Raw genomic sequence first — 57,671 nt, forward strand, 5'->3', positions numbered from 1 at the left:
GAGGGGGTATTTAAACTTGAATTTGCTTTTGCTCCAAATGTGCTTTCATCCTTAAATTTGGCATTGTTTTACTTCCAGTAGCAGATTACATAGACTAAATCATTATTCTAAGCTTATTAAGTGCTAAATTCAATTAGTGAAAATTCTAATTAGCCTTTTTGATGATTTTATCATTGTTTCTGTTTAGCATTTTATTTCTTAAAATTATCATGTCCTCACTAACTTTTTTATCTAACACCTTTGCATAATGTTGAGTGGTTCTTAAGTTTTTGTGTCCAAACATTTTGCTAACACTTTCAATAGGAACTCCGCTCGTGAGTGTTACTGTGGTTGCAAAAGTATGGCGTGTAATGTGAAAAGTAAGTTCTTTTTCGATTTCACAAATGCCTGCGATCTCTTTTAAATAGGCATTCATTTTCTGGTTGCTCAAAATGGGGAGCAGTTTGTTTTGATTGCAGCTTTCAAGATGATCCTCGTATTTATCAATAATCATTTGGGTAATTGGAAGAATTGGAATCTTCGAAGCCGTTTCTGTTTTCTGGCGGTGGGTGAATATCCACTTTTCTCCATCAATACCGAGGCTTATGTGGGACTTTGTTAGGTTTTTGACATCAATGTAAGCCAAACGGGTAAAGCAGCTAAAAAGAAAGATATCGCGTACTAAGGATAGTCTTTCTGTTTTGAAATCTTTGTTGATGATATTCTCAATTTCTCCCTCTGACAAATACACGCGTTCCACTTCTCTGATTTTAGCTTTGTAGTTACTGAATGGGTTTCTGTCTATCCAATTGTTGGCCAAACAGATCTTCATGATTTTGCTAAAGTTCTTGATGTATTTGATAGCGGTGTTGTTGGCGCACTTTCTAACACTTCGTAAGTAAAATTCATAATCGGTAATAAAAGCATGGTTTATTTTGGCAATCTCGATATCGGATATTTTGTATTTCCATTCGAGAAAATCGATTGTATGTTTTAAGGAGGTCTTGTAGCGCTCCAATGTTGCGGGTGCATATTATTTACCCACCAATTCTTTGATTTTGTTGTTATGGTCTTGGAGGATAGGGACGAGGGTTCTATATACTGTACCCATTTTTCAGACAGAAATCTCAACGATTTAAAATAGGTTTTTAGTTTGATATTCTATTATTTTGGCTGAAATAGGAGATAACTTTTGGCTATTATGAAAAGCCAAAAAAAGTCATTCTGATTTTATGCTACTTCCTTTTTGTAATAATTATTATATGGCGTTCCATAGTCTAATGACTGATTAAGTCGCCGTTTATTATAAAATTCAAAATAATCTTTGAGTCCTCTATAAAGCATGATTCCATCAGAATATGCTTGTAAATATACATTTTCGTATTTGACTGTCCTCCATAATCGTTCTATAAAAATGTTGTCAATAGCTCGTCCTTTACCGTCCATAGAAATTTTTATTCCATTGTTTAATAGCACATTGGTGTGAACCTCACTGGTGTATTGACTTCCTTGATCTATATTGAAAATTTCGGGCGCACCATACTTATGTATGGTTTCTTGCAAAATATCGGCACACCAATCGGTACTCATTGTGTTGCTTACACTCCAGTTCAAAACAAATCTTGTATGCAAATCTATAATCGCAGTCAAATACATAAATCCTTTTGCCATAGGAATATAGGTGATATCTGTTGCCCACACCTGATTTTTAGGGGTAATCTTCGAACCTTTGAGTAAATAAGGGTATTTCTTATGTTCTTTATTACTCATTGTTGTTTTAGGTTCCCTATAAATGGTTTGCCAATTGATGATTTGCATCAATCGTTTTACCCGTTTGTGATTCACTATAAAACCTAAATCCTAGAGCCAGAACGTCAGTTTCCTGCAACCATAAGATGGAGTATTAAAATACTGTTGGTCTAGTAGTTGCATTATTTTCAAGTTCTCTAAACTTTCCTGTTTTGCTTTATAATAAAGACCGCCGCGATGAATTTCTAATAATCGACATTGTTTGACAATGCTCAATTTATTTTGGGTATCGACCATTTTTACTCGCTCACTGATGGATACTAACCCAGACTTTTATTTAAAAAGTCATTCTCTAAAGTCAGCTGACCTATTCGAGCATAGAGTTTCTCTGTTGGAATTTCATCTTTGGCAACAACTGTTTTTTCTGCAGAAAAAATCGCAGAAAGATTCCGGATCGCTTCTGCCTTCCACATTGAAATTTGGTTGGGCAGCAACTCGTATTTTTTTGATAATACTTCGATGGTATCTTTCTCTTTTAAGGCTTCCAAAACAACTTTGGATTTGAAGTCTTTCCCGAAGGTTCTTCTTGTTCTTGACATAATAGTGCTAATTTAAGGTTTTTATTCCTATCTAAATTAGTCGGGATATATTGTCCGAATTTTGGGGGTCAGCATAATCCTGAATTGTAAATCTTAAAGCTCCGTTTTTTAACGGAGCTTTTTTTTTAACTTTGTACAAAAAAAAACAAAATTAAAATAGCCATTATTGAAGATGAAAATCTTGCATCAAGATATCTAAAATCGGTTCTTGAACTACAGACAATACTTTCTATCTCTGAAATTTATATACTGAAGTCTGTGAAAAATGCTACCATTTTTTTTAAAGAAAATAATGTTGATCTTGCTTTTATGGATATCCACTTAGGAGACGGTAAAAGTCTCGATATTTTTGAACAAACAACTATTTCATGTCCTGTTATTTTTATTACTGCCTATGATTCATATGCGGTTAAGGTATTCAAACACTTCACAATAGATTATCTTTTAAAGCCTTATGCTGAAGAAGAGTTATTAGAATCTTTGATAAAATATAAAAACATAAAAGACACTTTTAATCTAGGATTAATTGTTAAGTCTTTAACTGAAATTGAAAATAAAAACAATATTCAGAATAATTTTTTGGTGAACCATAGAGATAAACTTATATCGATAAATGATTCAGCGATAGCTTATTTTTTTTGCAACGGGGAAGCACCTTTTTATTCATATCAATACAGGACATAGTTATTTGTATAATAATAATTTAAAAGATTTGGTCAATACAATTGATTCGGTTCTTTTCTTCAAAATAAGTAGAAAATACATCATCAACAGAAATTATATTCAGGAATTATTAAACATAATAGTCAAAAAATAGAAATACTTTTAAACGTGCCTATTCCAGATTCAGATCCTCTTATTTTGAGTAAAAAGGAAATTAATAATTTTAAGAATTGGTTGAATTCTTAAATAGTATAATATTAAAAAAAAAACAAACAAGGATAAAATGATGGAAGTATATTAATACTGTTTTATCAACTAGAACTGCATTTTAACCAACTATGACAAGTCTGTTGCAAAATTGTGATATCTTGGATAGGAGGTGTAGGTACTATAGTAATTATTAAAAATGGTAAATAATTCCCGAATATAATCCAATAATAATAGGTTTGAAATTTCCTGTTTTGTTAGAATATGTATTGAGTTGGTATTTCAGGATAGGTTCAAAATTTAACTGAAATGATTTAGCAAACTGGTATTTAAATCCCATCCCAAAGTTAGTACTGAAATGTATTGAATTTAAATTGGTCGCTTCTCCCAATTTGAAATTAGCTTCAGGAGAAACTAATGCTATTTCGTTTTCTTTTAAGAATAAAGTACTAACTCCGCCAATGATATTGATACCAATTTTTTTATCTAAAATAGCATAAGAAATTTCAAGCGGAACTTCATAATAGCCCATTTTTTGATTAATGGAGCCGCTGCTTGTTTTTTGTAAATTTTTTTCAAAAGAAATTAAGGAGTTTAAATTGTCTTGATTTTGAATTTCTATAGCGTTATTCGCGGTATATTTAAGATTGGCCAAGCTATTACTATTTAAGCCTGCTGCGTACGACACGTCATTAGTATTATAACCTACCGAAAACGAATTAATTCCTGATCGTAAGGCGAATTTATTACTCAAAGCATAATTTATTCCAACACCATAGCTAAAGCCGCTACCAGCTGTTTTATTGTTTTGGGATAATTGCGGGTCGATGGCAGAGCCAGATGAATTGGTATTGAGATACATTGCAGCAACATTAGGAACTAATTTCCATTTTTTTTTATGGATAGTAGCAACTTTCAGCTCTTTTTTATCTTCTTTCTCCTTTAAAAGTTCTTCGAGTTCATTAGGAACAGTAGAAATAGGAGATTCTAATTTTTCTGCATTAGTTTGAACAACTTTTGAACCTTGTTTATCTTTTAGAAGTATTGTAGTATTATTTTTATTTAAAACGGATTCCTCTATTATTAGATTTTTCGTATTGTTTCTCTCAACAAGAGCCTCATCAGTATTGAGTTTATCCCTTACTAACTTATTCTCTTTTAGCGGTCTACTATATTCTTTTTGATAAACCGCAGTACTATTTTGATATTTCGCTTCAGTACTATTGTTTTTTGACTTCGTTTTTGTAGATAGTTGGTCTGTATTTGTCCGGTTTGATTTAGATATTTTATCATTAGTAATAACTATTTGGTTTGTTTTTCTTTGATAGTTTTTGTTTATGCCTTCTGTGTTCTTAGTAGTGTTAGAATCAACATTAGAATTAGGTATAGTTGTCGTTTCTTGTTCTAAAACGATAATGTTTATAGGTAAATTAGTCTTTTTTAAGTTAGTGTTCAAAGCAAATAAAGCAGGAAATAATACCACAGCAATACCAGCATATTTAAACCATATTGGTACTATTCGTCTTTCTTTTTTTTCCTCTTGTAAAGCAGTTTGAATGTTCAACCAAGTTTGATCATTAGGTTCTGTTTCAAAATCTTTGAATCTTTCTTGAAACAATCGGTCTATGTTTTTTTTGTTTTTCATTTTACCGATGATTCGTATTTAATTTCGGTTATTTTTTCTATTTTTTCTTTTAAGATTAAGCGCGCTCTAAAAAGATTTGATTTTGTAGTTCCAGTCGAAATATTCAGTATTTCGCTAATCTCTTTATGAGAATATCCATCAAGTACATATAAGCTAAAAACAATTCTATATTGATCTGGTAGTTCATGAATGATTTGCATCAGAAATTCGAGAGAAATATTCTCATCGTCAATGTCAACTTCGACATCAGCGATTTTATCATCTAAAACCTCCATGAATCGAACTCCTTTATATTTTTGGAGAATATTATTGATAAGTATTCTTTTAGCCCATCCCTCGAAAGAACCTTTATCGCTAAACTGTCTCATTTTTCCAAATATAATTAAGAATCCGTCTTGGAGATTATCTTGTGCGTCTGCATAACTAGATGAATATTTTAAACATACCCCAAAAAATTTTTTAACGAATAATAGGTATAACTGTTCTTGAGCCTTAGGGCAGTTCTTTTTACATTCATTAATTAATTGTTCTAATACCACAGAATTACACTATTTTAGTCAACAACTTGAATTTCTACGTTTTCAAATAGGTCTTTACCATCCGCATCTTTTCCTTTGTAAAACTTAAAAACATAAGAACCGGAATTTGTTGGGTAAAAATCAAATGAAACTTCAGACTCTGCAGGAACCACATCAATGCAAACTTGGTCACTTTTTGCAGCGGCTTGTATGGCTATAGTTCTAATGTTAGAATCTTTACTATAGTAAATACCTTGATAAAGATAGCATTCTGTAGGTTTTTGATAATTCAATTTGATTGTATAAGTTTCTCCTAATTTAAAGCTTGCAGGAAGCACATAGCTTTCAATAGGAAGTATTTCGTACTGATAGTTATCTTCATAATCATTATCAATACTGCAGCTTAAAAAAGTTGTAGCTAGTACGAATAGTAAAATAATTTTTTTCATTTTTCAATAATTAAGTATATTATAAATTAAGGATTTAATTATAAAAAATAGCCATCCCTCTTTTATAAAGATGCTGAATTTTGTAAAAGGTTGCGTCAAAAAAGTTTTTTTAAAATTAAAATTAAATTTCAATATCTGTAAACTTAGATATGACATTTGCTTCTATAAAAAAAAATTTTTTTCATTTGGATTGATTTATTTGCGTAATTTTCAAATTCTTGTTTTGTAAAAGTAGCGATTGGAAACCCAAAAACATGTCCAATAAATTTATTCTCAGCAAATTGCCTATCCACATACAAATTGTAAATTCCAGTCCCGTTGACCATCTAATTCCAATTTAAATTGATCATTGATTTCTAATATGTTTAATAAGTATTATTTGTTTTAATTTATTGATTTTTAGATACGTTAATGGTTGTTTGTAGTTGAGTTAATCAATAGTTTGCACTGATCAATAGAAACTGGAAAGTCGTGGTCAATTTGTCCCTTTTTTCCAGAAGTATTCTCAGTTAAGAGTTTTTTTTTACATCTTAAATCTAATAAATGTGAGTATATTTGGAGTAAAAACCATCTAGATTTGAAAGCTATTACTTTAAAAATATTTTTATTCTTTCTAATAATTACTCCATTTTATGCACAGGAATTACTTCCTTTTGTAGAGAATTATAATAAATCAAATTATCAAGGTGATAATCAATCGTGGAATGTTACCCAAGGTAATGATGATGCGATGTATTTTGCAAATCATCACTATTTACTGCGTTATGACGGAGTAAAATGGGAGAAAAACATGTTGCCAAATAAAACCATTATACGGTCAATTTATGCTATAGATGACAAGATTTATTCAGGTTCCTATAAAGAATTTGGATATTGGATGCGCAAAAACGGAAAGATGAATTATGTGTCATTATCGGAGGGAAAATCTGTTTTTGACGATAAGGAGAATGAAGAAATTTGGAAGATTTTTCAATTTAATAAAGCTATTTATTTTCAATCATTTAATTCTATTTACAAGTATGATGGAGAGAGTATTACAAAGATTAAGATACCATTTCTAATTTCTTATTGCTATGTAATCGACAACCAGTTGTTAATTGCTTCCGTTAGCATTGGCGTGTATAGAATGGTAAATTCTCGTATCGAAAAAGTGCAAGGGTGGGGTATTTTAGAAAATAATATCATCCACGGAATTGAGAAGTTCCAAAACAAAATCTATTTTTTTACTAAAAAGAATGGAATTTACGTCGAAGAAAACGGAGTTTTAACTCCCTGGAAAAATTCGCTTAATGAGACTTTAAAAACCGCAAATATAAACGGGGCTCGTTTTCTAAAAGGTAGCAAATTAGCTGTAGGAACAAGTAGCAAAGGTGTTTATATTTTCAATCTTGAAAGTAATACCTATATAAATATTGACCGTAAAAATGTACTAATGAATAATTCTATTTTAAGTATTGGCTTAGACAAAGAGAATGACTTATGGTTAGGCTTAGATAATGGAATTGCACATATAGAGATTAATTCACCAACTGCTATTTTTTATGATAATACTGGCACTTTGGGTTCGGTTTATTCGGTTGTTAAAAGTAACGATGGTTACTTGATGGCTTCTAATCATGGTGTTTTTAAATATGAAAATAAAGGTTTTTCACTAATTCCAAATTCAGAAGGTCAAGCTTGGAATATCAAGAAGATAAATAATAAGTTCATCATCGGCCATAACGAAGGAACTTTTGTTTATGAAAACAGTATTTTTTCGAAATTAAATAATATAAATGGAGGTTGGAGTTTAGTTAAAAGTAACGTTAACGACTCTTATCTACAGACAAGTTACAGTGGTATTTCAATATATAATAACTTAGAGGACCTCTTTCAGAAAATTGATGTTAAAGGGATTCTAAAGCCTATAAAATATGCTGCTCAAAATAAAAAAAACGAAATATGGGCTGCTGATAACTATAGAGGGCTGTATAGAATAACTTACAATGATTTTTATGAAACCATGGAGGTGGAGAATATTACACAAAAAAGTAAAAAGAAGGCGAATGACTTTGGAGTGAAAATATTTGAATTTAGAAATGAAATTCTTTTCTTGATTCACAAAACGTGGTATACTTATAATTCAATTTCAAATCAGCTAGTGGAAAACGAATTATTTAATTCAAATTTTGCAAATACTTCTGATATTGTAAAAATAGACGAAGATCATTTTATAATACTAAAGGAGGGATTATTATATCAGGTCGATGTTAAAGGGAATAATTTTGTTCGAAATTTAATTCAAGAAAAATACTATAAAGGTAAAATCATCAATGATTATCTAAAAGTATTTAAAAATGGTAATAGCTATTTGCTGAATTTAGATGATGGTTTTATTTCACTTCAATTGAAGAATGATTTGGTTATAAATCCCAAAATTAAAATTGAAGCATATAATAATGATGAATTAGTTGGTAATAATAGCACCATCAAATATAATTCAGAATTAAAGATACATGTAACTTCAGGAATTTATGGGTCAAGTAAACCAAGCCTATTTTATAAGATAAATAAGTCCGAGGACTATTCTCTAGTGAATGGAGGAGTAGTCGTTTTGAATAATTTAGAGAGTGGAAATTACGTGTTGACGATATACAGTCATGATGGAATGAATTATAACGAAGTCTCAAGTTTTGACTTTTATATCGCGAATCCATGGTATATCTCTTTTTGGATGATTGTACTATATATGGTCGTAATAGGAACCATTTTATTAGTGTATTATAGATGGAATAAAATGCGTTACATTCAAAAGCTAAAATTACAGGAAGAGGAATTGAAACACCAAAAGGAAATTCTGGAAATGGAATTGAAAGCGGAGAATGAATTGAATAGTCAAGAATATGAAAAGCACATTTTAGAATTAGAACTGCAAACAAAATCATCAGAGGTAACTGGGAAATCACTTTCAATTGCGAAGCAAAGTGAAATGATTGAAAGTATCCAAGGTATCTTAGATTCAGCAACAGATTTAAACAAACTGAAGAGTGAGATTAGTAAGACTATTAAAATAAATGCGGTCAATAAACACGAATGGGAAACATTTGAAACGAATTTGAATCAGATTCACAATGAATTTGTAATTGCGTTATCTAAAAGATTTCCAAACCTTACTCAGAAGGATATTAAGTTATGTATTTATTTAAAGATGAATCTTTCTTCGAAAGAAATCGCTCCAATGATGAATATTTCTTTTAGAGGAGTTGAATTACATCGTTATCGATTGCGAAAGAAATTACAGCTCGTGCAAGATGACAACCTTTCTAAGTTTTTATTATCAATATAAAAACCAATTATTTTTTACATTTTATATTTTTTTTAAGGTATTTCGTAACAGAATTATAACACATCATTACTACATCATTGAGATGTAAAGTAATCACTCAGCACGCTCGAAACCCCCTAAAATCATTGAATTACAGTATTTTTTTATTAGCTTGATGTAGTTATGTAGTAATTCAAACAGGATTGCTATAACGTTGTAGTTATCTAACTTAGCTCTACTAACATTAACAAATTATTAATAGATGAGAAATTTTATTTTTAGCTTTTTAGCACTCCTTCTACTTCCAGCTTATATGTCGGGGCAAGTAATTAAGGGTAAAGTATTGGATAAAAACGGAATTGGGATACCAGGTGCAATTTTGGTTTCTCCCACTTCAAATGCTGATACTGATTTTGACGGAAATTTTAATATCAATGCGAAAGCAGGTGATTTATTAAAAGTTACCATGTTGGGTTTTGAGGCGGTTTCTATTAAGGCGACTGCTGGACCCATGAGTATAATGATGCTAGAATCGGAAGATACTGCATTAAAGGAAGTTGTTATCATTGGTTATGGTACTAGAAAGACCATTGATAATACAGCGGCAATCACTTCTTTAAAGGCAGAAGAGATTTCTAAAACTAAAGTGTTGAATGCTTCTCAAGCGATTCAAGGTAAAGCGGCTGGTGTTCAAGTTGTTTCATCTGATTTACCAGGAAGTACGCCTTCAGTTATTATTAGAGGTTTAGGAACTGCATTAGGAGGACGTACTCCTTTATATATTGTTGATGGAATGCCTACAGAAAACATCAATAATATTAATACAAATGATATTACTTCTTATGAAATTTTGAAAGATGCATCAGCATTAGCTATTTATGGGACTAGAGCTGCAAATGGTGTAATCATCATTACAACTAAAAAAGGTAAAGGGGACGGTGTCACAGTTGAACTGGAAAGCTTTGCTGGATTTAGAGATCCTTTAAAGAGAGTAAAAATGTCGGGAAGTAATAAATATTCCTATTACTCTAATTCAGCTTTGCAAACTACAACTTTTTCTCAAGATCAACCGGTAAACACTGACTGGTTTGACGAGATCACTAGAATTGGCTCATATACTCAAAATAATATTTCTGTTTCTGGTTCTACAGAAAACATAAAATATTTCTTCAGTTTAGGGAACTATGAGGAAAAAGCGGTTTTGAATGGATTAGATTATAATCGAACTACTTTTAGAAATAATAATGAATATAAAATTTCTAATAAACTGACCTTAAATCAAAATTTTAGTTTCGGAATTACTAATTCAAACCCGAAGCCTCTAAATGCTTTTACTAGTGCTTACAAGCAATCTCCAATAGTCCCTGTTCGTTTTCCGAATGGACAATACGGAGTTTCATTTGTAGGGAATGATGGTTTTGCAGGGACAACAGGATCAAATTTTAATAATGTTGGAAATCCAGTTGCGCAATTAGATTTCTTTAATGAAGAGCAAAAGAGCGTCATCTTACAAGGTGGATTAAAGTTAGATTATGAAATTGTAGAATCATTAAAATTCACTTCGCAATTTAATGGAGAATATTACACTTGGAAAAATTATAATTTTGAAGACACTAGAAATATTTGGTTAGCTGCTGATCCTAGCCGAATTGAATCTCAATACAACTCTACTGCCAATGTCAATTTATTGACAAAAGGAAGAAGTCAATATTTCAATTGGAATCTAACAAACTACGTTACTTACAATGAGGTTTTTGGAGATATTCATGATGTTGAATTAACAGCGGGTATCGAAACTTCTATCAAAGGAGCACGCGAACAATTGACAATCTCTAGAAAGAATGTAAACCCTAATTCAAATTACTGGTCGTTAAGTGGTGTAAATGAAGTAGGGAATGTTACAAGTTATAGAGATGAAGTTTTTAATAAAACAAAGCTTGCGTCTTATTTTGGTCGTTTTCAATATAAATTGATGGACAGATACTTGCTTACTGGGACAATAAGACGTGATGGTTCATCTAATTTTGGTAAAGATTATCGTTGGGGAACTTTTCCAGCCTTCGGAATTGGATGGGTTGTTACTAAGGAAGACTTCATGGCAGATGTTAAAGGAATCGATTTGCTTAAATTAAGAGGAGGTTGGGGTAAACTAGGAAACCAAAATGTACCTCTTAATAATCAGGCCTATTCTTCAGGCCTAAGCAGTTATTTAGGTGGTTCAATTTTGTACCAAGGAACTACAATCAACTCGCAAGTTGATCCAAGTTTATCATGGGAGATTACAGAAGAAACTTCGGCAGGTATTGATTTCGAATTGTTAAACAATAGATTAAAAGGAGCCTTTGATGTTTATGATAAAACAACAACAAACGTAATTTTAAACACTAGACCATATATCACCTCTGGGATTAGTAATTCTTCTCCAGCACATGTGGGACAAGTCTCTAATAAAGGATACGAAGTTAGTTTACGTTGGGATGATAAAATCACTGATAATGTAAGCTATTGGGTTGGAGGAAATTTCTCTAATAACACCAATAAGTTAAAAGGCTTAAAAGACGCCACTCTTGCTCCAATAAATGGAGGAGATTTATCAAACGGACAGTTTACAAAATTACTTGATAATACATCTATTGGAAAACCATTAGGTAGTTTTTACATGTATGAGTACGCTGGTGTTGATCCTACAAACGGTAAGATGTTATATTATACTGCAGCGGGTACGACAGTAGCTCAAGATGCATTGGACGCTAATAAAGACAAAAAGTATGCGGGTTCTATTTTGCCGTCTTCGACCTTCGGAATTACTTTAGGTGTAAACTATAAAAACTTTGATTTATCTCTTGATGGATATGGAACTTCAGGTGCAAAAGTGTACAATGGTAAAAAAGCACAACGTTTTTCAGGAGAGAACATAGAAGAATCTGTTGCTACTAATTTCTGGACAGTAAATAACACTACAGCTTCAAATCCAGCGCCTTTTAACCAAGTTCCAGTTGCCTCAACGTATTATTTAGAATCAGGTGATTTCTTCAGAGTAAATAATATTAGTTTAGGATATAAACTGCCATTAGCTGACAATGGATTTTTGAGTTATTGTCGCGTGTATGTAAATGCAATAAACCCATTTATCACTCAAAAGTTCTCTGGTTTTTCTCCAGAATTAAATGGTAATGGAGACCCATATGGTAGTCAAGGTATCGAACTAGATGCCTACCCAACGCTAAGATCACTTGTTATTGGTGCTAATTTAAAATTTTAATACGATGAAAAAGATATATATATCACTATTTGTACTATCCGCCTACTTTTTTTCTGGATGTTCAAACGACTATTTAGATGTAGACCAAACAGAATCTATCTCTACAAAGGATATTGCTTTATTTAACAATGACGAAGGTGCAACCACATTTGTTACTGCAATCTATAACAAGTTTTTAGATTTCAATATGAGCTCGTTTTCTTGGATTGGACTAACTAGTATTGCTTCAGATGATGCTGATAAAGGTTCTTCTCCTGGAGATACAGGTTCAGATAAAGACCTGCTGGATGCCTTAACCTATAATGCATCAAGCGCTTCTATTAGAGAGGTTTTTGAGGCTAATTATGAAGGAATAAACAGATGCAACCAGGCATTAAGTATTGTGCCACAATTAGATCAAGCAAATCCTGCTTTACGCTCGAGACTAATAGGCGAAGCGAAGTTTTTGAGAGCCTTCATGTATTTTACTATATTAAAAACTTACGGCGGAGTACCTATTATAGATCATTTACCAAATCCCTCTTCTGACGAGGATAGAATCATGCAATTGACACGTAAATCAGCTCCTGAAGTTTATAGTTTTATCGAAAAAGATTTAGCTGATGCGATTGCTGCACTGCCTAATAAATCAGAATATGCTCCAGCAGAAAAAGGAAGAGCTTCAAAAGGCGCTGCCTATGCATTATTAGCAAAAGTAAATTTGTACCAGAAAAAATGGCAGAAAGTGGTAGATAACGCTGATCTAGTTACGGGATATTCAATTGTTCCTAACTATGCCACAATGTTTAGATTAGCTGGAGAGAATGATGCGGAATCAATTTTTGAAATCAATGGCACTGGTGCAGTTCCAGCTAAAGGAATTGCAGGATATTCAAACACTCAAGGTGCACGTGGTGCCGGCGGATGGGGTTGGGGTTTTAATACTCCTTCTGAGAGTTTAGTTAATGCTTATGAGCCAGGTGATGTTAGAAAAGACGCAACTATTATTTTTGCGGGAACAACTTTATATGATGGTAGAGTAGTGCCAATAACCGTTGAAAACTCTCGTTACAATTATAAAGCATATTCTTCTGCATTTACGGATGCGTGGGAAACTGATGCTAATATCAAATACTTGAGATACGCCGAAGTTTTACTAATGAAGGCTGAAGCATTAAATGAATTAGATCAAACTCCAGCGGCTATTCTTTTGTTAAATCAAATTAGAAATAGAGCTGCATTAGGAAACACCATTGCAGTTACTAAAGCAGATGTACGTATTGCTATCTGGAAAGAGAGAAGAGTAGAAATGGCCTTTGAGCACGATCGCTTTTTTGACTTGGTAAGAACTGGGCAAGCTGTTGCAGCTTTTGCAATTCACGGAAAAACATTTGTCGCTGGAAAACATGAATTATTTCCTTTGCCACAGGCTTTTATTAATCAGGCAAATGGATTGTCAACACAAAATCCAGGTTATTAATTTTAAAAAACAGTAAAAATGAAAAAAAATAAATACATATACCTATTTACTTCTGTTCTTGTTTCACAGTTTTTTATAAGCTGTAATGAGGATAGTATAGATAAAGTAAACAGCACGATTCCTTATGAATCAATTGGTGGATATGATAACTCAGATGAGATCGCAGCTGCAAATTTAATTACTAAGGTAAGTTTTGAAAATAATATCACAGATTCGAAAAACGGAATAACTGGTGGAACAGGAACAGCCGTGAGCTATGCACCAGGAATTAAAGGACAAGCTTATCAAGGATCTTCTAGTTCGTTTATTGCTTACAGTACTGTAGCAAGTTCTTTGGTAAGTCTAAAAAACATTACCGTTTCTATGTGGATTAACACAACTCCACATACTGGCGGCGCACAGTCGTTATTTATGTTACCAAAGACGACTGATTTTTGGGGTAACATTTTTACAATGGTTGAAGGAACGGGGCCAGCAAATACTATGTTGATGAAAAATCATATTCAAAAAGATGTAACACCTAGTATTCCTTGGTCAGGCCAATTTATAGAGCATGGCTGGTCAAACCTTTTGCCAAATATGTTTGGATCTTGGAAACATGTTGTTTGGATGTATAATGGTGCTAATTCGACTTATAGCATGTTCATCGATGGAAAAAAACTTGATTTACCAGCTTCAATAGCGAAGCGCTATGCTAGCGATCCTCAAACTGGAGGTGTTGGTTATGGCGACTTGGCAAATTCAAATGTTTCAAAATTTATAATTGGAGGCTTTCAACAACATTTGGGTGCTCCATGGAGTGCTCCTGATGGATGGATGCTTAACTATACCGGATTAATGGACGAGTTTAGAATTTATAATGCTGCACTTACTGATAATGAAGTAGTGGCCTTGTATAAGTTGGAAAAGGACAATAGATAAAAGTTGTAAGAGCTAGTTTAAGAAAACTAGCTCTTAAATAATAATTATAAAAGTATTTGAAAATGAAAGTTTATATATGTTTAGTTTTAATAAGCCTTTTTAACTCCTGTTCTAACTCATCTCCAGATGTTAAAGAACCAAGTGGAGGTACACCCTTACCTACTACGCCAGGTACAACAGCCACTCCATTAACTGACATTGAAGCATTAGACCAGGTACAAAAAGATGCATTAAAGTATTTCTGGGAGTATGCTGAAACCAACTCAAAGTTAGCAAGAGAACGCTATTACACTAACGATCCTGGTTTTGAAGCTAATATTGTTACAACAGGTGGATCTGGTTTTGGATTAATGACCATTATTGCAGGTGTTGATAGAGGTTTTGTTCCCAGAGCAGAAGCCGTTTCTCGCTTGACAACAGCTATGAATTTCCTAGAGAAAGCAGAGCGTTTTCATGGTGCGTGGCCACATTGGATCAACGGAAATGACGGTAAAGTAATCCCTTTTGGTACAAAAGATAATGGTGGAGATCTCGTAGAAACAGCATTTCTTTGTCAGGGATTGTTGACGGTTAGAGAATATTTTAAAGATGGAAATACCACTGAAAAAGCATTAGCCGCTAAGGCAGACGAACTTTGGAAAGGTGTTGAATGGGATTGGTATACTAAAGGAGAAGATGCTTTATATTGGCATTGGAGTCCAAATTACGGTTGGGAAATGAATTTCAAAATTCAAGGATATGATGAATGTCTAATTACCTATGTGATGGCAGTGTCATCTCCTACTCATCCTATACCAGTAGCGGCTTACCACAAAGCGTGGGCAAGAAGTGGAGCAATTAAAAGTGGAGCCTCCCAATATGGTATTCCAGTTGTACTAAACCATAATGGAGCTAATGGAACGGTAGGACCAATGTTTTGGTCTCAATATTCCTATATAGGTTTAGATCCTTCTAATTTAAAAGATCAATATGCTGATTTTTGGGCATTAACCCAAAATCATGCTAAAATAATGAATCAATATTCAATTGCTAATCCAAAGCAATGGAAAGGGTATTCTGATAAGGTTTGGGGTTTAACGGCTAGTTATACTAGAAATAATGATGGAACTACAGGTTACTCAGCACATCAACCTAATAATGACGTGGGAGTCATTACGCCAACGGCTGCTTTATCATCATTTCCATATACCCCCGTTGAATCTATGAAATTTCTACATTATTTATATGATGAAAAAAAATCGGAATATGTAGGAATAGCAGGACCTTATGATGCTTTCTCACCCCATTACAATTGGGTAACTCAGAGGTATTTAGCTATTGATCAAGGTACGATTGTCCCAATGATTGAAAATTATAGAACCGGTTTACTATGGAAACTATTTATGAATGCACCAGAGGTAAAGCCAGGTTTAGTGAAAATGGGCTTTCAGTCTGCGAAATATAATTTTTAAGAGATGACTAAATACATTTTACTAGCTATAACGTTATTAACTACCTTAATTTCCTTTGCTCAAGGTGAAGTTACTGGAAAAATTAAAATTGAAAGTGTTTCAAAGCATGAATTGAAGTATGTTTTACACATTCCGGCAAATACGATGGATAAAAAACCATTAATTATCTTTCTTCATGGTTCTGGTGAAAAAGGGACTGATATTGAAAAAGTAAAAACACATGGTCCGTTTAAATATTTAAAGAAAAACGAACTAGATGCTTATGTTTTGGCTCCACAATGTCCAGATAATGAATATTGGGACACTGAAGTATTGTATCAGTTGATATTAAAAATCCAAAAGAAGAATAAGATTGATGCCAGAAGAATTTATTTAACAGGACTTAGTATGGGAGGCTGGGGCGCATGGAACTTAGCTTTTGCTCATCCTGAGATATTTGCGGCCTTAGTACCAATCGCTGGATTTGTGGATCGTGTACCCATGATTGAAAACTGTAAAATTGAGACTATTCCTATTAGGATTTTTCATGGACTAGTTGACGATGTTGTAGATGTAAATTACTCCATTGCAATCTATAAAAAATTGAGGTCTTGTAATAAAAATATTGAACTGACCATTTTCGACGATGCAGGACATGATAGCTGGACGCGAGTATATGACAATAAAGAAATTTACGATTGGATGTTCCAACAAATTAAAAAATAAAAAGAAATGAAGAACAAATTAATTATAGTGCTCTTATGTCTTTCACTATTTGGCTACAGCCAAAAAAAGAGAAAAAAAAAAGAGATAACAATCAAACCGAGAGAGATGTTTGTTGCTGATTTAATGGCAAGAATGACTGTAGATGAAAAAATAGGACAGTTGAACCTGCCTACTTCAGGAGATATTACAACAGGGGCTGCCAATAGTTCTAATATAGCTAAAAATATTGAAGAAGGAAAAGTGGGTGGTCTTTTTAATATCAAGTCTGTACAAAAAATTAAGGAAGTACAGAAGATTGCTGTTGAAAAAAGCCGCTTGAAAATTCCATTACTTTTCGGAATGGATGTAATTCATGGATACGAAACAACTTTCCCAATACCACTTGGGCTATCTTCTACTTGGGATATGAAGTTAATTGAGCGTAGTGCCCAAATAGCTGCGCAAGAAGCTAGTGCTGACGGAATAAACTGGACTTTTTCGCCAATGGTGGATGTGTCTCGTGACCCGCGCTGGGGAAGAGTTTCTGAAGGTTCCGGTGAAGATACTTATTTAGGTAGTGAAATAGCCAAAGCGATGGTGCACGGCTATCAACAAGATGATTTGTCAAAAAACAATTCGATATTATCCTGTGTAAAACATTTTGCTTTGTATGGAGCACCAGAGGCGGGACGCGATTACAATACCGTGGATATGAGTAGAATTAGAATGTACAATGAGTATTTTCCGCCTTATAAAGCTGCCATTGATGCTGGAGTAGGTTCAGTTATGGCTTCTTTTAATGAAGTTGATGGAATTCCGGCAACGGGAAACAAATGGTTAATGACTGATGTCCTGAGAAAGCAATGGGGTTTTGATGGATTTGTGGTTACTGATTATACCGGAATCAATGAAATGATTGATCACGGTATGGGAGATTTGCAAACTGTGTCAGCTCTAGCGTTGCACGCAGGAGTTGAAATGGATATGGTAGGTGAAGGTTTTTTGACTACTTTGAAGAAATCCTTGGACGAAAATAAAGTGAGTATGGCACAATTAGACAATGCTGTGCGTCTTATTTTGAATGCCAAATATGATTTGGGGTTATTTCATGATCCTTATAGGTATTGTGATGTGACTAGAGCTAAGAATGAAATATTCACCGCTGCAAATCGATTAGAAGCAAGAAATACGGCCGCTCAATCTTTGGTTTTGCTTAAAAATGAAAAGCAACTTTTACCATTAAAAAAATCAGGAACGATTGCTGTTATTGGACCATTGGCTGATGCCAAAGAAAATATGGCAGGAACTTGGAGTGTTGCTACAAATATGGATAAATCCATTTCACTGATTGCAGGCATGAAAGAAGTTGCTGGAAAAGATACTAAGTTGCTTTACGCCAAAGGAAGCAACCTTGATTACGATGCTGCTTTTGAAGAAAAAGCAACAATGTTCGGGAAAACACTACACCGTGATGATAGAACTTCACAAGAATTATTGGCCGAAGCCTTGAAAATCGCTAATCAATCAGATATCATTGTCGCAGCGCTTGGAGAATCTGCAGAAATGAGTGGAGAGAGCAGTAGCAGAACAAATCTAGAAATACCGCAAGCCCAAAAAGATTTACTAAAAGAATTATTAAAAACGGGGAAGCCAGTAGTTTTAGTTTTATTCACAGGTCGACCTTTAGTTTTGGTTCAGGAAAACGAAACGGTTCCTGCTATTTTGAATACTTGGTTTGCAGGAAGTGAAGCAGGATTTGCCATTGCCGATGTATTATTTGGCAATGAAAACCCTTCTGGAAAATTAACGGCTACTTTCCCTAGAAGTGTAGGACAAGTACCTATTTATTATAACCAGAAAAATACTGGAAGACCATTAATGAATAAAGAAGGTAAGTTCGAAAAATTCAGATCTAATTTCATCGATGAGAGAAACGAACCATTATTTGCTTTTGGATATGGTTTGAGTTATACGACTTTCGATTATTCGAACTTGGAAATCTCATCTGATAAAATGAAAATTAATGAGACTTTGAAAGTAACAGTTGATCTTTCAAATACAGGAAATTATGATGGAAAAGAGGTTGTTCAATTGTACATAAGAGATCTAGTAGGTTCTGTGACAAGACCAATAAGAGAATTGAAGGGGTTCCAAAAAATATTGCTTAAAAAAGGAGAAATAAAAAAAGTAACTTTTGAAATCTTTGTCGAAGATTTGAAATTTTATAACTCTGATCTTGAATTTGTTGCAGAGCCTGGTGCTTTCCAAATTTTCGTAGGAACAGATTCAAACGCAGTTAATAATGTTGGTTTTGAATTGGTGAAATAAATTTTGGTTTGTTTATTTTTTGATTCGCCCTTCGGTAATAAAATACCGAAGGGTTTTTTTATAGTTTTTGAAATAGTATTTATATGTCAGTTTCGAATAACAAAAACTGTAAATATTTTTGTTTCTTTACGCGTACAATAAATTTCAAAGCCTGAATTTGACTTTGTAAAGATGTAAACAATTTTATAATAGCATCATAAACTGACGAGTAATTACATAAAATTAGAATACAAATTAACCACAATCAATAATGAAAAAAAATACATTTATTACTTATGGTACACTACAGTAAATTAGACATTCTTTTCAGTAGAAGACACTTATAAATGGGAAGTTGAAATAGCAGAAAGACCCGAATCCAGTGCAGGATTTATTCCTGAAAAGAATTGGATATGTCTAGGTTTTCTATGTTCCAAGATCGGAGTTTGACTTGGGGATTAACGATTGTTATAAAAAATAGAAAATATGTAGATATAATAAATTTCATTTAGTTAATTTTTTTATTTTGATCTTATTTTCTTCTCAAAAGTTCTGAAATTACAAAAATAGGATAATGGTTGGTTTCGATTAAATTTTAAATTGCCCAGAGATAAATTGGATATCCGTAAATATAATCTTAAAGTTGGACTCTCTCCTGAGAATAAGATATAGGCCTCATTTTGCAGCAGGATTTGCAAGCTGTATAAAAAAAATTTAGTCTTCATCATCAAATAAATTGTCAATATCAAAATCATCAATATCAAAATCGTCACTTTCAGTAGGAGCGCTGGCGCCTGGAGGATTGAATAGACCCATTCATCCCAGATGTGGTTGTTAGTATCGGAACTATTTACCTAGTCTAGAAATAACAATCTAAATTCATCGAGTTCTTTACGGATGAGTTTTATATATTCTAGATCTTTATAGCTTTCATGAAAACGTAAACTGCCGACATGAACATATAAATGCATGGCATGGTCTTTAATAATAGCGGCATTTTGCATGCGAATACTGTATAAATCACCCCCTTCGGCACCCGCTATTTTAGCTGGAATAATCATTGAATCAGCACGCATAAATTCTTTGGTGTACTGAATATATTCGTCCTCTTCGGGAAAAGAGGCCATTAAGCTTTCTACTAATTGATATATAAATTCTGCTTTTTGGTAGGTTTTTGGTTTTATCAAATAGAGACATGGGTGGGGGTATTATTAAAAGAATGGATTATAAATCCGCTATCGGGAGAATAGAATTAATCCGTTGGATAAAGAAAAATATTTAAATAACATTGATCTTCATAACGACAGTTGTACAACTTACTACGAAAACTCAAAACGAATTTTAACAAAATCTGGCAAATATAAGTGGGTTTTGACCTGAGGGAAAATAATTAAGCGGGATTCAAATTATAATCATAGGTACAAATATTGATGTTTCCTCACAAAAAGAAAAGGAAGAGGAAATTATAAAATCTCTTGAAGTTATTGCCGAGCAAAAGAAGAGGTTCTTATATTTTGCTCATATCGTTTCTCATAATCTGCGTTCTTATGCCGGTAATATTGAAATGTTATTGAATCTAATGGAAGAAGAAAAAGATGAAGTCAGTTTAAGGGGAACTAATTTGTATTTAGGCTCTTCATCTCGTGTGTTAGCAGAAACAATTGATAATTTAAAGGAGTTGTTGGAAGTTCAAACTGCGTTGAATCCTAAACTTAAAAAAGTAAACATAAATTTACATTTAGCAAAAGCCTTAGCTGTTTTAGAAGATGAAATTAATAAGAATAAGGTCATCATTCAAAATTCAATTTCAGATGAAGAAACAGTAATTTCTAATCCTGCATATTTAGAAAGCATTTTATTTGATCTAACATCTAATGCTATCAAATATTGTGCGCTAGGTAGAATCCCAGTAATTAGTTATATGGTGGTCTCAGAAGGATAAAAAAAAAATTAGTTATAGAAGATAATGGGGAAGGAAGGAATTTAAAATTGCATGGGGATAAGTTATTTGGAATGTATGAAACGTTGCATAATAATTATGATTCGAGAGACATTGGACTGTTTATTATACAAAACAAGATAGAAGCGACGGGTGGAAGTATAGAAGTTCAAAGTATAGTAGGGCAACGAACGGTTTTTAAAATACATTTAAATGAAGAAGTTTAGGGAAGTATATGTCATTGATGACGATAATTTTTTTCATTTTATAATACCCAATTTATTTAAAAACAACAACTTGGGTATTAATGCATCCTCTTTTTTTAATGGGCTTGAAGCTGTCGAAAAAATAAAAGAGAATATAAGTTTAGGTTTAGGCATGCCGGATGTAATTTTACTGGATATAAATATGCCAATTATGGATGGATGGCAATTTTTAGATGAGTTTAAAAAATTCAACAAGGCGACTGATAACAAAACCCATGTTTGTATAATTAGTTCATCGGATAGTAGTTCGGGTACAAATAAGGCAAAACCATATCAAGATCAAATAAAAATATATATTCTGAAACCAATAACAATTGAGGATTTCAAAGAGATATTTTAGCAAAAAAGCTGAGCCAATACGGACAAACTAAATTTTTTAAATTTAAACGAATGAACTTGATTTATTAAGGTAAGAATTAAATAGCAGCTTTGATTGGCTTTACAACGGTAATTAATTCAAAAGATCGTATCAAAGAAAATTCATATAGAAATCTATTTACAACAGCGGAGGTTATTTCCTTTCTTTGTGATGCACGAACTAGAAGGTCTGTGATCAATAGAAATAAATTATAACTATTGATAGTCATATTCTTAGTCGTGTTCCTAGTACTAACAAAGAAAGGAATCTTTTAGATTTAATCAGCTGTAGTTTTAAAGAGGTAGTAGCACGGTTTGGAGGTAACACTAGACGACCAAAGAGTACTATTTGTAAATTGTACTAATACCATGGAGTTCCATCTCGATTTTCAAAATAAAAACACCAGTAACAGCGATACTCAAAAAAATTTCGCAATCGATAAAACATTGAATGATGTTAATGGAGCTTTGTACAATTCTACTTAGAGCAATGAAACGCTTGTGATGTTCTAAAAGCAAGCAATGTACAAAGAAGGTCAGGAAGCAAAAGGATTAGCAACATTAAATATAAGTATAGAGGCTCTTATTACAGAATCTTTTGTTTTTAATAGAAGTGTTGCGTACTGGCTTAAAGGAATAAATTAGACAATTAGTACAAGGAGAATCAGATGTTGACAAAATAAATACATAAATAGGGGGCGCGCTTTTGTAAATTAAAAATGTACTAAAAGTAGTGAATAGAAATACATCTTGTTGGATTTATCGCTATCTTAGCCTTAGAGTAGTTCTTATATACTTCATCAACCGGAAAAGGCTTTACTTAACTGTAGATTAATAGGGAATCGTGTGTAAATCACGAACTGTCGCGCAACTGTAAGTAACACACCAAAGGTTTTCATCCACGAGCATCCACTGCCAAAGGCGGGAAGGACGATGGACACCGTTACAAGTCAGGAGACCTGCCTTTTTCGAATTGACAATGCTTTCGCGATTTGAAGCTTTTAGTCAGACAAATGTGTTTTTATACAAGTTCAAATATCCTTAGTAGGATAATTAGGGGTTGTCCTTTTTCTTTACGCATTTTTCTTTCTTACCATTTTTATTGCAAAAGTATTGTGAAATAATTAAAGAGCTTTTCATAATGATTATAAACCATTTAAAAAGTTACAAATGCAAACGCACAATCTTGACTATCCGCGAATTGGTAGTGACAGAGAACCTAAAAAAGCCTGCGAGCAATATTGGTCAGACAAAAATTCAAGAAAAGAACTGATACATGGAGGCAGCATAGGATGTATTGAAGACAGTCAGTTAGAACAAGAATCAGGAGTAGAGTTAAAACATTCTATTTTTTTTTGTTCTACGATCAAATTGTTGATACGGCGCCAATTTTAAGTACCATTCTGTAATGTTGTAATGAAACTAATTTATACCAATCGTAAAACAAACTTGACATGTATTTTGTGATGGACTTTGGCTATCAACAGACATTTTGGATAGTACAACATGTAAAAGGAAAGATGCTCTGATAATGACGAAAAGTACATTACTTCCGAATTTTACAAAAATCACAAATTCAATTTATTTCCAATATTTTTTTAATGAAGAAGGATAATAATGTTCGCTTTATGCCTATTTGGAAGAACTATAATCGGATTATTATCACCATGTTTTTCAGAACTAATTTTAAATTATCTAGGAACTATTTTTAGATAAAACCTTAAAAAACTAAAATACAATGACTACCGAAGAAAAAATAAAAAAAGCAGAAACACGAATTTTTAAAGCCGTTTTCCCAAGCACCACCAATCATTACGACACGCTTTTTGGTGGTACTGCAATGCAACTTATGGATGAAGTTGCTTTCATTACGGCAACACGTTTCAGCCGCCAAATAATGGTAACGGTAAGCAGCGACAAAATTGATTTCAAAAAACCAATTCCAGCAGGAACGATTATTGAATTAGTAGGTGCTGTGAGTCATTTAGGTAACACAAGTATGAAAGTGAGTGTTGATATTTTCATTGAGGAAATGTATTCAGAGCATCGTGAAAAAGCGATTACTGGAGAATTTACCTTTGTTGCGATTGACGTAAACAAGAAACCAGAGTTTATAGTTAAGAATTAGATTTTTTTAGTGCCAAGAAATTCTAAAAACAAACCCTAGGAGTTAATATATCTAGGAAATAATTTTAAGGAAATAGCAACAGGCACGGACAAATGGAATAATCGACCTTTTATGTTGCCCATCAGATCTGTCACTCAATTCGATAAAGATAATGGAATCGAATGCGAAAAAAAACAATATTTACAGCTAATAGTCGAATGTAGTTTGGTATGATGTAACTGTTGATAAAGTGATTTTAAATCGGTTTTATAAGGGAACAGGAAATTGGTTAGCCCCTAACCTTCATGAAATAGAACCGTCTCAAATTTAGTTTAGAGGCGGTTTTTTTTAAATATAAAATATTTTTTAACCTCTTCTACAAATAAAGATCTAAATTGTTTTTATAGTTTTTTTTAGACCAAGAGTTGATTTACGGTGTTGGCTTCCTTTTTTGTTTTAAAATGACTATTTTAAAAATTATGAGTTCAATTAATAAATCTAACTCAATTTATTTTGAACTTACACACTTTAAGAGACAGTGCAAGACAGTGCAAGACAGTGCCTTAAATAGCGATTAAAAAACCCACAAGATTTTCTTTTTTATTTAGTTGTAATTTTTTTCTTAATCGATAACGGGCCAGTTCAACGCCGCCGTTTGAAATGTTCATTATTTCTGCTATTTCCTTTGTAGACATGTTCATTAATAGATAAGTAGATAAATCAAGCTCTCTAGGGGAAATAGTTGGATGTTTTTCTTTTAATCTTTTTAAGAAATCAAAATGCACATTTTTAATGTGTTTTTCTAAATCATTCCAACTTTTATCGGCAGTTACCTCTTTAGTGATGCTCTTGTTTAATTTGTTAAGCTTTAACTTTGTTGAGTCGTCAAATGATTCCACATTAATATCTTTTAGTTTGTGGATTATTCCATTTAGTATTTTATTTTTCTTGACAACTTGAAGTGAGTTGTTTACGAGTTCTTTGTCTTTGGTTAATATTTTTATTTGAAGTTTATCATTTTGTAGCTTTTCAATTTCTTTTTCAAGTTTGTACTGCTCTTGTCTAATCTTAGATTCTTTTTCCAAATATATTCTTCTCTGTTCTATCGTTTCGTAATATTTATTTTTTCTAATTTTAACTTTTATTCTCCTTTGGATGAAAAGGATTGTAGCTATTATGATCGATATATAAAATAAATAAGTTAGAAAATGCCTATACCATGGAGGGGAAATCGTAAAATTAAAAGTGGTACTATCTGATTCGATTCCATAGCTATTTCGGGCCTTTAATTTCATTTTATAATTACCTTCTCTTAAGTTAGTGTATTCTTTAATTAAAGATGTTGACCATGGACTCCATTTGTCAGTAAAACCATTTAATAGATATGAAAATTCAACATTTTCAACATTTTCATAAGTAGGTGAGGAAAAGATAAATCGCACTGAGTTTGATTTATAAGGGATAGTGTAGTCGTTCAGTTTTGTTCTTCCATTACCTAATAGTAGCGTGTCGTTTGGGAAGGAAAAGCTCTGTATAAATACTTTGGGCTTTGTTATGAAGCTCTTTGATAAACTAGCGTTATAATGAGCTAATCCATCTGTTAGTCCGATAAATACATTAGCGGAATCAACTGTATTTATAGAAAGATAGTTATTGACTAAGTTACCGGTTAAATTAGAAAAAGGGGATATAGAGTTTTTGTACGTACTATTTGTGCTTTTTAGCAATACTCCTAGTGACTCATCGAATGCATACCATAAATTACCTAATCTATCTTCAGTCAGTGCGTTTATTAAGGGAACATTTTTAAATATAGCACTAATTGTCTGATCTTCATAGAATGTCCCTTGTTGCTGCGAATATTTGTAGAAATGATTTTTAGTTTGAAAATATATTTTATTATTAAAATGCTGAATACTAGTTATTCCTTTCGTTTCTTTCGCTAACTGCTGGTAGCATTTTATTTTAGTGAATTTTGTTAAGTTTTTAGACAATTCTAGTTGGTATAATAAATCATCTTTTTTTAGCCAAAGATTATATCTATCTATTTCAAAAGTGTTTGTTGATTTATTAAAACCAGCGATTTTATTTTTAAATTCCCAACCATTTTGTGTTTTTTCAAATAGCGTAAAACCATTGTAAGTGGAGCCAATGATAAAATTTGGATGATTAGGTATTTTTTTAAAGCCAAAGTAACCTCTATTGTCAAGTATTTTAACAGCATTCGGACTTTCGATAAGCAATGCTCCTCTATTGTGTGCGCAGAACAACAGATTATCGATTATTTGTAAATCCCATGCTTGGCCAGTTGTACCTTTTACGAGTGAAAAAGCATCCTCCTTAATTGTCTTGTTCCAAGTGTGGCAAAAGACTCCTTGATTAGTCGCTACGTACAATTTGTCATTAAAAATAACGGAAGCGTAAACAGTGCTTAAATCATAACTAAAGCCAAAGTAGGAAAAAGGGGAGCTTTCATTAATAAATGCGATCCCGTTATCAAGGCCTAGCCAGAGATTGTTTTTATTATCAATAAAGGAAGTGAGCACGGTATTGTTTTGCAAACCTTTTTTATGATTGATGTGCTGAATAATTTTGCCATTAAGGTCGCAAATGATTATTCCGTCTAATACAGAATTTATAGCGATAAAACGATTCGTTATATTGACTCCACCTAGCGAGCTATTTTTTTTAATAAATTCATTGGCTTCGTTCTTCCAAGGTGTCATTCCTTTTCCATCATAAATAAAAAGTCCTTTGCTTAAAGTGGCGACTAATATTTTGTTATTGGGCATTGGAAACATTCCCCATACCTCGTTATTGTTTAGTATTCTTGAACCTTTTAGAGGAATGAATGTATCGTTTTTATACTCTAGTATCCCCAGTGCAATGTCTTGGAGATACAGTTTATTGTTGATTATAAAGGAAAATTGAAATCGATTAGGTGCATTGCGTATTTTGAGCTGCTTGTTTTTGTATATGTAAATTTTTTCAAAGGATTGAAAAATTACTTCTATACCACGGATATGTATTTTCCAAATGAAGTCTATTGGATTGTTCGCGTCCTTATTAATCATCTTTGATAAAGAAAAATATTCAAGCTTTCCTTTTTTATTGGATTCGAAAAAACCAAATTCACTATAGCCGCCAACAAATATTTTACCGGAATCATCAATTTTTATCGATCTGACTGCAAAGGAATTTGGTAATGAATATTTTTTCCAAGATGAACCGTCAAATTGAAGTAGGCCGTTATTGTTTGCGAAATATAAGTTGCCATTTTTATCTTGGTCAATATCCCAGTTTTGCGTTCCTCCCTTATAATCGGATCTTTTGTAGTTGCGTATGTCAGGAAGCCCAATGTTTTTTACTTGACTTGTTAGTAATGTTGAAGTCATTAGAAGCCCTAGAAGTAGTAGGTTTAATGATGTGTATTTCATAATACTATAATGTGTAATGAGTAGTTTTATTTAGAAGTAGTTTTATAAGTTGAAACTACTTTTCTTAAATCATTTTGATACCTTGATTGTCGAATAAAAGCTAAAATACTTGATTTTTAACTATTGTAGTGTTTGTTTTAGTTGATTATATTTTTAAATATTTTTTTTTAATATTTAAAGGTCTTATTAATAATGTTTTGTAATTATTTTGATGTGTTTTTGTTAAGTTATATTTTGTTAGTTGATGTGTTTTTGTAATAATTTAAAAATGCCAATACCAAAATTAAAGAGGTATTATTGCGGTAAATAACTAAATAATTAACCAAAAATTATAGAAAAATGAAATTAAGAAAATTACTTATTTTTTGTTTTTCATTGATACTATTCTCAGTTTATGCACAAGCACAAGATGTTGTAGTGAACGGAATAGTCAATGATGAAGCAGGAATGCCAATTCCAGGGGCATCAATTTTATTGAAAGGGAGTACAGAATCAACCTCTTCAGATTTTGATGGAAAGTTTCAGTTTAAAGCTCCTATTAATGGAGTCTTACTAATTAGCTATATTGGATATGCTACGATAGCCGAACCTATTAAAGGGCGATCTTCTATTACTATTAAATTGGTTTCACAGTCACAAGATTTAAACGAGGTGGTTGTTGTAGGGTATGGAACTCAAAAGAAAAGCGTTGTTACTGGAGCTATTTCTAGTATCAAAGCATCAGACCTAGAAGATTTGCCTATTACAAGAGTTGAGCAGTCCTTGCAAGGTAGAGTTTCAGGTTTGACGATTGCAGCAAACTCTGGACAACCAGGTTCCTCTGCAACAATACGTGTTAGGGGAATTACTACTTTCGGGAATAACGAGCCACTTTGGGTTGTTGACGGAGTTGTGGTAGATGCCGGAGGAATAGGTTATTTAAATCAATCGGATATTGCTTCTATAGAAGTTTTAAAAGATGCAGCTTCTCAAGCAATTTATGGTGCGAGGGCTGCAACAGGTGTGATTTTAGTAACTACTAAAAAAGGGAAATCTGGAAAGGTCAGTGTGAGTTATAATGGTTACACAGGTATATCTGCTCCAGCTAGGAAATTAGATTTGCTAAATGCAACGCAATATGCAACATTAATGAACGAAGCTTCCGTAGCTGGTGGTGATGGAATAAAGTTTACAGATCCTGCTTCTTACGGTACTGGTACGGATTGGCAATCGGCTATTTTTAACAATAGTGCAAAACGTGTTGGTCATGAATTAAGCTTAAGTGGTGGAAATGAGGTTTCGACTTTTTATGTTTCATTTGGTCTTTTGGATCAAGAAGGAATTGTTGCCACTGATATTTCTAATTATATAAGAAAAAACATTAGATTAAATTCTACACATAAAATAACTAAGAAAATTACTTTTGGTCAAACATTAGGTTATTCTAGAGAGAAAAGTGTTGGAGTAGGAAATACGAATAGTGAGTTTGGCGGAGTCTTAAGTTCTGCAATTAATTTAGATCCTCTAACACCAATCGTGGAAACTGATCCAATTCTTTCTAACCAATCTCCTTATACAAATAGCGGTGCTATTAGAGATGCTAATGGGAATCCTTACGGTATTTCATCTAATGTAGGTCAGGAAATGTCTAATCCATTGGCATATATTCAAACGAAGTTAGGCAATTATGTTTGGTCTGATAATTTTGTTGGTAATGCTTATTTAGAAGTGGAACCTATAACTGGATTAAAAATACGTACAACTCTAGGTGGGAAATTAGGGTATTGGGGTAGCGAAAGTTTTACTCCTGAATCGTATTTAAATGCTTCAAGTATTGTTGCTAGAAATAATATATCAAGAAGTACCAATACTGGATTTGGTTGGAATATTGAAAATATTGCGTCTTATTCTAGACTTATTAGTAGTCATAATTTCAGTGTTTTAGTAGGTCAAGGCTCGTATGTTGATAATATCACAAGCGGTAGCGGAGTAACATATTATGACATTCCTGTAACTAGCTATATAGATGCATCATTTAATTTCAGTGTGCCTACAGATCAAATAGTTGCATATGCTTACACTGGCTCAGAGCATATTGTAACCTCTTTATTTTCAAGATTAAATTATGATTATAAAGAAAAGTACTTGGTAACAGGTATTGTCCGTAGAGATGGTTCTTCAAGATTTGGTTCAAATAATAAGTATGGTACTTTTCCATCGTTCTCTTTGGGTTGGGTAGCTTCAAAGGAAGAATTTTGGAAAGAAAACGACGTAATCAGTCAATTGAAATTTAGAGGTGGTTATGGAGTAACGGGTAATGATGCTATTGGTGATTTTAGATATTTAGCTACAATTGGCGGAGGAAGAAACTACACTATTGGGAATTCAGGTTTAGTAACTATAGGCAATAGTCCTAATGCTCCTTCAAATCCAGATTTAAAGTGGGAAGAGACTAGTCAGGCTAATATAGGTTTTGATGCAACAATTTTTAATGACTTTAATCTTTCGGTAGATCTATATGATAAAAAAACAGTGGGTATTCTACAAGATATTATAATTCCTGGATATGTGGGTTCAACAGGAAATCCTGTAGGTAACGTTGCTGATATGCAGAATAAAGGTATAGATTTTGAATTGGGGTACCGCAAAACAGTGGGGCAGGTAAATATGTCCATTAACGCTAATGTGTCTTATTTAGATAATAAAGTCACGAATTTAGGTAACGGAATTGATTTCTTATCAGGAGGTCAAACTATTCAGTCTAGTACTTATCCCATAACAAGAGTGCAAGTAGGACAACCGTACAATGCCTTTTACGGATTTAAAACAGCAGGTATATTCCAAAATCAAACTGAAGTAAATGCATACACAAATGCTAGTGGTGGATTGATTCAACCTAATGCAGTTCCAGGAGATTTCCGTTGGAAAGATGTAAATGGAGATGGACAAATCACATCAGATGATAGAGAATTTTTAGGAAGTCCAATACCGAAATATACTTTTGGTTTCACTATCAATTTAGATTATAAAAATTTCGATCTATTAGTTTTTGCACAAGGTGCTAGTGGTAATAAAATCTTTCAAGGTTTACGTAGGTTAGACATTGGAAATGCTAATTTTCAAACTACTGCATTAGGTCGTTGGACAGGAGAAGGAACTTCAAATACCTTTCCAAGGTTGACTACAGATGACACGAATAAAAACTTTAATAACCCATCTGATTTTTATTTAGAAGACGGAGATTATTTAAGATTTAAAACGGTTCAGTTTGGTTATACATTGCCAAGTGATGTCATTAATAAAGCGGGTTTACAAAAAACAAGAATTTATTTAACAGCTGAGAACTTATTCACTTTTACTAAATATTCTGGATATGATCCTGAAATTGGTGGAGGAGTAATGGGAATTGATAGAGGATTTTATCCACAAGCGAGAACATTCATGCTAGGTGTTAATTTACAATTTTAATAAAAGATATTATTATGAAACTTAAAAATATAAAATTTTCACTTATTGCCTTTGTTGTGATTTTTTCAGCTACATCATGCAGTGAGGAATTTTTAAATGTGGAACCAAAAGGGACAGCATTAGAGGGTAATTATTATACAAACGAAACAGAGGCTTATTCAGGTCTTGTTGCAGTTTATGACGTTTTAGGGAAGCAATCACGAGGATTTGAAAACATGATTTGTATGCTAAATGCTGGGTCAGACGATTTTTATGCAGGCGGTGGTGGAGCTACAGATGGTACTGGAATGCAATCTTTTTCAGATTATTCAATAAGTGCAGTGACAATACCGTCTAGTTTTTGGAATGATTTTTACCAAGGTATTTTTAGAGCAAATATTTTGCTTCAAAAGCTTCCTGCTATTCCAATGCCAGAGGCTGCGAAAGCAAGATTTACTGCAGAGACTAAGGCATTACGTGCTTATTATTACTTTGAGCTAGTTAGAACGTTCAAAAATGTTCCATTGATTACCGCGCCAATTGCAACTAGTGAGATTTATAATATTATGCAATCAAGTTCAGATATTGTTTATGCTCAGATAGAGAAAGATCTAACTGAGGCATTGCCTGATCTACCTACTTCAATTACTGATGTAGCTATTGAAGGTGGTCGTTTTTCACAAGGATCAGTTCAGGCGTTGTTAGGGAAAGTGTATTTATACGAAGGAAAAAAAAACCAAGCTGCTGCGGCGTTGGCTTTGGTTAACGGAAGTCCTGGAGGAACAAGTGTTTATGGTTATAAATTACTAAGCAAATTTTCAGAATTATGGACTATAAGTAACAAGCTTAATACAGAGTCAATTATAGAAATTATGAGTACCGACAAAAGTAATACAGATTGGGGTAATTGGGGGTCAGGTTCAGATGAAGGAAATAGTATTAATGTCATGGTTGGGCCTAGAAGTTTTTCTAGACCAGCAGTTTCTAGTGCTCCAAATTATGCTTCGGGTTATAGTTTCAATACAGTAACTCAAAGTTTGTATGATGTTTTAAAATCAGACCCACGTTTTGATGCTACGATTGTAGATATGAAATCATTAAAAGCTTCAGGACAAGCAGATTATTCTCCTGGTTATAAAGACACAGGTTACTTTTTGAAAAAATTTATGCCATTAACGACAGATGTATCTACAGGTGGAGGAGCTACTGTTTTAAATTACAAACAAAATGTGTATGCGATTCGTCTAGCCGATACTTATTTAATGGAAGCAGAAGCACTTGGTGGTACTGGTACAAGAGCACAAGCATTATTAGATGCTGTAAGAGCAAGAGTAGGTTTAGGTTCAGTACCAGTTTCTATCGATGCAATATTACTAGAGAGAAGAATGGAATTAGCTGGAGAAGGACACCGTTGGTTTGACTTAGTACGTACAGGAAAAGCAGCTTCGGCATTGGCAATTAAAGGATTTACAGTTGGTAAAAATGAAATCTGGCCTATTCCTTTGAAAGAATTGGAAAATACAAAAATTGTACAAAACCCTAATTATAACTAAGCGCTAAAACATATAATTATGAAATTAAATATCATTTTAAAAAGAAGTGTTTACCTAATGTTTATTATAGTAACATTAGGGTCGCTGACTTGTTGCCAGCCTGACACTATAGGAGAAGGTAACGGATTAACGGATAGTAATGTGGATGCAACATTCACATTTACTCCAGTTGCAGAAAAAACAAATACTTATAAATTAATGGCTCAAACTCAAAGTGTAATTTTATCTAAATGGGATACGGGTGATGGCTTGTACATAGGAAAAATGAATGAAGAAATTTCATTGCCAGATGCAGGAACCTACCAAATAAGGCACGTTGCAGTAGGACGAGGTGGGTCAGAAAACACAACTATTAAAGAGATTATAGTTGCTACTTCTGATCCTTTAAAAGGAAATTTAGTACAAGGCGGTAATTTTGCAAATGCAACTGATCATGCAAAATGGAAAGTTATGAATTTAAGCCCATCAGGCGCAGCAAAATGGACTTTTAAGACTGGTAGTGCTATTATTAATTCTAATGGTGGATGGAGTCAAGAGGCAATTTATCAAGCCATAGACGTAGTAAAAGATAAAGAATACAAAATTGATATGCTAGTTTCTTCACAAAATGGTTCTGATGAAACTTGGTTTGAAGTATATGCAGGAACGACGGTGCCTGAGTCAGGTGTTGAATATAAAGATAACAGGGTTATGGGTTTAAGTACTTGGGATGGATGTGCCAAAGCTGCTTTCTCCGGAAAATTATCTATGGTAGGTTGTGTAAAAAATCAAATTGGGTCTATTTCAAACGTCGTTAAATTTAGTCAAACAGGAAAGATTTATCTAGTATTTAGAAGTGGCGGAAATATCTTCACTAGTAGTGGAATTACGATTGCCAAAGTAGAGTTTAGAGGGGTTTAATAGAGCTTTAATAGAAGAGACTATTTTCGATTTTGAAATAGTCTCTTTATAAAATTGGAATAGAAACTGTTTGAATTAGGGGTAGTGAAACAAGTACCTATTTAGAGTTTTAATTCTTGATTTTAATAAATTTTAATTATATCACAATGAGAAAATTTATATTGTTTTTCTGCTTGATCAGCCTTTTTTCGTGCAGTAGTAGTAACACAGATGCTGAAGTAGTAGCAATAACGCCATCGAACCTCTCAGTTTCTGCAATGGTTGTAGGTGCTGATTTTCAAAATCCTAACGGTGATGGCAGTGGAACAGTAAATTTTAAAATTACGGCAACCAATGCGACATCGTATAAAATTTTACTAGGTAATGGAGTGACTAAAGAACTAACAGATGGGAACCTTGCGTATACGTATTTAACAGCTGGTACAAATACCTATGTTATATATGTGTCTGCATACAATTCTGGAAAATTTGTTTCTACTTCAATTACAATAAAAGTTTTAGTAGGGTCATCATTGGTTTGGTCAGATGAGTTTAATGTGGATGGAGCTCCTGATGATACTAAATGGAATTTTCAAACTTGGGATCCAGGTTATGTTAATGAGGAACTTCAATCTTATACCACTCGTGTAAAGAATATAAAAGTTGAAGACGGCGTTTTGAAAATCACAGCACTTAAAGAGGATTTTGGCAAAGGTAAGTTTACTTCTGGAAGAATAGAAAGCAATGGTAAATTCGAATTTACTTATGGTACAATAGTAGTAAGAGCTAAAGTGCCTACTGGAGTTGGTACATGGCCAGCTGTCTGGATGTTAGGTGGTAATATTGGTAGTTTAGGATGGCCAGCTTGCGGTGAGATAGATATTTTAGAATCTGTAGGAAAAAATTTAAATCAAAATCACTCTTCGTTGCATTCACCAGGAAGATCAGGAAATACGCCCGATACAGGAATTATAACAGTTCCTAACAGTAATACAGAATTTCATATTTATAAAGCAAATTGGACTGCTACTGACATTAAGTTTTATGTTGATGATGTTTTGTATTATACTTTTCAAAATTCGGATAAATTCCCATTTAATAAAAACTTCTATCTAATAGTAAATTTAGCGATGGGAGGCGTTTGGGGAGGTGATGTTGATCCAAATTTTACATCATCTACATTTGAAATTGATTACATAAGAGTTTATAATTAGTTTATTGTTTTGGTTAGTAGATTCTTCATTAAGAGTTTATATTCAAATTTGGACAGGAACTCTAGTGAAGAATTAATTAATAGTATAGAAAATGAAGTGTATCAAAAAAGTATTTATTCTAGTGATTTTTATGTTAGTGATTTTTATTTCTAATGCGCAATCATTAAAAGTAATGACGTACAATATCCGTTTGGATATAGCGGGTGATGGCGATAATAATTGGAATCTGAGGAAAGATTTTTTTACTTCTCAAATACAGTTTTATGCTCCTGACATTTTTGGAATTCAAGAAGCATTACCCAATCAAGTTTTGGATATTTCTAATGCACTGCCTTCATACATTCACATTGGGTTCGGTAGGGAAGAAAATGGGCAAGGAGAGTCTTCTAACATTTTTTATGATAAAAATAGATTGGAGATTAAAAAGAGCAGCACTTTCTGGCTTTCTGATACTCCAGAAAAAGTTTCAAAGGGTTGGGATGCAGCCTACAATAGAGTTTGTACCTATGCTTTATTTAAAGATGTAAAAACCGAACAATTGTTTTGGGTTTTCAATACACATTTAGATCACATTGGGCAAGTAGCTAGAAACAAAGGGCTAGGTCTTATCATGGCTCGAATTGCTCAATTCAATACCAAAAAATATCCAGTAATTTTCATGGGAGATTTGAATTCTGAACCTACCGAAAATAGAATTATAGCATTAAAAAATACAATGGATGATTCCAGAGAAATAGCTAAAGAGAGTCCTTTTGGGCCTTTAGGGACATTCAATAATTTTAAGCACAATGAAGCAGTTAACAAAAGGATTGATTATATTTTTCTTTCTAAGAACAGCATCTTTAAAGTAAAAAAGTATTCCGTTTTAAGTGATTCAAAAGATTTAAAATATCCATCAGACCATTTGCCTGTTTATGTAGAAATAGACTTTTAAAAAAAATATGAAAACCATAAAAAACACTATGAAAGCTTTCTTTTTATTAATTGTTTCGGTGATGATTTCAAAATGCTCGCCCTCTAATGATATCGTTAGTCCTACACCAACTAATCCCACGCCAGTAACGGTTACTAACGAGGTTGATTTTTGGATGACCAAAGGGAATCAAAGCAGTATGCTCCAAAAACAAACAGGAGTTTTAGCTTTTAATACGACTTATAACACCTATCCTAATATAACAGTTGATGAGGCGCAAACTTTTCAAACTGTAGATGGATTTGGTTATACCTTAACAGGAGGAAGTGCCCAGGCAATTAATCAGTTAAATGCGATCAAAAGAAAAGAGTTGTTAGTGGAATTATTTGGTACAATTAGCACTTCTATTTCAGTTAGTTATTTAAGAATAAGTATAGGAGCATCTGACTTAAATGCAACGCCATTTACTTATGACGATATGTCCATTGGACAAACAGATCTCAATCTAACAAATTTTAGTTTAGCTCCTGATAAGACGGATTTAATCCCAATGCTTAAAGAAATCATTGCAATCAATCCTGCTATTAAAATTATGGCAGTACCATGGTCTCCGCCAGTTTGGATGAAGGATAATGGTAGTTTTATAGGCGGTAGTTTACAGCCACAGTATTATGCCGTATATGCAAAATATTTTGTAAAATATATTGAGAAAATGAAAGAAGAGGGAATAGCTATTGACGCTATTACACCTCAAAACGAACCGTTACACCCTGGGAATAATCCTAGTTTATTGATGTTAGCGTCACAGCAAGCTGATTTCATTAAAAATCATTTAGGCCCTGCTTTTAAAGCGGTAAACAGTAAGGTAAAAATCGTAGTATATGACCATAACTGTGACAAACCTGAATATCCTATTGCTATTTTGAATGATAGTGATGCAAACTTGTATGTTGATGGTTCAGCATTCCATTTATATGCTGGGGATATTAGCGCACTGTCGACCGTTCATAATGCTTTTCCAAATAAGAATGTTTATTTCACGGAGCAGTATACTTCTTCATCAGGGAGTTTTGATGGAGATTTAAAGTGGCACGTTAAGAATGTTATTATTGGATCAATGAGGAACTGGAGTAAAACAGCCTTAGAGTGGAATTTAGCAAATAATAGTTCTTACGGTCCACATACTCAAGGAGGTTGTGACTCTTGTAAAGGAGCTTTAACAATCAATAGTAGTGAAAGTTTTTCTAGAAATGTAGCATACTATATTATAGCGCACGCTTCTAAGTTTGTTCCTGATGGATCAATAAGAATAGCTAGTAATACTATAGGTAATTTAAGTAATGTAGCATTTAAAACTCCTGCAGGTAAGAAAGTTCTAGTGCTAGAAAATGATGGAAATACAAATGAAATTTTTAATATTAAGTATAATGGAAAATGGATTACTACTGCTCTGGACGCAGGAGCAGTAGCAACTTACATTTGGTAAAATAACCTAAAAAAAAATGATGAAAAAAATTACAACAGCGGTGCTGTTAACGGTTTCACTTCTTGCTTTTTCGCAACAAAAAATGCAAGTTAAGACGATACCTTTTTCTATAAATAGTAGAACTGTAACGGTTTATACTTCTGCAGATAGCACAGACTTGAGACTAACAAAAACAGATGTAAACTTACAGTTTACAGACTTAAAACAACCACTTGAAACCCAACTTTGTGTTTTCGTAAATCCAAGTAAAACTTTTCAAACTTATTTAGGTATTGGCGGAGCAATCACTGACGCAAGCGCAGAGGTTTTTGCAAAATTATCGAAGAAAAGTCAGGAGGAATTTTTACAAGCTTATTATGATAAGGACAAAGGAATAGGGTATTCTATTATTAGAACTAATATACACAGCTGTGATTTTAGTTCAGGTAGTTATACCTATATTGAGGAGGGAGATGCTGCTCTAAAAAGCTTTAGCGTTGCGCACGATAAGGAATTCAGAATTCCACTAATTAAAAAAGCAATCGCAACTGCAGGAGGGAAGGCGACTGTTTACGCGAGTCCATGGAGTCCACCGGCATTTATGAAAGACACGAAGAACATGCTGCAAGGAGGTAAGTTATTGCCAGAATTTTACCAATCATGGGCTAATTATTATGTGAAATTTATCGAAAGTTATGAGAGAGAGGGAATTCCTATCTGGGGGTTAACTGTTCAAAATGAGCCAATGGCAAAACAAACTTGGGAATCATGTATTTATACAGCCGAAGAAGAACGTGATTTTGTTAAAGATTATCTAGGACCCACATTGCAAAAATCTGGATTTGGGGATAAAAAACTAACGGTTTGGGATCATAATAGAGATTTAATATCACAAAGGGCAAGTACTATTCTGGATGACCCTGAAGCGAGTAAATATGTTTGGGGAGTTGGTTTTCATTGGTATGAAAGCTGGAGTGGAGGAGATTCTATGTTTGAAACTGTTGGAAAAGTTCATGAGATGTACCCAGACAAAAAATTACTTTTTACTGAAGGTTGTGTGGAGAAATTCGATTACTCTAAATTACAACTTTGGGCTAATGGAGAGCGTTATGGCGAATCTATGATTCACGATTTTAATAACGGCACTGTAGGATGGACTGATTGGAATGTTCTTTTAGATCAAAATGGTGGACCAAACCATGTAGGCAATTTTTGTTTTGCACCTCTTCATGGAGATACAAGAACTGGAGCCTTAATTTATACGCCTTCTTATTATTTTATTGGACATTTTTCTAAATTCATTGGCGAAAAAGCAAAAAGGATTAGTAGCGTATCAAGCCAAAGTTTCTTATTAACGACTTCGTTTCTAAATCAAGATGGAAAAGTGGTTACCGTAGTTATGAATAAAACGGATAAAAACTTAACCTATTATTTGTGCATTGGTACAAAAGCAACTGAGGTTACTATTCTTCCTCATGCAATTCAAACATTAGTTTTTTAAATTAATTTTCTTGAGTCTAGATTATTTCTCGATACAATTTTCCTTTCGTGAAGATGGATCGTGAATTGACTATACCCAACAACGATAAGCATTAAATAATTATTACATGAAAAAAATACTAGTAGTACTTTTAACATTCCTTTCAATTTCTGCCTTTTCGCAAGGATTTTTACATCGAAATGGACAAAATATAGAAGATGGTAAGGGACACAATATTGTTCTTAGAGGTCTAGGTATCGGCGGATTGATGGTGCAGGAAGGATATATGCTAAAGACATCAGCTTTTGCAGGGCCACAGCGCGAAATTAAACAGAAAATCACTCATTTAATTGGAGCTGAAAACACAACTGAGTTTTACGATTCTTACAAAGCAAATGGATTTACAAAGCAAGATGTAGATTCACTTGCTGTCTGGGGATTTAATTCGATTCGATTGCCCATGCATTATAACCTTTATACTTTGCCAATCGAGCAAGAGACAGTTTCAGGAAAACAAACATGGTTAGAAGAAGGTTTTAAAAGAACTGACGAATTACTAAGCTGGTGTACTTCAAACAAAATATACTTGATTCTAGACTTGCATGCGACTCCGGGAGGTCAAGGAAAAGATGCTAATATATCAGATTACGATCCTTCTAAGCCATCGCTTTGGGAAAGTACAGCTAATCAGGATAAAATGGTTGCGCTGTGGGAAAAATTAGCGACTCGTTACAAAGACGATCCTTGGATAGGAGGTTATGACATCATTAATGAACCTAATTGGAATTTTTCTGGAACGAACCAGAATGGTTGTGATGAAAAGCTAAATACACCATTGAGAGCTTTACAATTAAGAATTACAAAAGCCATTAGGGCTATAGATATGAACCATTTAGTTATCATAGAAGGGAACTGCTGGGGAAATAATTACAATGGGATTTTTCCATTGTGGGATGATAATATGGCGTTGAGTTTTCATAAATATTGGAATAAAAATGATGTGGGATCTATCCAAAAAATGTTGGATTATAGAGAAAAATACAATGTCCCAATTTGGATGGGAGAAGGAGGAGAGAACTCCAATGTTTGGTTTCAAGAAGCTATTAATTTATTAGAATCAAATAATATAGGTTGGGCCTTTTGGCCAATGAAAAAAGTGGAAAATACAGCAGGAATTACTTCAGTTAATAAACCAGCGTCTTATGATACACTTTTGGAATATTGGGAAAAGGGAGGAAAGAAGCCTACTGTGTCTTCCGCCAAAGCGACCTTAATGGAATTAGCGAATAATTATAAGTTAGAAAACACTGTAATTAAGTATGATGTTATTGATGCGATGTTCAGGCAAGTACAAACTACAGATACAAAAGAATATTCTTCTCATATTGTACCTGGTAAAATATTTGCTACCGACTATGATTTAGGTCAAAATGGATATGCCTATTTTGATACTGATGTAATCAATTATGACGGCACCAAATTTACCAAATGGAATAAAGGAGGTGTTATGAGAAATGACGGCGTCGATATTGAGGTTTGCAGCGATGAGGTTACTAATGGTTTTGATGTGGTATTTATTGAAAGTGGAGAATGGTTGCAATACACAATTGATCTGGTCAAAGCTCAAACATTTGATGTTTCCATTCGGTTCTTTAGTAAAAAAGTGGGTGGTAAATTGTTTTTAGAGGATGAAAAAGGAAACAAATTGTCACAAAATATAACAATTCCTTCATCTGGAGCATTAGGTAAATGGGATACAGTCGTACTGAAGAACGTTACATTAAAACAAGGAACTAATAAAGTCAGGGTACACTTTGAAAAAGGAGGTTTTAAGTTTAATTATTTAGAATTTAAAGAAAAAAAGTAGGCTAAGTGGACAATTAATCAGCGCATTTACTTTTAGAAAGTTATGACACACAATTTTTATCAGCAATTTTTTTAGTCACGTCTCGTAAAGTTAGAATATCAAATTCACACGAAAAAAATTAGTTGTACAAACTAAATTAGCGAATTATAATCTTGTAAGTTTTACAATTTGTAGTGAGTTTCTCTTAATTTTTTACGGAAAGTTAAAGGCGAATGGATTGAAAAGACTATCGGGCTTAATACCAAATTAATAATCGAAGAAATGAAAAAAATAACCACACTATTGTGTTTAGCAGTAACCGTTTTAGGTATTGCTCAGCAAAAAATAATTGATCAAAAAGTAAATGCTTTGTTAAAGCAAATGACACTTGAAGAAAAAATAGGGCAGCTCAATCAATATACGGGAGACAATCAGGCGACAGGCCCTATAACTATAAATCCAAACAAAGAGAAAGACATCAAGGGCGGTCATGTGGGTTCGATGCTGAATATTATTGGGACAAAATACACCAGACAATATCAAGAATTAGCCATGCAATCTAGGCTAAAAATTCCTTTGTTATTTGGTCAGGATGTGATTCATGGTTTTAAAACTACTTTTCCTATTCCTTTGGCGGAAGCAGCAAGTTGGGATTTAAAAGCTATGGAGCTTTCAGCTAGGATTGCAGCAACAGAAGCGGCCGCGAGCGGAATTCATTGGACTTTTGCGCCTATGGTCGATATTAGTCGTGATCCTCGTTGGGGAAGAGTAATGGAAGGCGCTGGAGAAGACACTTATTTAGGTTCTAAAATCGCGTATGCTAGAGTAAAAGGTTTTCAGGGAAATTTAGGAGATGTCAATTCGGTTATGGCTTGTGTAAAACATTTTGCCGCTTATGGGGCTGCCGTTGGCGGAAGAGATTATAACTCGGTTGATATTAGTGAAAGGATGCTTTGGGAAACCTATTTACCTCCTTTTAAGTCAGCGTTGGACGCAGGTGCTGCAACTTTTATGAATTCATTTAATGATCTTAACGGGGTTCCTGCTACGGGAAATAAATATTTGCAGCGCGATATCCTAAAGGGGAAATGGAATTTTCAAGGTTTTGTAGTTTCTGATTGGGGTTCTATAAGTGAAATGGAAAACCATGGTTATGTAAAAACTAAGAAAGAAGCGGCTTTAGCAGCCATACTTGCAGGAAGCGACATGGATATGGAAGGGAATGCTTATCGCTATCATTTAGCCGAATTAGTGAAGGAAAATAAAGTACCAATTGCATTGATTGATGACGCGGTAAAAAGAATTTTGCGTAAAAAATTTGAATTAGGATTGTTTGATGATCCGTATAAATTTTCAGATGCAGCGCGTGAAGGAAAAGAATTGAATAACCCGGAGCATAGGAAAGCAGCTAGGGATATCGCGGCAAAAAGTATCGTTTTATTGAAAAATGAAAACAGTATCTTACCCTTATCTAAGACAATGAATACGATCGCTTTTATAGGCCCACTAGTTAAAGAACACAAGCAGAACATGGGTTTTTGGGCAGTTGAATTACCAGGTTTGGATTATGATAAAGAAGTAGTTTCACAATGGGAAGGTTTACAAAATAAAGTAGGAAACAATACTAAATTACTTTATGCCAAAGGTTGTGAAATAAATGGAGATAATAAAGATGGTTTTGCAGAAGCAGTTGCCGCAGCTAGTCAAGCCGATATTGTGATTTTAAGTATTGGTGAAAGTTGGAACCAGAGCGGTGAAGCCAAGAGCAGAAGTAATATTCATTTGCCTGGAGTTCAAGAAGAATTGGTAAAAGCCATACTAGCAACAGGAAAATCGGTGGTGGTTCTAATCAATGCGGGAAGACCGCTAATTTTTAATTGGACCGCTGATAATGTTCCCGCAATTGTTTACACCTGGTGGCTAGGTACTGAAGCGGGTAATGCTATTGCTGATGTATTGTTTGGTGATTATAATCCTTCAGGTAAATTACCTATGACTTTTCCGAGAGAAGAAGGTCAAATTCCTATTTATTATAATCATTTTAATACAGGAAGACCTGCACCAAACGAAACGGCGACTAATTATGTCTCGGCATATATTGATTTGAAAAATAGTCCTAAGTTTTCTTTTGGCTATGGATTGAGTTATACGAATTTCGAATATTCTAATTTGAAACTTTCGAAAAATAAGATAAAAGAAAGTGAAATAATTGAAGTTACTTTAGACTTAAAAAACTCAGGAAAGGTTGCTGGAGAAGAAGTAGTTCAGTTGTACCTAAGAGACAAAGTAGGATCGGTGGTGCGACCGATAATCGAGCTAAAAGATTTTCAAAAAATAAAATTGAAAGCAGGAGAAACAAAAGAATTAAAGTTTAGGATTGACAAAGAAAAGCTGTCATTTTATAATAACGAATTAGAATGGGGAGCTGAACCTGGTGATTTTGATTTGATGATTGGTGCTTCTTCTGTAGATATTCGTTTGAGAGATAGTTTTGAATTGGTGATAAACAAATTTTGATTTACTTGTTTAGGCTCTGTTCAGAAAACTTTCGAATTAAATGGCGGCGTCACATACTCTGGCAGCAAAAATAACATCAACTTATTGATTTTCAGCAGCGACGCTGTCTATAAATTTATTAACGTACTTCACATGAAAATCCTTAACTGTAATTTTACCCTGACATTGTTTTTGACACTAATTTAAGTTTGTTACAATCTTTTGGAGATTTAGAATTCTACTTAAAATATATATTTGGTATTCTTATGTTTCATTAACAGGAATCACCTCAAGATAGTTACCTTAAAAATAAGGGAGTATAAATTTCAAAAATGCTAGGGAAATCTACTCTAGTTGTTCGGTTTATAAATTTCTGTTTTTTTCGAAATTTCCTCGACAGATTTTATTTTTGATTCGATAAACTAATCAGATTTAGTGATCAAAAAAAACTAAAAAACAGTTGAATTGAATTCAGGTCTGTCATTTTTAGTATTATTAAAAGGGGCTATAAAGCCCCTTCATCAGTAAATGAATAATAGTTCTCTGTAGTAATAATTAAATGATCTAATAATTGGATATCAAGAATCTTACTGGCTGCTTTAACCTTAGCAGTAATTTGTTTGTCAGCTTCAGAGGTGATTAGTTTACCTGAGGGATGGTTGTGAATCATTATGATCCCAGTAGCATTGGCTTTTAGGGCTGCGGCAAATATCAATCTAATATCAACTACAGTTCCAGTGATACCTCCTGATGATATTTCATAAGCACCTAGTACTTTGTTGCTGTTGTTTAATAGTAAGATTTTAAATTCCTCAAAGAATTCAATGGTATTTGGATTCCAAATCTGTAAAGCAATTTGATAAGCAGATTTAGAGGATGTGATTAGAGGACGTTCGGCTGCTTTTACTCTTGATTTGTAATGCAATTGGATTTCTGAAACAGTTCCCCAATTTAGATTTTTAGCATGATTTTCCATGATTTCTATAATTAAAGATTAATAATAGAACTCGAAAGGTCATGGGCGAGCGAGTGCAAAAAGCAACGCAATAAAGGGAGGGGAACCCGAGTATTTATGGGGGAATTTTTTGCTAGCGAACCGAAGCCTATTACCTAACTTTGTTGTAGTATTTGTCGAAGGTTAGTCTCTAAGAATTGGAAATGTTTGCTCAAGTACCTTTTGTTGTATATGCCATTTTACGGTGACAACTGACTCAAAGGTTTATAATTAGAATTGGATGGTTTTAATGAAATGATTTAAAGGTGTTCAGATAGATGTACTAATTATTCGTTTTCACAATTAGTTGAATAGGAAATGAAGTGGCCAGTTCTAGCATTTTTCAAAATACATCTCAAATAAACTTTCTGAATTAGTTGCATAAACTTTATAAATCTCACTAAAACTGGGTATTGCCTAATCCTCAAAATCAGTGTTATTTTGCATGTTAACTAAGAAAGAAACCCAAGCAGATAGAACGTACGAAAATAAAACGGCCTAAAAAAGCTAAAAACTACGAATTACCTTATCTTACACAATCTTAAACAAATTTGAATACAAACAATTAATGGCAGCCGAACAAAAACAAAAATTAGAACAACAACTCTGGAACATCGCAAACACCCTACGTGGTAAAATGGATGCCGACGATTTTAGAGATTACATACTAGGTTTCATCTTCTACAAGTACCTGAGTACCAAAATGGATTTGTATGCCAACCAAATACTACAACCAGACGGATTAACCTTTCAGGAGATTGAAGGACATGCTGATGAAGCATTGCTAATGCAGGAAGTAAAACAACTTGCCATTGATAAATTGGGCTTTTTCTTAGAACCGTCAGAGCTGTTTTCTGAATTGGCGCATAGAGGAAATGCCGGTGGAAAAAACAATTTCATTCTGGGCGACCTTGCCAAAGTACTCACGCACATTGAGCAAAGTACCATGGGATCTGAGAGTGAAGAAGATTTTGGAAACTTATTTTCTGATCTTGATTTAACCTCTCACAAATTAGGGAAGTCGGAGAGTGATAAAAACGAATTGATTGTAAAAGTACTTACCCATCTGGATGAAATTGATTTTGATTTAGAAAACACCGACAGCGATGTCCTGGGCGATGCTTACGAGTACCTCATTGGGCAATTTGCCAGTGGAGCAGGTAAAAAAGCGGGAGAATTCTACACGCCGCAACAAGTAAGTAGTGTTCTCGCCCAACTCGTAACCGTGGGCAAAGACAAACTAAAAAGTGTCTATGACCCAACTTGTGGGTCAGGTTCGTTATTGTTGCGTGTTGCCAAAGAAGTCAAAGACGTTAGCGCTTTTTACGGGCAAGAAATGAATCCTACGACCTACAATCTTTGTCGTATGAACATGATCATGCATGATGTACACTACAAACGTTTTGACATCAAGAACGAAGATACCTTAGAACGCCCACAACATATTGAACAGCGTTTTGAAGCCATCGTTGCCAATCCGCCATTCTCGGCCAACTGGAGCGCAAGCCCATTGTTTATGACTGACGAGCGTTTTTCTGCTTATGGTAAACTAGCTCCAAGTTCTAAAGCCGATTTTGCCTTTGTACAACACATGGTACATCAATTGGCGGATAACGGAACGATGGCGATTGTTTTGCCGCACGGCGTTTTGTTTCGTGGCGGCGCCGAAGGTCACATTCGTAAATACTTGATTGAAGACAAAAATTACCTTGATGCCGTAATTGGATTGCCTGCGAACATCTTTTACGGAACTTCTATTCCTACTTGTATCATGGTATTCAAGAAACAAAGGGAAAATACAAAAGACGTTTTGTTTATAGATGCCAGCCAACATTTTGACAAGGTGAAGACCCAAAACGTGTTACTGGACGAGCATATTGGCAAAATTATAAGTACTTATCGTAACCGTACCGAAGAAGACAAATACAGTAAGGTAGCAACACTGAAACTGATTGAAGACAATGATTATAACCTAAACATCCCTCGTTATGTAGATACTTTTGAAGCCGAAGCAAGTATTGATATTAATGCCGTTGCAAAAGAAATAAAAGCCTTGGAAATACAAATAGGAGAAACGGATAAAACGATTGAATCTTTTTGTGCCGAATTAGGAATTGAAACCCCATTTTAATGAGTACAGTAGCACAACTTATCGGAAGGAAAAAAACTGAGATACCGCAACTGCGTTTTCCTGAGTTTACAAGTGAATGGGAAGAGAAAAAGTTAGGTAATTTACTAGAATTTAAAAATGGTATAAATGCGACAAAGGAGCAATATGGACGAGGTGTAAAATTTATCAACGTCTTAGACATTCTGAATAACGATTTTATAACGCATGAAAAAATTATTGGCAGCGTTGATGTCGAAGAAGATATTGCTAACAAGTTTTCTGTAAATTATGGAGATATTCTTTTTCAAAGAAGTTCCGAAACAAGAGAAGAGGTTGGTACTGCTAGTGTTTACCTTGACAAAGAAGTTCCTGCAACTTTTGGAGGATTTGTTATTAGAGGAAAAAAGATTGGCGAGTACGATCCTGTTTTTCTAAATAAGTTATTGAAAACCGACATATCAAGAGATGCGATAACTTCCAAATCTGGTGGTAGTACAAGGTACAATATTGGACAAGAAACTTTAAATTCAATATTCTTACCGTTTCCAACTCTCCCAGAACAAACCAAAATCGCTTCTTTCCTAACGGCAGTAGATGAAAAGTTAACCGCCTTAAAGAAAAAGAAAAGCCTTTTGGAGCAATACAAAAAAGGCGTGATGCAGCAAATTTTCGCTCAAGAATTGAGGTTTAAAGATGATAATGGCAATGATTATCCGGATTGGGAGAAGAAAAAATTGGGGGAGGTTTGTGTAATGACTTCTAGTAAAAGAGTTTATTTAAATGATTATGTAAGCGAAGGAATACCTTTTTATAGAGGAAAGGAAATTTCTGAATTAAGGTTGAACAAATTACCTTCGGATTTATTATTTATATCAAAAGAAAGATATGACGATTTTAAATCTAAATATGGTATTCCTTTAAAAAACGACATTCTAATTACTGCTGTTGGAACTTTAGGTAATGTTTTAAGAATAAGAAATGATGATCCATTTTATTTTAAAGATGGAAATCTAATTTGGTTAAAAAACATAACTGAAAATGCTTGTTTCTTGGAGATTATATTAGAATGGGAAAATAGTGAATTAATAAAAACTTCGATTGGTTCAACACAAAAAGCATTAACAATGATAGAATTAAGAACGCTAACATTTAATTTTCCATCCTTACCAGAACAAACCAAAATCGCGAATTTTCTATCGGCAATCGATGAAAAAATCAATCATTGCCAAGAACAAATAGAGAAGGTTGGGATGTGGAAAAAGGGATTGCTGCAGCAATTGTTTGTATAAATAAAGACAGTAAAAAGGTAAAGGTATCGAATTCGACACCTTTATAAAAATATAATATGATGAATTGATTATGAAAATAGCGTTAAAAAAGATCGTAGATTTAAAAAAATGTCGGATATTTGTGCCACAAATCGCCACAATTGTGTCTCGATTTTTTTATACTGACAGTTGCTCAACTAACAATAATACACCTCTCATGCCTCTCTTAGATGCACACTTGAGAGGTTTTTTCTTTTTGTACCATGAGTAAAAAAAACTACAACAAAACACCTTTATCCTTTCAGGATCAAGTATCGCTTTTGAAACAAAGGGATTTAGTCTTTGACAATGAGCCAAAGGCAATTGACTATTTACAGGAAATAAGTTATTATCGGTTGAGTGCTTATTTTTTGCCTTATCAGAAAACGAAGGATAAATTTAATCCCAATACCAACTTCAAACAAATCATCGAAACGTATTCGTTTGACCGGGAATTAAGATTACTAGTTTTTGATTGTATTGAACGCATTGAAGTGGCCATTCGTACGCAAATGGTTTATGGAATGGCAACGCATTATAACGATTCCCATTGGCAGGACAATCAAAATCTGTTTATTACCCCTTATTACAACAAAATAGGAAATCTTGCCGACCCGTATTCTAATTTTCAGTCCATTATCTCTAAATCCAAAACCGCAAGAACGCCAGAAGTGTTTATCAAACATTATATTGATCATTACAGCAAACCCTCCAATCCGCCATCGTGGATGTGTTTAGAATTATTAACGATGGGTGAATTATCTCATCTGTACCGAGGATTAAAAAACAACAGTGATAAAAAACGGATTGCCAATTTCTTTGATGTTCATCCAACGGTATTCGTATCTTGGCTTCATACGCTTACGTATGTGAGAAATATTTGTGCGCATCATTCGAGATTATGGAACAGAGATTTGGCTATTGAACCAGAAAAATTGTTAAAACCTGTTGGTAATTGGGTAAGTAAGCCATTCGAAAACAATAAAAGAATGTTTTACTTCATTTGTGTTTTGAAATACTTGATAACGCGAGCAAATCCTGGAAATAGTTTAAAGGATAAGCTTCAAAACCTATTTAAAAAATACCCAACAGTACCTATTCAATACATCGGCATTCCATCAGACGGAAAAGGAAATACATTAGATTGGGAAAATGAACCTATTTGGAAATAAAAAACGCAGAACAAAAATAATATGAGTCACCAATCTGAAGCACAACTAGAAAACAACCTAATCAAGCAATTGCGGGGTTTAGGTTATGCGTCTGTAAGAATTCAGGACGGAGACTCCTTAGTCGCTAACCTGAAAAGCCAATTGGAATTGTTTAACGAAACTAGCTTCAGTACGAAAGAGTTTGATGCCGTTTTGAATCATCTCGCCAAAGGCAATGTATTTGAAAAAGCCAAAACCCTACGCGATCGTTTTCAATTGACTAAGGAAGATGGGACTTCGTTTTATGTTCGTTTTTTTAATAGTGAAGATACAACTGCTAATGTATACCAGGTAACCAACCAAATCAGTCAAGAAGGAAGCTACAAGAACCGTTATGATGTGACGCTTTTGGTCAACGGCTTGCCTTTGGTACAAATAGAACTCAAACGTTCCGGCACCGAAATTAAAGAAGCCTTTAACCAAATTAATCGCTACCAAAAACATTCGTTCTGGAGCAATCACGGTTTGTTTCAATACGTGCAACTCTTTGTGATTAGCAATAGTGTAGATACGAAGTATTTAGCCAATAATAAATTACAATCGGTCAAACAGACCTTCTTTTGGGCTGATGCCAATAACAAAAATATTACCGAATTAATAGAATTTGCAGCAGCATTTTTAAACCCAACCCATTTGGGCAAAATGATAGCGCATTATATTGTCATCAACGAGACGCACAAAGTCATGATGATTTTGCGTCCGTATCAATATTTCGCTACCGAAGCTATAATTCATCAGGTTAAACATTCTAGCGATAACGCTTATATTTGGCACACTACGGGTTCGGGGAAAACCTTAACCTCTTTCAAAGCGAGCCAAATTATAATGGATTTGCCAGAAGTGCACAAAGTGGTATTTGTAGTCGATAGAAAAGATTTAGATTTCCAAACGATGAATGAATTCAACGCCTTCAAGAAAGACAGCGTTGATGTGACTGACAACACACAATCCTTAGTAAAGCAACTGACGGACAATACCAAACTGGTTTTAACTACGATTCAGAAATTAAACAATGCTGTTTCAGATCGATTCAAACACAGTATTGAACCATTGCGTCATAAGAAGATCGTCTTTATATTTGATGAGTGCCATCGTTCTCAATTTGGGGAAACCCACGAGCGCATTACGAAGTTTTTTGATAAAAGTCAGCTGATCGGTTTTACTGGTACGCCTATTTTTGCCGAAAACGCTTCCAAAAACGACAAGGGAAAACGAACCACCAAAGATTTGTTCGGCAACTGCCTCCATAAATACGTCATTACCGATGCGATTCATGATCAAAACGTTTTGCCTTTTGGAATAGAATATGTGGGGAAATACAAAAATAAAAGCAAATCTTTTATTGATATTGAAGTAGAAGAAATAGACAAACAAGAAGTGCTGGATTCGCCCAAACGGATTGAGAAAATTGTCGATTACATTATAGCCTACCACGATCAGAAAACGTTCAGCAAGCAATATTCGGCACTGTTGACCGTGAGTAGTATTGACAATGCCATGCAGTATTATGATTTCTTTCAACAAAAGAAAGAAGCGGGAGAACACGATTTGCGCATAGCGACCATTTTTACCTATGGTGCCAATGAAGATTCAGACGAAGCACAAGATTTTTTACCAGGAGATTATGATTTTGATGTAGCAGCCGAACCAGAAAGTAGTTATTCATCAAGTCACAGCAGAGATAAACTAGAAACGTATATTGGGCATTACAACCTAATGTACAATGGTAGTTTTACCACCAGAGACTCCAAATTATTTGAATCGTATTTTAATGATATTAGTGGACGTTTAAAAAACCGTGAGAAAGAAAACTTCAATGATAAGAAAGACCGTTTAGATATTGTCATTGTAGTCAACATGATGCTTACCGGTTTTGATGCCAAGAAAGTAAATACCTTGTACGTAGATAAAAACTTGAAGCAGCACGGCTTAATTCAGGCATTTTCAAGGACTAACAGGATACTAGGAGAACAGAAGTCACAAGGGAACATTCTGTCCTTTAGAAACCTCAAAAAAGCGACCGACGATGCGATTACTTTGTTTTCGAACAAAGACGCCATAGACGTAGTTACGATTCCCGACTATGAAAAAATAGCCAAAAAATTTGCCGACGCCTTGAAAGCATTGCGTGAAATCACACCAACATACCAGAGCGTAAATGATTTGAAAGACGAAGAAGCGCAAGCTTTATTTGTGCAAGCCTTCCGGAAATTGATGCGTAACATGAATGTCTTACAATCCTACACTGATTTTGATTGGGAGGATTTAGAAATAGAGCAACAAGAATTTGAAGATTACAAAGGGAAGTACCTAGACTTGTACGAAAAGGTGAAGCAAGACACCCAAGTACAGAAAACTTCGATCCTAGATGATATTGATTTTGAATTAGAGTTGATACACCGGGATAAAATAGGAGTGGCTTATATCCTGAAATTATTATCACAATTGAAAGGCGCAAACACCTCAGAAGCCAAAGCCCAAAGAAAAGCCATATTGGATTTATTAGGCGGAGACATCAAGCTAAGAAGCAAACGTGAGTTGATCCAGAAATTCATTGACGAAAACATGCCGCACATCAAAGACGGCGATGCCATAGAAGAGGAGTTTGAAAAATTCTGGCAAGAGCAAAAAGTTCTAGCCTTAGGTAAACTCTGCGAAGAAGAACACCTGGACAAAGCCCAGTTCAAAGCCCTAATCGATGCGTACATCTACAGTGGACGAGAACCCATAAAAGACGAGGTTTTTCAATGCTTAGACAATAGACCTAGTATTTTGCAAGCAAGAGTTATTGGTGATCGGATAATTGCTAAAATGAAGGAGTTTGTGGAGTTGTTTGAAAAGGGGATGGTGGCTTAGGATAACGGAAATATAAAAACGAAACTTTACTAAATTAACTTGTATTAATACAAAGATGATTGAAAACTAACTTATCGAGTTCAAAACATGTTGTTATAACGTCTATCGAAATTACAGAATTAAAACTATAAACTAATATAAAATTACTAGAAAACCTAAATGTCATTAACTATAACCAATAAATCTAAGAGTAAATGTACTAAATATGAATTTAGTATTTATGAACACACATTATTATTAGCTGATTTAGATACTTATATTCTTGATGTTTTATATGATGAAACAAACCTTAATTATTTATTTCAGGTCGATAAACCATTGAGTACTAATGATCGAATAAAACAACTACAAAGATTTATTGAAAATAGTTTTAAAAATAGAGAACATGAAATTACAGATGCTGAAATTAAAAAGTTTATTGATGACAATAAAATTCAATCATATTACTCTTTTTTCGCAGAAGCCTTACTTGCCAGATTAAATATTCAATTTTTAGATTCCAAATTAATAATTGGAGTTATTAATGTTGGCGATAATTTGAAGGTTGTTGGAACAGGTGCAGATGTGTGTATGTTTAGTGACGAAAAATTAGTACTTGGTGAAGCTAAATTTTATGGTGAACTATATGGTGGTATTGATAAAATTGTAAAGGATACATCATTCCTTAGTAAATTAGAGGATTACATATCAAAAGTAATAGGATCTGATAAAGAGATAATTTTAAAAGGTATTGATGGGAATATTTGCATAAAAACTGTTGAGGAAATAAAAAAAATATCTTTGATTTTATCAGGGTTTGTTTTGCATACAAAAGAAGATCCTGTTAGTAATTATGACAAGTCATATAATCTGATAGAAAAGATTAAAATCAAAGAATTAGAAGCTCATTACAATGTTCATCTATATCATTTACCAATAGAATCAAAAAATGAATTAATCTTTAAAGCTCAAAGAAAAGCTTTAGATCTAATAATTAAATTGAAAGGGATATGATAAATCAGAAAAATAGAGAAGAATTAATCAAACTTTTAGATAGCTCGGATGAAACCGTAACATTAGAAGATTTGTTCATGTTTGATTTATCTCCTTATTATGACGAAAAAAAAGATGAATCCTTTTTTTCTAAACAACTTGAATTTATACAAGAAAAAAATGAATTGAGTCATAATACAAATATTTCATTTACATCTGAACAAATTAGAATTTATAATGGAATAGTAGAAAGTGAGAGAACTATAATTTCTGCTCCTACAAGTTTTGGGAAAACGATGCTTGTGAAGGAATATATTTTTAAGTATCAGCCCAATATCATAGTTTTTATTGTACCAACTAATTCATTAGCGGATGAGTTGCTGGAAGATTTCACAACCTTATTCTCTGATTTAGGATATACTATTTTTGACTCTATAAAAAAAGTTCAAACAATAAGTGATAAAAGCATTTTTATAGGTACACAAGAGAAATATTATAAAATACTAGAGCATTACATTGATAAAATAGACTTGTTTGTAATCGATGAAGCTTATAAGCTGTCTGATAAAATAAAAGGTAGTAGAGAGGTTATACTAAATCGTGTTTTTATTGATACAATAAATATTTCTAAAAAAATCATCTTATTAATGCCTTTGGTCAATTCTATCAGTGGATTAGATCAATTAAAATTTAATATTTTAAAATCAGATTATGCTCCTGTAGCCAAAAATTTTAATTCAATTGAAAATTTAGATCAAAGAATAAAAGAAGATATACAAAATGTAGAAAAAAACAATCTAATATATTTTAGTTCACCAAAAATATTAGAAGATTTCTATATTAAAAATTTAAAAGAAATAGAGTTACCAATTGAAATTACAGATATATGGGTAAAGAGAGTTGAAGATGATTTTCATCCTGATTGGCTCCCAATTCAAGCCTTGAAAATTGGAATAGGTGTGCATTACGGTCCAATGCCAAAATTTATTCAAAAAAAGGTAATTGATTTATTCAATAGCTCATTAATTAAAAATTTACTTTCTACAAGTTCTATTATCGAAGGAGTGAATACTCCTACGAAAAATATTTATATAGTATCATCTAGAGATATACTTGGTGATAAAAATTTAGTCAAATATAAAAATTTGATAGGTAGAGCGGGGAGATTAGGTCAGCACAAAGTTGGAAATATATATTATGATACAAAACATAAGCAGCAGTTTGAAAAAGCCAATATTCCTTATGAACAAATTGACATAGTATTTGTACTAGAGAATAGTGCTGAAATTATTGAAATAAATAGAGAAGATTTATTTTATAAAACAGCAGACATAAGCAAAGATTCATCTAATGAAAACCCGATTACACCAAAACCATATTTAGAACATTCTAATTATGAAAATGTACCTCAAATAGAGGTAAGTAAATTGTTAAATAAACACGGTTTCACTGTAAATCAATTAAAAATATTTCTTGATTATGCTCAGACTAAACCTAAGTATTTTCTTGGATTCATAGGGAAGATTGAACATGGTATTGATGTAGTTTGTTTTAATATTGCTATAAATTCAAGGTTTTCAACTTTTACACAAATGGTCGATGAATTAGCCTCTAAAAAAAGTAATATAGACATATCTCAAATTATATCTTCTCTAATAGAGATGATTTATAATATTATACCATTTAAGATTATACCCTTGATAAATTTCACCATAGACATCAATGATTTGTATAATGAATATAATGGTATAAATTTATTATCAGATGATATAATTAAAGAAGCAAATAGAAAGAAAGCTCAATTTTATTCTAAATTTATTGGTATTGATAACCCTAAAAACGAATCATTAATAATTATCAATAAGTTATTTGAATATGGGATTCCTTATCAAAGAGTAAATCCTTATTTAGAAATTATTACAGAAAAATTACCTAATAAATTTTCTATTTATGATATAAAAAAAATAATATTTGCTGATGAATCCATGACTGATCTAAGAATCTATTTTGAGTAGTTCTTTAAGTAATTTTCTATGTGTAAATAAATGCGGTGAATAATCAACTTAATCACCGCATTTTTTGCGTAGATCATTAAAACAATGCTATTCTAATTTCCAAAAGTTCCAAATACTTCTCTTTCATTTCATCAGTAAGAAAAGAAATTGCAAGCAACTCCTGCCATTTAGGAGTTGCTTTTTTCATTTGTTCTAGAATTGTAGCTATTGTTTTTTCGTTGAGTTGTAATCTTTCTTTAGCATAATACTCTATAAAATCAGTAGCTTTCAAGTTGCTCTTTTTTCCTTTCAAGGGGAGTGCAATTTCTTCATTGGGATTTTTAATCGCTATGGTAGAATTCAGAAAATCATAAATAGGGGAGAGGGTAGTTTTACCATTTTTGGTAATCAAAGAAAAGTTTTTCAAGTGCATGTCTTCATTTCCAGTTACAAAACAAAAAAGAATTCTTTTAAAAAAGTCTGCTTTCTCAATAGCCGGAAAAGAACAATATTCATCCAATACCGGAATTAGTTTTTCCATAGTAAAATGGTATTTGGTATCTCTCGTATGTCCCGTTAACTGTGCGAAATCTTCGGTTGCCCATTTTTTTCCTTTGCCGTGACGATCAAAACGTTTTATGAAATAAGACAAACTTCCATCTTTTCCGTACAACATTCCATGAAAAGGAACGTCCAAACCAAATGCTTTTGCCATTCGCATGGTTATATCCTCATTTTCGGGCAATTGTGGGAATAAATCATTTTGTGGTTTGATGATATAGGTACCAAACTGATCTACAATTTTAAACTCTTGATCTACAATGGAAACCGCAGCACTAAGTTTTGGTTGTACCCCTTGAATGGATAGTTTTTTGGCTCTATTAGCCGCTTCTTGTCGAAGTTCTACAGCAGTGTAGGGCAAATCATTTAAGTGCGTCAATTTCGGGGCGATAAGACGCATTCCTTTTACGCTGTATTTATCTGTTCCGCACAGTTCGTAAGTAATGGGACATCTATTCATTTTCCAATGTTTTAACCGTTACAGATCCTACTAAATCATTTCCTGTAGCAATGAGTTGAGAGAAGTAATCTTTTTTGTCAATTTTGCCAATGCGCAACAATCCTTCTAGCATCACACCTTCGGGTAATAATCCTTCAAAAAATGAAGGAAAGGAGTTGTAACTGTATTTTTTATGTGTTGTAGGCATAGTCAAAGAAACCGATTCACCATTATAATCAAGATCATATTCAAAATGATACTCTTTATTCGTAATCTCGGACAAGATTCCAGCTCTATTGCCGTGAACCAATACTATTGCTTGTCTCATGTTTATTTATTTAGAGGGCTGATGAATTCTACTTTTATATTCAATACCTTAAGTACTGCAAGCAGATTATTAAAGCGTATCGTTTCTTTGTTCTTTTCAATATCAAAAACAGTAGTTTTTCCTACTCCTGCAAGGTTTGCCAACTCCAGTTGGGTAAGTCCAGCTTCTTTTCGATGGTCTTTTATCAAAGTTCCTAAATTGAAATCATTCATTTTATACTGTTTAGGCGGTAAAAATACGGTATTTATTTAATGTATTAAATTTTTTAATAGAAAATAAGTCGATATTACTGTTATTGCAGTAAATTTAAGTAATAAATGATAGTTTCTACTTATGAAAAGTAAGAAAGATGTGAAATTGCTGATATAGCGGTAATAATCATCATATATATATATATGCGGTGATTAGCAACAATTACCACCGCATTTTCTTGATGTAAACAAACTTGTTATAAAACAGTTTACTGCATTATGTATCTAACTTTTTTTGAAATATTTGGAATTTTCAAATACATCATCAATGATTTTATCTAGTTTTTTGTTGGGTAGTTTATTAAGGTAGGCCTGAGTAGTTCTGATCTCGGTATGACCAAGCATTTCACTAATGGCATCAATTGGTGTAGTTTCAAATTTTAGAAATGTTACAAACGTATGTCGCGCAGTGTAAAAAGTGATATGCTTGCTAATTTTTAAAACTTCCATCATTTCTTTCAGCCCTGGATTTATTTGCCCAAGTAATTTATGACTACGGTATTTAATCTGTTTAGTGGTCATCTCTTCCGTCAGTAAAAGAGGGAATAAATAGGCGTTCATTGATTTTTGATTGTAAACTTCTAGTATCTTAAGCGAATGATCCCGCAGCTTAAAATTCAAGTGTACCCCAGTTTTAGTTCTTAAATAGGATAGTCTACCATCGTACAAATTTGAGTTGTTTAATTTTAGCAAGTCTATAAAATTCATTCCTCTACAATAAAAACTAAATAGATACATGTCTTTTGCAAATTGATGATCTTTATTTGAGCTAAAATCTTTCTTTGGCGTAATAGTCAATACAATCGACTACTTCTTCAACACCAAGTAAGCCAGTCCAGGATCATTCAGCAAACGTTCCATCTCAGAATGAATAATGTCCTGCACATCCTGTTTAATTTGAAGATAATTACGCTGCACCATGGCATTGTCTAACTTTCGAATAATTGGAATTTCTTTATAGTTATCCTGTTCTTTTTTTAGTGCTTGATGGTCATTTAGAATTTCGCAATGAAAAGTCTTCAATTCAATTTTGCAGTCAGGATCATCAGCTACCATACCTACAAATTCACCAGAACTTAAAGACGAAATATTGGAGGGTGGCACAGCAGACTCTAATTGTTTAGAACGGCTTATAGAAGTATCTCCGCTATTAATTGAAAGGCTTTCTCTGTCCTGCATAATTTTCCCAAATCGCTCCGAAAGTTGCTTGGCAGTATCTCCTGTTACTTGACCGCTAACAATATTTCCGGTGATGTTCATAATTACATCAGCCTGTTCGCGTCCATACTCCTTACGGAGCTGACTGAAGTCTTGAATCCCCAAACAAGTGGCGACTTTATTAAATCGTGCAGTGGCAATAAGGCTATCCATATTGTTGAGATATATTGTTGGGAATTCATCAAATATCAAACTGCTTTTCTGTTTGCCTTTTTGATTTACTTGTTTGATCAGCCTACTTACATAGAGTGATAAAACAGCACCATATATTTGTATTTTCTGTGGATTATTTCCCATGCAAACAATCTTTGGCTCTTCTGGATTATTGATATCTAACGTAAAATCGTTTCCAGATAAAACATAATACAGTTGGGGAGAGGAGAGACGTGCCATCGCTACTTTGGCGGAAGCGATCTGACCTTCTAATTGTTCCATAACATCGTTGAGGTAGGCATTGACAAAAGGGTTTATTAATACCTCGACTTCATTCTCCGTGCGCAATAGGGTAAAGAGACTGTCATAGTCCGCTTGCATGAGTTCAATCACATGGGGAAGCGTACAAAATTGTCCCTCCTTGTATTTTTTTAAATACCAGATAATAGCTGTTAGAAAATTGATAGGAGATTCCACAAAAAAATCGCCCTGACGTTTGATCCATTCTCGGTTGAGTCCCATAAGAATAGTGCGGGCGGATTCGGCTGCATCTGTAATATCCGTCATAGCAGAAGGATCTAACGGATTGCATCGGTGGGTTCGTGTTAAGTCATCAAAATTGATGATGTAAAATTTAGGACCTATAGGATATTCGTGTTTGTGATTCAGCCACGTATTATAAGCTATTCTGGAAAGATCATC

The 57,671-nt window shown here is 33.5% G+C and carries 45 protein-coding genes and 1 riboswitch (1 of these 46 only partly in view); of the genes, 30 read left to right on the forward strand and 15 right to left on the reverse strand.

Features of this window, described 5'->3' with window-relative positions; translation table 11 throughout:
• Positions 1-145: 145 nt before the first annotated feature.
• The 4 genes from AC4PRO_RS05310 to AC4PRO_RS05325 all read right to left on the reverse strand — a co-directional run bounded on the left by AC4PRO_RS05310 (position 146) and on the right by AC4PRO_RS05325 (position 2,327).
• Positions 146-997: a site-specific integrase gene (locus AC4PRO_RS05310; RefSeq protein ID WP_492116581.1), complete on the reverse strand. Its 852-nt coding sequence runs from the start codon at positions 995-997 to the stop codon at positions 146-148.
• Positions 998-1,209: 212 nt separating this feature from the next.
• Positions 1,210-1,824, reverse strand: a complete 615-nt coding sequence (locus AC4PRO_RS05315; RefSeq protein WP_492116582.1) for an IS3 family transposase — start codon at positions 1,822-1,824, stop codon at positions 1,210-1,212.
• 15 nt (positions 1,825-1,839) lie between these two features.
• On the reverse strand, positions 1,840-2,025 hold the full coding sequence (locus tag AC4PRO_RS05320) for a hypothetical protein (protein WP_492116583.1): 186 nt from the start codon (positions 2,023-2,025) through the stop codon (positions 1,840-1,842).
• 23 nt (positions 2,026-2,048) lie between these two features.
• Positions 2,049-2,327 (reverse strand): transposase, encoded by a 279-nt coding sequence (locus AC4PRO_RS05325; protein ID WP_492116584.1) that lies wholly within the window; start codon positions 2,325-2,327, stop codon positions 2,049-2,051.
• A 165-nt stretch (positions 2,328-2,492) separates the two neighbouring features.
• Here AC4PRO_RS05325 and AC4PRO_RS05330 point away from each other — a divergent pair, with 165 nt between their 5' ends.
• Both AC4PRO_RS05330 and AC4PRO_RS05335 read left to right on the forward strand, forming a co-directional pair.
• The gene (locus AC4PRO_RS05330; protein WP_492116634.1) at positions 2,493-3,011 is read left to right on the forward strand and encodes a LytR/AlgR family response regulator transcription factor; all 519 of its coding nucleotides are present in this window, start codon (positions 2,493-2,495) and stop codon (positions 3,009-3,011) included.
• A 4-nt stretch (positions 3,012-3,015) separates the two neighbouring features.
• Positions 3,016-3,144, forward strand: a complete 129-nt coding sequence (locus AC4PRO_RS05335; protein WP_245744893.1) for a LytTR family transcriptional regulator DNA-binding domain-containing protein — start codon at positions 3,016-3,018, stop codon at positions 3,142-3,144.
• Between the two features lie 246 nt (positions 3,145-3,390).
• Here the strand turns inward: AC4PRO_RS05335 and AC4PRO_RS05340 are convergent, their stop codons facing one another.
• Genes AC4PRO_RS05340 through AC4PRO_RS05350 form a run of 3 tightly spaced genes read right to left on the reverse strand, consistent with a single transcriptional unit; the run spans position 3,391 to position 5,809 of the window.
• The gene (locus tag AC4PRO_RS05340) at positions 3,391-4,842 is read right to left on the reverse strand and encodes a hypothetical protein (RefSeq protein WP_074722304.1); all 1,452 of its coding nucleotides are present in this window, start codon (positions 4,840-4,842) and stop codon (positions 3,391-3,393) included.
• Positions 4,839-5,381 carry an RNA polymerase sigma factor gene (locus tag AC4PRO_RS05345; protein WP_074722302.1) on the reverse strand — a complete coding sequence of 181 codons (543 nt, stop codon included), beginning with the start codon at positions 5,379-5,381 and terminating at the stop codon, positions 4,839-4,841. Before AC4PRO_RS05345 ends, AC4PRO_RS05340 begins: the two co-directional genes overlap by 4 nt.
• 14 nt (positions 5,382-5,395) lie before the next feature.
• On the reverse strand, positions 5,396-5,809 hold the full coding sequence (locus AC4PRO_RS05350) for a hypothetical protein (RefSeq protein ID WP_492116585.1): 414 nt from the start codon (positions 5,807-5,809) through the stop codon (positions 5,396-5,398).
• 577 nt (positions 5,810-6,386) lie between these two features.
• On the opposite strand from AC4PRO_RS05350, the gene AC4PRO_RS05355 reads away from it, so the two are divergent.
• From AC4PRO_RS05355 to bglX, 7 genes are all read left to right on the forward strand, one after another.
• Positions 6,387-9,134 (forward strand): helix-turn-helix and ligand-binding sensor domain-containing protein, encoded by a 2,748-nt coding sequence (locus AC4PRO_RS05355; protein WP_492116586.1) that lies wholly within the window; start codon positions 6,387-6,389, stop codon positions 9,132-9,134.
• A 241-nt stretch (positions 9,135-9,375) separates the two neighbouring features.
• Positions 9,376-12,375 carry a SusC/RagA family TonB-linked outer membrane protein gene (locus AC4PRO_RS05360; RefSeq protein ID WP_492116587.1) on the forward strand — a complete coding sequence of 1,000 codons (3,000 nt, stop codon included), beginning with the start codon at positions 9,376-9,378 and terminating at the stop codon, positions 12,373-12,375.
• A gap of 4 nt (positions 12,376-12,379) precedes the next feature.
• Positions 12,380-13,834, forward strand: coding sequence for a RagB/SusD family nutrient uptake outer membrane protein (locus AC4PRO_RS05365; protein WP_074722292.1), 1,455 nt, complete (start codon positions 12,380-12,382; stop codon positions 13,832-13,834).
• 18 nt (positions 13,835-13,852) lie between these two features.
• Positions 13,853-14,755 carry a LamG-like jellyroll fold domain-containing protein gene (locus AC4PRO_RS05370; RefSeq protein WP_492116588.1) on the forward strand — a complete coding sequence of 301 codons (903 nt, stop codon included), beginning with the start codon at positions 13,853-13,855 and terminating at the stop codon, positions 14,753-14,755.
• 56 nt (positions 14,756-14,811) lie between these two features.
• Positions 14,812-16,206: a glucoamylase family protein gene (locus AC4PRO_RS05375; RefSeq protein WP_492116589.1), complete on the forward strand. Its 1,395-nt coding sequence runs from the start codon at positions 14,812-14,814 to the stop codon at positions 16,204-16,206.
• Between the two features lie 3 nt (positions 16,207-16,209).
• Positions 16,210-16,911 (forward strand): carboxylesterase family protein, encoded by a 702-nt coding sequence (locus tag AC4PRO_RS05380; protein WP_492116590.1) that lies wholly within the window; start codon positions 16,210-16,212, stop codon positions 16,909-16,911.
• 6 nt (positions 16,912-16,917) lie between these two features.
• Positions 16,918-19,218: a beta-glucosidase BglX gene (bglX, locus tag AC4PRO_RS05385; protein WP_492116591.1), complete on the forward strand. Its 2,301-nt coding sequence runs from the start codon at positions 16,918-16,920 to the stop codon at positions 19,216-19,218.
• 833 nt (positions 19,219-20,051) lie between these two features.
• Here bglX and AC4PRO_RS05390 read toward each other — a convergent pair.
• A complete protein-coding gene (locus tag AC4PRO_RS05390; protein ID WP_492116592.1) occupies positions 20,052-20,384 on the reverse strand; it encodes a hypothetical protein in 333 nt (110 codons plus the stop codon).
• Between the two features lie 392 nt (positions 20,385-20,776).
• Here AC4PRO_RS05390 and AC4PRO_RS05395 point away from each other — a divergent pair, with 392 nt between their 5' ends.
• From AC4PRO_RS05395 to AC4PRO_RS05420, 6 genes are all read left to right on the forward strand, one after another.
• A complete protein-coding gene (locus tag AC4PRO_RS05395) occupies positions 20,777-21,139 on the forward strand; it encodes a hypothetical protein (RefSeq protein ID WP_492116593.1) in 363 nt (120 codons plus the stop codon).
• Between the two features lie 47 nt (positions 21,140-21,186).
• Complete coding sequence (locus tag AC4PRO_RS05400) at positions 21,187-21,363, forward strand: hypothetical protein (protein ID WP_492116594.1); 177 nt, start codon at positions 21,187-21,189, stop codon at positions 21,361-21,363.
• Positions 21,350-21,742 carry a response regulator gene (locus tag AC4PRO_RS05405; protein ID WP_074722280.1) on the forward strand — a complete coding sequence of 131 codons (393 nt, stop codon included), beginning with the start codon at positions 21,350-21,352 and terminating at the stop codon, positions 21,740-21,742. Before AC4PRO_RS05400 ends, AC4PRO_RS05405 begins: the two co-directional genes overlap by 14 nt.
• Positions 21,743-22,281: 539 nt before the next feature.
• A complete protein-coding gene (locus AC4PRO_RS05410) occupies positions 22,282-22,404 on the forward strand; it encodes a hypothetical protein (RefSeq protein ID WP_492116595.1) in 123 nt (40 codons plus the stop codon).
• Between the two features lie 149 nt (positions 22,405-22,553).
• A riboswitch (cobalamin riboswitch) is annotated at positions 22,554-22,740 on the forward strand.
• Positions 22,741-22,929: 189 nt separating this feature from the next.
• On the forward strand, positions 22,930-23,154 hold the full coding sequence (locus AC4PRO_RS05415) for a hypothetical protein (RefSeq protein WP_074722278.1): 225 nt from the start codon (positions 22,930-22,932) through the stop codon (positions 23,152-23,154).
• A 343-nt stretch (positions 23,155-23,497) separates the two neighbouring features.
• Positions 23,498-23,887: an acyl-CoA thioesterase gene (locus AC4PRO_RS05420; protein ID WP_074722276.1), complete on the forward strand. Its 390-nt coding sequence runs from the start codon at positions 23,498-23,500 to the stop codon at positions 23,885-23,887.
• A gap of 542 nt (positions 23,888-24,429) precedes the next feature.
• Here the strand turns inward: AC4PRO_RS05420 and AC4PRO_RS05425 are convergent.
• A complete protein-coding gene (locus tag AC4PRO_RS05425; protein WP_074722274.1) occupies positions 24,430-27,303 on the reverse strand; it encodes a triple tyrosine motif-containing protein in 2,874 nt (957 codons plus the stop codon).
• A 339-nt stretch (positions 27,304-27,642) separates the two neighbouring features.
• Here AC4PRO_RS05425 and AC4PRO_RS05430 point away from each other — a divergent pair, with 339 nt between their 5' ends.
• The 9 genes from AC4PRO_RS05430 (at position 27,643) to AC4PRO_RS05470 (ending at position 42,596) form a co-directional block, all read left to right on the forward strand.
• Positions 27,643-30,750, forward strand: a complete 3,108-nt coding sequence (locus AC4PRO_RS05430; protein ID WP_074722272.1) for a SusC/RagA family TonB-linked outer membrane protein — start codon at positions 27,643-27,645, stop codon at positions 30,748-30,750.
• A gap of 14 nt (positions 30,751-30,764) precedes the next feature.
• The gene (locus AC4PRO_RS05435; protein WP_492116596.1) at positions 30,765-32,282 is read left to right on the forward strand and encodes a RagB/SusD family nutrient uptake outer membrane protein; all 1,518 of its coding nucleotides are present in this window, start codon (positions 30,765-30,767) and stop codon (positions 32,280-32,282) included.
• 18 nt (positions 32,283-32,300) lie between these two features.
• A complete protein-coding gene (locus AC4PRO_RS05440; protein ID WP_492116597.1) occupies positions 32,301-33,182 on the forward strand; it encodes a hypothetical protein in 882 nt (293 codons plus the stop codon).
• Positions 33,183-33,328: 146 nt separating this feature from the next.
• Positions 33,329-34,375, forward strand: a complete 1,047-nt coding sequence (locus AC4PRO_RS05445) for a glycoside hydrolase family 16 protein (protein ID WP_074722266.1) — start codon at positions 33,329-33,331, stop codon at positions 34,373-34,375.
• Positions 34,376-34,466: 91 nt separating this feature from the next.
• A complete protein-coding gene (locus tag AC4PRO_RS05450; protein ID WP_492116598.1) occupies positions 34,467-35,309 on the forward strand; it encodes an endonuclease/exonuclease/phosphatase family protein in 843 nt (280 codons plus the stop codon).
• Between the two features lie 7 nt (positions 35,310-35,316).
• Positions 35,317-36,774, forward strand: a complete 1,458-nt coding sequence (locus tag AC4PRO_RS05455; protein ID WP_492116599.1) for a glycoside hydrolase family 30 protein — start codon at positions 35,317-35,319, stop codon at positions 36,772-36,774.
• A 19-nt stretch (positions 36,775-36,793) separates the two neighbouring features.
• Complete coding sequence (locus AC4PRO_RS05460) at positions 36,794-38,254, forward strand: glycoside hydrolase family 30 protein (RefSeq protein WP_074722262.1); 1,461 nt, start codon at positions 36,794-36,796, stop codon at positions 38,252-38,254.
• A 106-nt stretch (positions 38,255-38,360) separates the two neighbouring features.
• Positions 38,361-40,100 (forward strand): cellulase family glycosylhydrolase, encoded by a 1,740-nt coding sequence (locus AC4PRO_RS05465; protein ID WP_492116600.1) that lies wholly within the window; start codon positions 38,361-38,363, stop codon positions 40,098-40,100.
• A 261-nt stretch (positions 40,101-40,361) separates the two neighbouring features.
• The gene (locus tag AC4PRO_RS05470) at positions 40,362-42,596 is read left to right on the forward strand and encodes a glycoside hydrolase family 3 N-terminal domain-containing protein (RefSeq protein ID WP_074722260.1); all 2,235 of its coding nucleotides are present in this window, start codon (positions 40,362-40,364) and stop codon (positions 42,594-42,596) included.
• Positions 42,597-43,080: 484 nt separating this feature from the next.
• Here the strand turns inward: AC4PRO_RS05470 and AC4PRO_RS05475 are convergent, their stop codons facing one another.
• Positions 43,081-43,551, reverse strand: a complete 471-nt coding sequence (locus tag AC4PRO_RS05475) for a JAB domain-containing protein (protein WP_492116601.1) — start codon at positions 43,549-43,551, stop codon at positions 43,081-43,083.
• 586 nt (positions 43,552-44,137) lie between these two features.
• Here AC4PRO_RS05475 and AC4PRO_RS05480 point away from each other — a divergent pair.
• The 6 genes from AC4PRO_RS05480 (at position 44,138) to AC4PRO_RS05505 (ending at position 54,040) form a co-directional block, all read left to right on the forward strand.
• Positions 44,138-45,700: a type I restriction-modification system subunit M gene (locus AC4PRO_RS05480; protein ID WP_492116602.1), complete on the forward strand. Its 1,563-nt coding sequence runs from the start codon at positions 44,138-44,140 to the stop codon at positions 45,698-45,700.
• On the forward strand, positions 45,700-46,968 hold the full coding sequence (locus AC4PRO_RS05485; protein ID WP_492116603.1) for a restriction endonuclease subunit S: 1,269 nt from the start codon (positions 45,700-45,702) through the stop codon (positions 46,966-46,968). Before AC4PRO_RS05480 ends, AC4PRO_RS05485 begins: the two co-directional genes overlap by 1 nt.
• A gap of 242 nt (positions 46,969-47,210) precedes the next feature.
• Positions 47,211-48,158 carry an Abi family protein gene (locus tag AC4PRO_RS05490; RefSeq protein WP_492116604.1) on the forward strand — a complete coding sequence of 316 codons (948 nt, stop codon included), beginning with the start codon at positions 47,211-47,213 and terminating at the stop codon, positions 48,156-48,158.
• A gap of 21 nt (positions 48,159-48,179) precedes the next feature.
• Positions 48,180-51,053, forward strand: coding sequence for a type I restriction endonuclease subunit R (locus tag AC4PRO_RS05495; protein ID WP_492116605.1), 2,874 nt, complete (start codon positions 48,180-48,182; stop codon positions 51,051-51,053).
• A 159-nt stretch (positions 51,054-51,212) separates the two neighbouring features.
• Complete coding sequence (locus AC4PRO_RS05500; protein ID WP_492116606.1) at positions 51,213-52,046, forward strand: hypothetical protein; 834 nt, start codon at positions 51,213-51,215, stop codon at positions 52,044-52,046.
• Entirely contained in the window at positions 52,043-54,040 is a 1,998-nt protein-coding gene (locus tag AC4PRO_RS05505; protein WP_492116607.1) for a DEAD/DEAH box helicase, read from the forward strand. The genes AC4PRO_RS05500 and AC4PRO_RS05505 overlap by 4 nt, the downstream gene beginning before the upstream one ends.
• Before the next feature lie 76 nt (positions 54,041-54,116).
• On the opposite strand, the gene AC4PRO_RS05510 is transcribed toward AC4PRO_RS05505, so the two are convergent.
• From AC4PRO_RS05510 to mobC, 5 genes are all read right to left on the reverse strand, one after another.
• Positions 54,117-55,040, reverse strand: coding sequence for a HipA domain-containing protein (locus tag AC4PRO_RS05510; protein WP_492116608.1), 924 nt, complete (start codon positions 55,038-55,040; stop codon positions 54,117-54,119).
• A complete protein-coding gene (locus tag AC4PRO_RS05515; RefSeq protein ID WP_492116609.1) occupies positions 55,033-55,347 on the reverse strand; it encodes a HipA N-terminal domain-containing protein in 315 nt (104 codons plus the stop codon). Before AC4PRO_RS05515 ends, AC4PRO_RS05510 begins: the two co-directional genes overlap by 8 nt.
• Before the next feature lie 2 nt (positions 55,348-55,349).
• A complete protein-coding gene (locus AC4PRO_RS05520) occupies positions 55,350-55,559 on the reverse strand; it encodes a type II toxin-antitoxin system Y4mF family antitoxin (protein ID WP_016989164.1) in 210 nt (69 codons plus the stop codon).
• Between the two features lie 264 nt (positions 55,560-55,823).
• Positions 55,824-56,306 carry a tyrosine-type recombinase/integrase gene (locus AC4PRO_RS05525; protein WP_175460264.1) on the reverse strand — a complete coding sequence of 161 codons (483 nt, stop codon included), beginning with the start codon at positions 56,304-56,306 and terminating at the stop codon, positions 55,824-55,826.
• Positions 56,307-56,405: 99 nt separating this feature from the next.
• Positions 56,406-57,671 carry the 3' portion of a conjugal transfer protein MobC gene (gene mobC / locus AC4PRO_RS05530; protein ID WP_492116635.1) on the reverse strand. The gene runs 717 nt beyond the window's last position, so 1,266 of the gene's 1,983 nt are visible here — the last part of the coding sequence; the start codon falls outside the window, past its right edge; the stop codon is at positions 56,406-56,408.

This window comes from Flavobacterium sp. DW-iso2, assembly GCF_058725285.1.

Bases quoted from the DNA above. Each gene is read 5' to 3' on its own strand.
- AC4PRO_RS05505 (WP_492116607.1), top strand. From the start codon at position 52,043: ATGATAAATCAGAAAAATAGAGAAGAATTAATCAAACTTTTAGATAGC.
- AC4PRO_RS05460 (WP_074722262.1), top strand. From the start codon at position 36,794: ATGAAAAAAATTACAACAGCGGTGCTGTTAACGGTTTCACTTCTTGCT.
- AC4PRO_RS05360 (WP_492116587.1), top strand. From the start codon at position 9,376: ATGAGAAATTTTATTTTTAGCTTTTTAGCACTCCTTCTACTTCCAGCT.
- AC4PRO_RS05370 (WP_492116588.1), top strand. From the start codon at position 13,853: ATGAAAAAAAATAAATACATATACCTATTTACTTCTGTTCTTGTTTCA.
- AC4PRO_RS05430 (WP_074722272.1), top strand. From the start codon at position 27,643: ATGAAATTAAGAAAATTACTTATTTTTTGTTTTTCATTGATACTATTC.
- AC4PRO_RS05440 (WP_492116597.1), top strand. From the start codon at position 32,301: ATGAAATTAAATATCATTTTAAAAAGAAGTGTTTACCTAATGTTTATT.
- AC4PRO_RS05445 (WP_074722266.1), top strand. From the start codon at position 33,329: ATGAGAAAATTTATATTGTTTTTCTGCTTGATCAGCCTTTTTTCGTGC.
- AC4PRO_RS05455 (WP_492116599.1), top strand. From the start codon at position 35,317: ATGAAAACCATAAAAAACACTATGAAAGCTTTCTTTTTATTAATTGTT.
- AC4PRO_RS05415 (WP_074722278.1), top strand. From the start codon at position 22,930: ATGCAAACGCACAATCTTGACTATCCGCGAATTGGTAGTGACAGAGAA.
- AC4PRO_RS05405 (WP_074722280.1), top strand. From the start codon at position 21,350: ATGAAGAAGTTTAGGGAAGTATATGTCATTGATGACGATAATTTTTTT.
- AC4PRO_RS05340 (WP_074722304.1), bottom strand. From the start codon at position 4,842: ATGAAAAACAAAAAAAACATAGACCGATTGTTTCAAGAAAGATTCAAA.
- AC4PRO_RS05500 (WP_492116606.1), top strand. From the start codon at position 51,213: ATGTCATTAACTATAACCAATAAATCTAAGAGTAAATGTACTAAATAT.
- AC4PRO_RS05325 (WP_492116584.1), bottom strand. From the start codon at position 2,327: ATGTCAAGAACAAGAAGAACCTTCGGGAAAGACTTCAAATCCAAAGTT.
- AC4PRO_RS05365 (WP_074722292.1), top strand. From the start codon at position 12,380: ATGAAAAAGATATATATATCACTATTTGTACTATCCGCCTACTTTTTT.
- AC4PRO_RS05410 (WP_492116595.1), top strand. From the start codon at position 22,282: ATGTACAAAGAAGGTCAGGAAGCAAAAGGATTAGCAACATTAAATATA.
- AC4PRO_RS05480 (WP_492116602.1), top strand. From the start codon at position 44,138: ATGGCAGCCGAACAAAAACAAAAATTAGAACAACAACTCTGGAACATC.
- AC4PRO_RS05490 (WP_492116604.1), top strand. From the start codon at position 47,211: ATGAGTAAAAAAAACTACAACAAAACACCTTTATCCTTTCAGGATCAA.
- AC4PRO_RS05435 (WP_492116596.1), top strand. From the start codon at position 30,765: ATGAAACTTAAAAATATAAAATTTTCACTTATTGCCTTTGTTGTGATT.
- AC4PRO_RS05525 (WP_175460264.1), bottom strand. From the start codon at position 56,306: ATGAATTTTATAGACTTGCTAAAATTAAACAACTCAAATTTGTACGAT.
- AC4PRO_RS05515 (WP_492116609.1), bottom strand. From the start codon at position 55,347: ATGAGACAAGCAATAGTATTGGTTCACGGCAATAGAGCTGGAATCTTG.
- AC4PRO_RS05380 (WP_492116590.1), top strand. From the start codon at position 16,210: ATGACTAAATACATTTTACTAGCTATAACGTTATTAACTACCTTAATT.
- AC4PRO_RS05320 (WP_492116583.1), bottom strand. From the start codon at position 2,025: ATGGTCGATACCCAAAATAAATTGAGCATTGTCAAACAATGTCGATTA.
- AC4PRO_RS05470 (WP_074722260.1), top strand. From the start codon at position 40,362: ATGAAAAAAATAACCACACTATTGTGTTTAGCAGTAACCGTTTTAGGT.
- AC4PRO_RS05485 (WP_492116603.1), top strand. From the start codon at position 45,700: ATGAGTACAGTAGCACAACTTATCGGAAGGAAAAAAACTGAGATACCG.
- AC4PRO_RS05495 (WP_492116605.1), top strand. From the start codon at position 48,180: ATGAGTCACCAATCTGAAGCACAACTAGAAAACAACCTAATCAAGCAA.
- AC4PRO_RS05450 (WP_492116598.1), top strand. From the start codon at position 34,467: ATGAAGTGTATCAAAAAAGTATTTATTCTAGTGATTTTTATGTTAGTG.
- AC4PRO_RS05350 (WP_492116585.1), bottom strand. From the start codon at position 5,809: ATGAAAAAAATTATTTTACTATTCGTACTAGCTACAACTTTTTTAAGC.
- bglX (WP_492116591.1), top strand. From the start codon at position 16,918: ATGAAGAACAAATTAATTATAGTGCTCTTATGTCTTTCACTATTTGGC.
- AC4PRO_RS05395 (WP_492116593.1), top strand. From the start codon at position 20,777: ATGGAAGAAGAAAAAGATGAAGTCAGTTTAAGGGGAACTAATTTGTAT.
- AC4PRO_RS05510 (WP_492116608.1), bottom strand. From the start codon at position 55,040: ATGAATAGATGTCCCATTACTTACGAACTGTGCGGAACAGATAAATAC.
- AC4PRO_RS05520 (WP_016989164.1), bottom strand. From the start codon at position 55,559: ATGAATGATTTCAATTTAGGAACTTTGATAAAAGACCATCGAAAAGAA.
- AC4PRO_RS05425 (WP_074722274.1), bottom strand. From the start codon at position 27,303: ATGAAATACACATCATTAAACCTACTACTTCTAGGGCTTCTAATGACT.
- AC4PRO_RS05465 (WP_492116600.1), top strand. From the start codon at position 38,361: ATGAAAAAAATACTAGTAGTACTTTTAACATTCCTTTCAATTTCTGCC.
- AC4PRO_RS05420 (WP_074722276.1), top strand. From the start codon at position 23,498: ATGACTACCGAAGAAAAAATAAAAAAAGCAGAAACACGAATTTTTAAA.
- AC4PRO_RS05475 (WP_492116601.1), bottom strand. From the start codon at position 43,551: ATGGAAAATCATGCTAAAAATCTAAATTGGGGAACTGTTTCAGAAATC.